This window comes from Rhodococcus sp. NPDC059969, assembly GCF_042738325.1.
Classification (GTDB): Bacteria; Actinomycetota; Actinomycetes; order Mycobacteriales; family Mycobacteriaceae; genus Rhodococcus_F.
This window is the reverse complement of record NZ_JBHWUF010000014.1, coordinates 57,672-109,016: the sequence shown is the minus strand read 5'-3', so window position 1 is coordinate 109,016 and position 51,345 is coordinate 57,672. Positions and strand designations below refer to the sequence as shown.

General features: G+C 63.6%; 47 protein-coding genes and 1 pseudogene (1 of these 48 cut by a window edge). 22 read left to right on the top strand and 26 right to left on the bottom strand.

Annotated features, from left to right (window positions below):
- Positions 1–87 precede the first annotated feature (87 nt).
- The 5 genes from ACFWAD_RS27655 to ACFWAD_RS27635 form a co-directional block, all read right to left on the bottom strand.
- The gene (locus ACFWAD_RS27655) at positions 88–1,224 is read right to left on the bottom strand and encodes an Mrp/NBP35 family ATP-binding protein (protein ID WP_378549635.1); all 1,137 of its coding nucleotides are present in this window, start codon (positions 1,222–1,224) and stop codon (positions 88–90) included.
- 24 nt (positions 1,225–1,248) lie between these two features.
- Positions 1,249–2,109: a lytic transglycosylase domain-containing protein gene (locus ACFWAD_RS27650; RefSeq protein WP_378549632.1), complete on the bottom strand. Its 861-nt coding sequence runs from the start codon at positions 2,107–2,109 to the stop codon at positions 1,249–1,251.
- Positions 2,110–2,254: 145 nt separating this feature from the next.
- Positions 2,255–3,724: a lytic transglycosylase domain-containing protein gene (locus ACFWAD_RS27645; RefSeq protein WP_378549629.1), complete on the bottom strand. Its 1,470-nt coding sequence runs from the start codon at positions 3,722–3,724 to the stop codon at positions 2,255–2,257.
- A 75-nt stretch (positions 3,725–3,799) separates the two neighbouring features.
- Complete coding sequence (locus ACFWAD_RS27640; RefSeq protein ID WP_003945067.1) at positions 3,800–4,342, bottom strand: DUF1003 domain-containing protein; 543 nt, start codon at positions 4,340–4,342, stop codon at positions 3,800–3,802.
- Positions 4,339–5,625, bottom strand: a complete 1,287-nt coding sequence (locus ACFWAD_RS27635) for a magnesium transporter MgtE N-terminal domain-containing protein (protein ID WP_378539200.1) — start codon at positions 5,623–5,625, stop codon at positions 4,339–4,341. Before ACFWAD_RS27635 ends, ACFWAD_RS27640 begins: the two co-directional genes overlap by 4 nt.
- A gap of 73 nt (positions 5,626–5,698) precedes the next feature.
- On the opposite strand from ACFWAD_RS27635, the gene ACFWAD_RS27630 reads away from it, so the two are divergent.
- The 6 genes from ACFWAD_RS27630 (at position 5,699) to ACFWAD_RS27605 (ending at position 11,820) form a co-directional block, all read left to right on the top strand.
- Positions 5,699–6,661: a CoA ester lyase gene (locus ACFWAD_RS27630; RefSeq protein ID WP_003945087.1), complete on the top strand. Its 963-nt coding sequence runs from the start codon at positions 5,699–5,701 to the stop codon at positions 6,659–6,661.
- A gap of 106 nt (positions 6,662–6,767) precedes the next feature.
- Positions 6,768–7,262 carry a general stress protein gene (locus tag ACFWAD_RS27625; RefSeq protein ID WP_003945065.1) on the top strand — a complete coding sequence of 165 codons (495 nt, stop codon included), beginning with the start codon at positions 6,768–6,770 and terminating at the stop codon, positions 7,260–7,262.
- Between the two features lie 258 nt (positions 7,263–7,520).
- Positions 7,521–8,852: an ABC transporter substrate-binding protein gene (locus ACFWAD_RS27620; RefSeq protein WP_378549626.1), complete on the top strand. Its 1,332-nt coding sequence runs from the start codon at positions 7,521–7,523 to the stop codon at positions 8,850–8,852.
- An 80-nt stretch (positions 8,853–8,932) separates the two neighbouring features.
- On the top strand, positions 8,933–9,814 hold the full coding sequence (locus ACFWAD_RS27615) for a carbohydrate ABC transporter permease (protein ID WP_172436712.1): 882 nt from the start codon (positions 8,933–8,935) through the stop codon (positions 9,812–9,814).
- A gap of 1 nt (position 9,815) precedes the next feature.
- On the top strand, positions 9,816–10,646 hold the full coding sequence (locus ACFWAD_RS27610; protein WP_378449050.1) for a carbohydrate ABC transporter permease: 831 nt from the start codon (positions 9,816–9,818) through the stop codon (positions 10,644–10,646).
- 4 nt (positions 10,647–10,650) lie between these two features.
- Positions 10,651–11,820: an ABC transporter ATP-binding protein gene (locus tag ACFWAD_RS27605; RefSeq protein WP_378549623.1), complete on the top strand. Its 1,170-nt coding sequence runs from the start codon at positions 10,651–10,653 to the stop codon at positions 11,818–11,820.
- Between the two features lie 4 nt (positions 11,821–11,824).
- Here the strand turns inward: ACFWAD_RS27605 and ACFWAD_RS27600 are convergent, their stop codons facing one another.
- Positions 11,825–12,061, bottom strand: coding sequence for a hypothetical protein (locus ACFWAD_RS27600; RefSeq protein ID WP_378549620.1), 237 nt, complete (start codon positions 12,059–12,061; stop codon positions 11,825–11,827).
- Between the two features lie 123 nt (positions 12,062–12,184).
- Between ACFWAD_RS27600 and ACFWAD_RS27595 the strand changes: the two genes are divergently transcribed.
- Together ACFWAD_RS27595 and ACFWAD_RS27590 are read left to right on the top strand one after the other, a co-directional pair.
- A complete protein-coding gene (locus tag ACFWAD_RS27595; protein ID WP_378549617.1) occupies positions 12,185–13,450 on the top strand; it encodes a sensor histidine kinase in 1,266 nt (421 codons plus the stop codon).
- A 10-nt stretch (positions 13,451–13,460) separates the two neighbouring features.
- A complete protein-coding gene (locus ACFWAD_RS27590; RefSeq protein WP_378549614.1) occupies positions 13,461–14,564 on the top strand; it encodes a winged helix DNA-binding domain-containing protein in 1,104 nt (367 codons plus the stop codon).
- Here the strand turns inward: ACFWAD_RS27590 and ACFWAD_RS27585 are convergent.
- The gene (locus ACFWAD_RS27585; protein ID WP_003945080.1) at positions 14,557–15,420 is read right to left on the bottom strand and encodes a hypothetical protein; all 864 of its coding nucleotides are present in this window, start codon (positions 15,418–15,420) and stop codon (positions 14,557–14,559) included. The genes ACFWAD_RS27590 and ACFWAD_RS27585 overlap by 8 nt on opposite strands.
- On the bottom strand, positions 15,410–16,108 hold the full coding sequence (locus ACFWAD_RS27580) for a metallophosphoesterase (protein ID WP_378549611.1): 699 nt from the start codon (positions 16,106–16,108) through the stop codon (positions 15,410–15,412). Before ACFWAD_RS27580 ends, ACFWAD_RS27585 begins: the two co-directional genes overlap by 11 nt.
- A 71-nt stretch (positions 16,109–16,179) precedes the next feature.
- On the opposite strand from ACFWAD_RS27580, the gene ACFWAD_RS27575 reads away from it, so the two are divergent.
- The gene (locus ACFWAD_RS27575) at positions 16,180–16,764 is read left to right on the top strand and encodes a suppressor of fused domain protein (protein ID WP_219466400.1); all 585 of its coding nucleotides are present in this window, start codon (positions 16,180–16,182) and stop codon (positions 16,762–16,764) included.
- Between the two features lie 25 nt (positions 16,765–16,789).
- Here the strand turns inward: ACFWAD_RS27575 and ACFWAD_RS27570 are convergent, their stop codons facing one another.
- Positions 16,790–17,236, bottom strand: coding sequence for an SRPBCC family protein (locus ACFWAD_RS27570; RefSeq protein ID WP_378539194.1), 447 nt, complete (start codon positions 17,234–17,236; stop codon positions 16,790–16,792).
- A gap of 134 nt (positions 17,237–17,370) precedes the next feature.
- Positions 17,371–18,441 (bottom strand): magnesium and cobalt transport protein CorA, encoded by a 1,071-nt coding sequence (locus tag ACFWAD_RS27565; RefSeq protein WP_003945070.1) that lies wholly within the window; start codon positions 18,439–18,441, stop codon positions 17,371–17,373.
- 169 nt (positions 18,442–18,610) lie between these two features.
- Here ACFWAD_RS27565 and ACFWAD_RS27560 point away from each other — a divergent pair, with 169 nt between their 5' ends.
- The 4 genes from ACFWAD_RS27560 to ACFWAD_RS27545 all read left to right on the top strand — a co-directional run bounded on the left by ACFWAD_RS27560 (position 18,611) and on the right by ACFWAD_RS27545 (position 22,038).
- Positions 18,611–19,465, top strand: coding sequence for a PHP domain-containing protein (locus tag ACFWAD_RS27560; protein WP_378549608.1), 855 nt, complete (start codon positions 18,611–18,613; stop codon positions 19,463–19,465).
- Positions 19,465–20,076: a MarC family protein gene (locus ACFWAD_RS27555; protein ID WP_283301436.1), complete on the top strand. Its 612-nt coding sequence runs from the start codon at positions 19,465–19,467 to the stop codon at positions 20,074–20,076. The genes ACFWAD_RS27560 and ACFWAD_RS27555 overlap by 1 nt, the downstream gene beginning before the upstream one ends.
- Before the next feature lie 3 nt (positions 20,077–20,079).
- The gene (locus tag ACFWAD_RS27550; protein WP_378549605.1) at positions 20,080–20,466 is read left to right on the top strand and encodes a hypothetical protein; all 387 of its coding nucleotides are present in this window, start codon (positions 20,080–20,082) and stop codon (positions 20,464–20,466) included.
- 378 nt (positions 20,467–20,844) lie between these two features.
- Complete coding sequence (locus ACFWAD_RS27545; RefSeq protein ID WP_230817414.1) at positions 20,845–22,038, top strand: NADP-dependent malic enzyme; 1,194 nt, start codon at positions 20,845–20,847, stop codon at positions 22,036–22,038.
- Between the two features lie 72 nt (positions 22,039–22,110).
- On the opposite strand, the gene ACFWAD_RS27540 is transcribed toward ACFWAD_RS27545, so the two are convergent.
- From ACFWAD_RS27540 to ACFWAD_RS27525, 4 genes are read right to left on the bottom strand one after another with little or no spacing between them, the layout of a single operon-like run.
- Entirely contained in the window at positions 22,111–22,800 is a 690-nt protein-coding gene (locus ACFWAD_RS27540) for an ABC transporter permease (RefSeq protein ID WP_095972891.1), read from the bottom strand.
- Positions 22,797–23,480, bottom strand: coding sequence for an ABC transporter permease (locus ACFWAD_RS27535; RefSeq protein WP_378449059.1), 684 nt, complete (start codon positions 23,478–23,480; stop codon positions 22,797–22,799). The genes ACFWAD_RS27540 and ACFWAD_RS27535 overlap by 4 nt, the downstream gene beginning before the upstream one ends.
- A gap of 4 nt (positions 23,481–23,484) precedes the next feature.
- Positions 23,485–24,630: an ABC transporter ATP-binding protein gene (locus tag ACFWAD_RS27530; protein WP_378549602.1), complete on the bottom strand. Its 1,146-nt coding sequence runs from the start codon at positions 24,628–24,630 to the stop codon at positions 23,485–23,487.
- Between the two features lie 4 nt (positions 24,631–24,634).
- Positions 24,635–25,573 (bottom strand): ABC transporter substrate-binding protein, encoded by a 939-nt coding sequence (locus ACFWAD_RS27525; RefSeq protein WP_317555195.1) that lies wholly within the window; start codon positions 25,571–25,573, stop codon positions 24,635–24,637.
- A 206-nt stretch (positions 25,574–25,779) separates the two neighbouring features.
- Between ACFWAD_RS27525 and ACFWAD_RS27520 the strand changes: the two genes are divergently transcribed.
- Complete coding sequence (locus tag ACFWAD_RS27520; RefSeq protein ID WP_378549598.1) at positions 25,780–26,661, top strand: ABC transporter substrate-binding protein; 882 nt, start codon at positions 25,780–25,782, stop codon at positions 26,659–26,661.
- Positions 26,662–26,739: 78 nt separating this feature from the next.
- On the opposite strand, the gene ACFWAD_RS27515 is transcribed toward ACFWAD_RS27520, so the two are convergent.
- The 3 genes from ACFWAD_RS27515 to ACFWAD_RS27505 are packed head-to-tail and all read right to left on the bottom strand — an operon-like array spanning position 26,740 to position 30,110.
- Positions 26,740–27,681: an alpha/beta hydrolase fold domain-containing protein gene (locus ACFWAD_RS27515; protein WP_378549595.1), complete on the bottom strand. Its 942-nt coding sequence runs from the start codon at positions 27,679–27,681 to the stop codon at positions 26,740–26,742.
- A gap of 27 nt (positions 27,682–27,708) precedes the next feature.
- The gene (locus ACFWAD_RS27510) at positions 27,709–28,539 is read right to left on the bottom strand and encodes an SDR family oxidoreductase (protein WP_230817421.1); all 831 of its coding nucleotides are present in this window, start codon (positions 28,537–28,539) and stop codon (positions 27,709–27,711) included.
- Positions 28,536–30,110 carry a flavin-containing monooxygenase gene (locus tag ACFWAD_RS27505; RefSeq protein WP_378549592.1) on the bottom strand — a complete coding sequence of 525 codons (1,575 nt, stop codon included), beginning with the start codon at positions 30,108–30,110 and terminating at the stop codon, positions 28,536–28,538. Before ACFWAD_RS27505 ends, ACFWAD_RS27510 begins: the two co-directional genes overlap by 4 nt.
- 71 nt (positions 30,111–30,181) lie before the next feature.
- On the opposite strand from ACFWAD_RS27505, the gene ACFWAD_RS27500 reads away from it, so the two are divergent.
- Positions 30,182–30,811: a TetR/AcrR family transcriptional regulator gene (locus ACFWAD_RS27500; protein WP_007736130.1), complete on the top strand. Its 630-nt coding sequence runs from the start codon at positions 30,182–30,184 to the stop codon at positions 30,809–30,811.
- A 99-nt stretch (positions 30,812–30,910) separates the two neighbouring features.
- Here ACFWAD_RS27500 and ACFWAD_RS27495 read toward each other — a convergent pair whose 3' ends face one another.
- The 5 genes from ACFWAD_RS27495 to ACFWAD_RS27475 all read right to left on the bottom strand — a co-directional run bounded on the left by ACFWAD_RS27495 (position 30,911) and on the right by ACFWAD_RS27475 (position 41,283).
- The gene (locus ACFWAD_RS27495) at positions 30,911–34,672 is read right to left on the bottom strand and encodes a multifunctional oxoglutarate decarboxylase/oxoglutarate dehydrogenase thiamine pyrophosphate-binding subunit/dihydrolipoyllysine-residue succinyltransferase subunit (protein WP_378549589.1); all 3,762 of its coding nucleotides are present in this window, start codon (positions 34,670–34,672) and stop codon (positions 30,911–30,913) included.
- A gap of 175 nt (positions 34,673–34,847) precedes the next feature.
- A complete protein-coding gene (locus ACFWAD_RS27490; RefSeq protein WP_378549586.1) occupies positions 34,848–38,657 on the bottom strand; it encodes an ABC transporter ATP-binding protein in 3,810 nt (1,269 codons plus the stop codon).
- A gap of 36 nt (positions 38,658–38,693) precedes the next feature.
- Positions 38,694–39,467, bottom strand: a complete 774-nt coding sequence (locus tag ACFWAD_RS27485) for an ABC transporter permease (protein ID WP_378449066.1) — start codon at positions 39,465–39,467, stop codon at positions 38,694–38,696.
- On the bottom strand, positions 39,464–40,465 hold the full coding sequence (locus ACFWAD_RS27480) for an ABC transporter ATP-binding protein (protein ID WP_378549638.1): 1,002 nt from the start codon (positions 40,463–40,465) through the stop codon (positions 39,464–39,466). The genes ACFWAD_RS27485 and ACFWAD_RS27480 overlap by 4 nt, the downstream gene beginning before the upstream one ends.
- A gap of 68 nt (positions 40,466–40,533) precedes the next feature.
- Positions 40,534–41,283, bottom strand: a complete 750-nt coding sequence (locus ACFWAD_RS27475; protein ID WP_378449067.1) for a hypothetical protein — start codon at positions 41,281–41,283, stop codon at positions 40,534–40,536.
- Between the two features lie 154 nt (positions 41,284–41,437).
- Between ACFWAD_RS27475 and ACFWAD_RS27470 the strand changes: the two are divergent.
- Positions 41,438–41,849 (top strand): annotated as a pseudogene (locus ACFWAD_RS27470) (VOC family protein).
- A gap of 12 nt (positions 41,850–41,861) precedes the next feature.
- Here ACFWAD_RS27470 and ACFWAD_RS27465 read toward each other — a convergent pair.
- Together ACFWAD_RS27465 and ACFWAD_RS27460 are read right to left on the bottom strand one after the other, a co-directional pair.
- Complete coding sequence (locus ACFWAD_RS27465) at positions 41,862–42,896, bottom strand: glutathione S-transferase family protein (protein WP_378449069.1); 1,035 nt, start codon at positions 42,894–42,896, stop codon at positions 41,862–41,864.
- A 23-nt stretch (positions 42,897–42,919) separates the two neighbouring features.
- Entirely contained in the window at positions 42,920–43,609 is a 690-nt protein-coding gene (locus ACFWAD_RS27460; protein ID WP_378549584.1) for a GNAT family N-acetyltransferase, read from the bottom strand.
- A 125-nt stretch (positions 43,610–43,734) separates the two neighbouring features.
- Between ACFWAD_RS27460 and ACFWAD_RS27455 the strand changes: the two genes are divergently transcribed.
- Together ACFWAD_RS27455 and ACFWAD_RS27450 are read left to right on the top strand one after the other, a co-directional pair.
- On the top strand, positions 43,735–44,358 hold the full coding sequence (locus ACFWAD_RS27455; RefSeq protein ID WP_378549581.1) for a PadR family transcriptional regulator: 624 nt from the start codon (positions 43,735–43,737) through the stop codon (positions 44,356–44,358).
- A 2-nt stretch (positions 44,359–44,360) separates the two neighbouring features.
- The gene (locus tag ACFWAD_RS27450) at positions 44,361–45,845 is read left to right on the top strand and encodes a DHA2 family efflux MFS transporter permease subunit (protein ID WP_378549578.1); all 1,485 of its coding nucleotides are present in this window, start codon (positions 44,361–44,363) and stop codon (positions 45,843–45,845) included.
- Here ACFWAD_RS27450 and ACFWAD_RS27445 read toward each other — a convergent pair.
- A complete protein-coding gene (locus ACFWAD_RS27445) occupies positions 45,805–47,205 on the bottom strand; it encodes an FAD-binding oxidoreductase (RefSeq protein WP_378549575.1) in 1,401 nt (466 codons plus the stop codon). The genes ACFWAD_RS27450 and ACFWAD_RS27445 overlap by 41 nt on opposite strands.
- On the opposite strand from ACFWAD_RS27445, the gene ACFWAD_RS27440 reads away from it, so the two are divergent.
- The 4 genes from ACFWAD_RS27440 to ACFWAD_RS27425 all read left to right on the top strand — a co-directional run bounded on the left by ACFWAD_RS27440 (position 47,204) and on the right by ACFWAD_RS27425 (position 51,061).
- Positions 47,204–48,004, top strand: a complete 801-nt coding sequence (locus ACFWAD_RS27440) for an enoyl-CoA hydratase/isomerase family protein (RefSeq protein ID WP_378549572.1) — start codon at positions 47,204–47,206, stop codon at positions 48,002–48,004. The two genes, ACFWAD_RS27445 and ACFWAD_RS27440, sit on opposite strands and share 2 nt — an antisense overlap.
- A 94-nt stretch (positions 48,005–48,098) precedes the next feature.
- Positions 48,099–49,292, top strand: coding sequence for a class I adenylate-forming enzyme family protein (locus ACFWAD_RS27435; RefSeq protein ID WP_378449075.1), 1,194 nt, complete (start codon positions 48,099–48,101; stop codon positions 49,290–49,292).
- Between the two features lie 35 nt (positions 49,293–49,327).
- Positions 49,328–50,089 (top strand): crotonase/enoyl-CoA hydratase family protein, encoded by a 762-nt coding sequence (locus tag ACFWAD_RS27430; protein WP_378549569.1) that lies wholly within the window; start codon positions 49,328–49,330, stop codon positions 50,087–50,089.
- A gap of 6 nt (positions 50,090–50,095) precedes the next feature.
- Positions 50,096–51,061 (top strand): adenosine deaminase, encoded by a 966-nt coding sequence (locus tag ACFWAD_RS27425; protein ID WP_378539179.1) that lies wholly within the window; start codon positions 50,096–50,098, stop codon positions 51,059–51,061.
- Positions 51,062–51,079: 18 nt separating this feature from the next.
- Here the strand turns inward: ACFWAD_RS27425 and ACFWAD_RS27420 are convergent, their stop codons facing one another.
- A protein-coding gene (locus ACFWAD_RS27420; RefSeq protein WP_029255793.1) for a D-arabinono-1,4-lactone oxidase crosses the window boundary here: on the bottom strand, positions 51,080–51,345 show its 3' portion. The gene runs 1,048 nt beyond the window's last position; the window shows 266 of its 1,314 coding nt (coding positions 1,049–1,314); the start codon falls outside the window, past its right edge; its stop codon occupies positions 51,080–51,082.

Sequence of the window (51,345 nt, the reverse complement as noted above, 5' to 3'; positions counted from 1 at the left end):
GCTGCCATTCCCACCCAACCATCACCCACAACCCCACCGGGCCCCTCACCCGGAGGGGCCCCCCCCCCCCTTTCGTATGTCGGGGTTCTAGAGGTTGCGAACCGTGTTGATACCGAGCGACATTCCGGCCAGCCCGCGCTGACGGACGGCCAACTTGTCGGCGATGTCCTTGAGTGCGATGGCGGCGGGTGAGTCGGGAGCGCTGAGGACGATCGGCGTCCCGGCGTCGCCTGCCTCGCGGACGGACGGATCCAGCGGGATCTGTCCGAGAAGCGGCACCTTGGCGCCGACGGCCTTCGTGAGGCGATCGGAGACCGTCTGCCCACCGCCTTGGCCGAAGACGTCCATACGGGTGCCGTCGGGAAGCTCGAGCCACGACATGTTCTCGACGACGCCGGCCACACGCTGACGGGTCTGCAGGGCGATGGCGCCCGCGCGCTCGGCGACCTCGGCGGCAGCCTGCTGCGGTGTGGTGACGACCAGGATCTCGGCGCTCGGGATGAGCTGAGCCACCGAGATGGCGATGTCACCGGTGCCGGGCGGCAGATCGAGCAGCAGCACGTCCAGGTCGCCCCAGAACACGTCGGCGAGGAACTGTTGGAGCGCGCGGTGAAGCATCGGTCCGCGCCAGACGACGGGAGTGTTGCCCTGGGTGAACTGCGCGATGGAGATCATCTTCACGTCGTGGGCGACGGGCGGCATGATCATGCGCTCGACCTGAGTCGGCTTGGCGTCGGTGCCGAGCATGCGGGGGATCGAGTGACCGTAGATATCCGCGTCGAGTACACCCACGGACAGTCCGCGCGCGGCCATCGCCGCCGCGAGATTGACTGTCACACTGGACTTTCCGACGCCACCCTTACCGGAAGCCACGGCGTAGACGCGGGTGAGTGAGCCCGGCTGGGCGAAGGGGATGACCGGCTCGGCGGAATCGCCGCGAAGCGACTTGCGGAGTTCGGTTCGCTGAGCGTCGTCCATGACGTCGAGTTCGACGCGGATCGCGCCGACTCCGGCGACGTCGGCGACGGCCTTGGTGACGCGTTCGGTGATCTCGGTGCGCATCGGGCAACCGGCGGTCGTGAGATAGATGCCGATGTCGACGCTGTTGTCACTGGAGAGGGTGATCCCCTTGACCATCCCCAGTTCGGTGATGGGTTTGCGGATCTCTGGGTCCAGAACTCGCGCGAGCGCTGAGCGTACGTCGGACTCGGTCAGTACAGACATGACTCCATGGTAAGTCCAGGTAGGTCAGTGGATGCGCGGCAGGTCCGATGCGGCGGGGACGATGCCGGTGGAGTACCCGAGCGACCAGGCCAGAACGTTGGCGACGTAGGCCGCGGAGTTGTTGTAGCGGTGGATCGCGGACGCGACCTGAGTGACGTCCTGCATGTTCAGTCCGCCGTCGCACAGGTACTTGCCGGTGGTCAATGCGGAGTCGAAGAGGTTCTGCGGGTCGGCGATTCCGTCACCGTTGCCGTCGCCGGCGTACTGGTTCCAGGTGGACGGGATGAACTGCATCGGGCCGACTGCACGGTCGTAGACGGTGTCGCCGTCGAGGGCGCCGCCGTCGGTGTCCATGATGACGGCCTGACCGGGCAGGCTGCCGTTGAGCGGCAGACCGATCACGGGCTTGTAGAGGTTGCCGTTCGCGTCGGCGTCCTTACCGTCGTTCGCGTGACCGGATTCGACGCGACCGATACCGGCGAGGAGCGTCCAGTGCATGTTGCAGTTGGGCTTCTCGACGGCGAGGATGCGCTCGGCGTTCTGGTACGCGGCGACGCTCACGCTCGGGATTCCGAGTGCGCCCTCGGCCATGGAGGCGGGGAGCGGGGGAGTCGCTTGCACGGGCGCCAACGGCGCGGGCTCCGGCGCTGCGGCGGGAGCGGGCTCGGCGATTGCTTCGACAGCGGGCAGGATCTGCGCCTGCGGTTCCTGCGTGGCAGGCACAGCGTCGACTGTCTCGGCGGAGCTGGCGTTGAAGAACGGGACCTTGGGAGCGGCGCCGGCCGTGTTGGCTGCGGTGACGAGTCCGATAGGGATGAGTCCGGTGAGCGCGATGACCGAATTTCGACGGATGTGCGAATCTGTCTTCTTGCTGTGCCGACCCACTGTGTATGCCTCCTGAACCTCCGCGAGGAGGTTTTCCGTTCAACTGACGGAGTCGAGGCTACCTGATTTGTTGCGTTTCCGTTATTCAACCGTGATCTAGAAGGGCAGTTTGGGGCATTTGCACTGTTCTTTCGTGATTTTTAGGTTACAGAGCGGGCATGCCGGGCAGGCCCGGGAAGAACGGCACGAATGCCGGTGCGGGGGCTGGGGCGGGCTCCGGCGCAGGAGCCGGTGCCGGTGCCGGTGCCGGCTCAGGCGAGGGGGCGGCGGGCGGCGAAGATTCCGCGGGCGCGGCGTCGGTGGTGGCGGGTGCCGTGGCAGCCACAGCCATGCCTGGGACCGTGCACGGCAGAAGGATGCCGTCCTGCAAGGCGTCGAGGGCTGCGGGGTCCGGAAGGATCACGCACATGTCGTCGGGCCAGCGCCATCCCTCGGCCGTCAGAATCGGCCAGACGAGACCCCGTGAGGTCAGGACGGGGAGCGGGATGACCGGGCCGGGAGCTGCGTTCCGGGCGGCGTTGGGTCCCGGAGTCGGGCCGGCCGGCATTACTCCTGGCGGGATCAGTGCCTGGATCTCGGGTGAGAGCGCAGGCATGTCCGGCAGGCCCGGGAAGAGGGGAGTGGTGGTCGGGGTTGCCGTCGTCGACGCTGATTCCTTGTCGCCGGCCGCCGGATCGGTAGCCGCAGCAGCGGCGAGTACGGCCGAAGCGGCGGAGTCTGCCGAGGCGGCGGCGTTGATCGCCGAGCTACCGGTGTTGATGCCCGAGGTGTACGGCAGCTGACCGGAAGGAATGACACCGTTCTTGTATGCCGTCGACCACATGATCACGTTGGCTGCGTATGCGGCCGAGTTGTTGTATCGCAGAACAGCTTTGGTCTCCTGAGCGACATCGCGCAGATTGAGTCCGCCGCTGCAGAGGTACTTCGCTGCCGAGAGTGCCGCATCGAAGACATTGTTGGGGTCCTTGATTCCGTCCCCGTTACCGTCGCTGGCATATCCGGCCCAGGTGGCCGGAATGAACTGCATCGGCCCGACGGCGCGGTCGTGAGTGGGGTCGCCGTCGATCGCGCCCTTGTCCGTGTCTCGAATGACTTCGTTGCCTGCCAGCCGTCCGTCGAGGACAGGGCCGAGGATCGGGGTGACCGTTGTACCCACCGACGTCGTCTTGCCGCCGTTGGCGTGACCGGATTCGATGCGGCCGATGCCGGCCAGGAGATGCCAGGGGATTCCGCATCCCGGTGCCTCGGTCATCATCACCAGCTCCGCGGAGCGGTATGCGTTCAGGACGATCTCGGGGATGCCCAGAGAGGTGAGGACGACAGCCGCGGCGTTAGGGGCTGCCGGGGCGCCGGCGACCGCATCGCTGGGCGGGGCAGATCTTTGCGTTCGGACCGTGCGGGGCGTCGGGAGGAAGTCGACAGAGTCCGGCTGTGCAATCGAGGCGGCGCCCGCCAGTGCGATGGGAACCTGTGACCCTCCGGTCGGTGCGCTTCCGGCAGTGAGGGCCGCTGGACCTGTGACGACGAGCAGTCCCCCCACCAGTGTGGATGCTGCAATCATTCCGCGTACTCGCACGATTCCCCTTTGCTGGCGCTCCCGCTCCGGAGTACCCACCGTGATATCCATATTGCTGTGACTTACGTTACATATCGGTCACGGTGCGTGCAGCAAAACTCAGCGAACGCTCAGCTAGTTGTGACTTTGTTTCGCAGTATTCGAGTCACGGTGCTTCTTCTTCGGGGTCGGTTCGCCGTCGGCAGCAAGGATCGACTTGATCTCCTCGAGCTCCCGTCGCAGGTAGTCGCGGGTGGCAACCTCGCCGACGGCGATGCGCAGAGCTGCGAGTTCACGGGCGAGGAATTCGGTATCCGCCTTGGTTTGCTCGGCGCGTGAGCGATCCTCCTCGAGAGAGACCCGGTCGCGATTCTCCTGACGGTTCTGTGCCAGGAGGATCAGCGGCGCCGCGTAGGCGGCCTGGGTGGAGAAGGCCAGGTTGAGCAGGATGAACGGGTACGGGTCCCACTGCAGAGCCACCGCGAACACGTTGATCAGGATCCAGACGATCACGATGATCGTCTGGATTGCGAGATAACGCCCGGTGCCGAGGAAGCGGGCGATGCGTTCACTGACGCGTCCGACAGCTTCGACGTCGAAATCGAGATTGAACCGGCGGCTTCCGCGAGGCGTTTCCAGTCGTTGCCGTGCGGTCGTGCTCGACGCCCGTTCGCTCATCGGAGTAGTTCCTCGTCGTCGGAGTAATCCTCACGCCAGTCTTCCGGCAGGAGGTGATCGAGCACGTCGTCGACCGTCACGGCTCCGATCAGGTGATTCTCGTCGTCCACGACCGGCCCACACACCAAGTTGTAGGTCGCGAAGTATCGAGTGACCGACGCCAGCGAGTCGTCCGGGGCCAACCTGGGCATGTCGGTGTCGAGTATTCCGCCCACCAGGCTGGCGGGAGGCTCGCGCAGAAGTTTCTGCAAGTGGACGCAGCCGAGGTAGCGCCCGGTCGGAGTCGCGGTAGGCGGACGCACGACGAAGACCATGCTCGACAGGGCCGGAGTGACGTCGTAGTTGCGGGCGCGGGCAAGAGCCTCGGCGACGGTCGTCGAGGCCGTCAGTACCACCGGTTCGGGTGTCATCAGACCGCCGGCGGTGTCCGGGGAGTGCTCGAGCAGGCGTCGAACGGGTTCGGAATCCTGCGGGTCCATCAACTGCAGCAGTGATTCGGCTTCGGTCTCGGGCAGCTCGCCCAGCAGGTCGGCGGCGTCGTCAGGATCCATTGCTTCGAGTAGATCGGCGGCACGTTCGACTTCCAGGTGCATCAGCAGGTCGGTCTGATCGTCCGCCGGCAGTTCCTGGACGACGTCGGCGAGGCGTTCGTCGTCGAGTGCCACGGCCAGTTCGTGGCGGCGCTTCTCCGGCAGTTCACGCATGGCGTTGGCCACGTCGGCGGGTCGCATCCCTTCGTACTGCAGAAGAAGGTGAGCGACGCCCTGGCCGGGGAGCGAGAGGTCGCTCTGAGTGAGGCCGGCGACGTGCTGCCAGTCGACGACGTGAATCGCCGCGCGTCGACCGAGGCGTCCTCGATGGCCGCGAACTGCGACCTTCGAGACGACCCAGTCGCGGGTTCGCGTCGATTCGATCCCGAGGTCGACGACTATCGTGTCGGCGCCGTGAAGCTCTTCGAGTTCCGGGTCGTCCACGCGCACATGCGAATCGAGTACCTGTGCCAGAGCGAGAACCTCGCCCGGACGCTGGTTGAAGCGCCGCAGACTGACGTTGCCTGTGGTCAGGGTGACCGCACTCGGCTCGATAGCGGTCACTCGCAACATCGGGACGAAAATGCGTTTGCGCGTGAACATTTCGATCACCAGACCGAGAACTCGCGGTTGCTGGCGTCCGATGCGGACCGTGATGACGACGTCGCGCACACGACCTATCGATTCGCCGTCCGGGCCGAGGACAACCAGGCCGGCAAGCCTGGCTGCAAATACCTTGCCTGCTGCTGCCATGATTGCAAGGCTAATTCGTCCAGCGTCAAAATCTGCAACGGCGCCACCGAAAATCGAGAAGGGCAGTCCGCAAATGACTTCACGCAACCGTTCCCGTCGATCGGTATTGGCAGTTCCCGGCAGCAGTCGGAAGATGATCGACAAGGCGAAAGGATTGCCCGCCGACGAGATCTTCCTCGACCTCGAAGACGCAGTGGCGCCGCTGGCGAAGCAGGCTGCTCGCGAGTCGATCGGCGACGCGTTGGCCGAGGACGGGTGGGGCAAACAGGTCAAGGTCGTCCGGGTCAACGACTGGACCACCGAATGGACGTATGCCGACGTCGTGGAGGTGGTGGGCCGCGCCGGAGCCCATCTCGACGCCATTCTGCTGCCCAAGGTTCCCGACGCGAGTCACGTGCAGGCGCTCGATTTGTTGTTGACGCAGGTCGAGAAAGCCAATGGCCTCGAGGTCGGCAGAATCGGAATCGAACCGCAGATCGAGAACGCGATCGGATTGACCAACATCGACGCGATCGCCACCGCGAGCCCCCGTGTCGAGGCGCTCGTGTTCGGTCCGGCCGATTTCATGGCGAGCCTGAACATGCGAACTCTGGTGGTCGGCGAGCAACCGGACGGTTACGACCGCGGTGATGCTTATCACCACATTCTGATGACCATCTTGATGGCCGCACGGGCACACGGAGTCCAGGCGATCGACGGGCCGTACCTGCAGATCCGCGACGTGGAGGCCTTCACTCGTTCGGCGGCGCGAACGGCAGCGCTCGGCTTCGACGGCAAATGGGTACTGCATCCCACGCAGATCGAGGCGGCCAATGAGGTGTTCAGTCCGCGCCAATCCGATTACGACCGTGCGGAACTCATCCTGGACGCGTACGCATTCCACACCTCGGCCGCCGGGGGAGGGCGCGGTGCCGTCATGCTCGGCGACGAGATGATCGACGAGGCGAGTCGCAAGATGGCACTGGTGATTTCGGCCAAGGGGCGTGCCGCGGGGATGACGCGCACGTCGGAATTCACGCCACCCGAACACGCCTGACGCTCGTATAGCCGAACGAATCAGGTCTGTAAAGGGCACAATAGGGGTAGATGTACTTGCGTCATCCACGTGGATGACGTGCCCGAAAAGAGGAGCGCAGCCAGCCATGTCCAATCCGCTCGGTCAATCGTCGAATGGGTCGCGCCGTGGAGCGTTGCCGACACCGCCTTCGGGATGGCCCATCGGGTCGTACCCCACCTACGCCGAAGCGCAGCGCGCAGTCGATTACCTCTCCGATCAAGAATTCCCGGTTCAGGACGTCACGATCGTCGGCGTGAACCTGATGCAGGTCGAGCGAGTCCTCGGTCGGTTGACGTGGGCCAAGGTGATCGGTGGCGGCATCGTCTCCGGTGCCTGGCTCGGTGTGTTCTTCGGCCTGGTGCTCGGAATCGTCACCGGTGGCTTCCTCGCCCCGCTGATCGCGGGCATCGTGGGCGGCATCATCTTCGGTGTCATCTCCACGACCATCCCGTACGCCGCGACGCGGGGGCAGCGGGACTTTGCCTCCACGATGCAGTTGGTCGCCGGACGCTACGACGTACTGTGCGAGCCCAAGACGGCGGAGTCGGCGCGCGACCTTCTTGCCAAGCTCGCCATCTGACATTCTTGCTCGTGCTGCCAACTTGTGTGATCTCGGTTACTTTATGTACACGCGGGCGAGGTAACACTCACCTTCCCGTGACCGTTTGCCGGACAAGGAAATAGGTCCCTTCTCCGGCAAAAGTGCCGATGTGTGGTGCGTCGGCCAGCCGTAACGACTGCGCCGTCTCGCCGCCCGAGGAGGACGGCTGTGCAGAACAAGAGATCGCGGGCGGGGCAGAACGAGAGATCGCGGGCGGGGCAGAAAAAGAAATACAGGGTGGGGCTGCTCGGCGCGGCAACCTTGTTGTTGGCGCCCTTGCTCAGTGCGTGTGGATCGGACAGCCACGACGGGGTGGTGCTGTCCTTCTACACCGCCGCAGACGGCGCCGAGCAGTATGCGGAAGCCGCCGCCAATTGTTCGGCGGCTTCGAACGGCGCGTACCGGGTCGAGCAGAAAACTCTGCCCAAGGGTGCTGACGACCAGCGACTTCAATTGGCCCGGCGTCTGACCGGCAACGACAAGTCACTCGATCTGATGACGCTCGACGTGGTGTGGACCGCCGAATTCGCCGAAGCCGGTTGGGCATTGCCGCTTCCTTCCGACGTCGCGGCCGAGGTGAGCGACGGGACTCTCGAGGGCCCGCTGCAATCGGCCAAGTGGCAGGACCAACTCTACGCGGCGCCGCTGAACACCAACACCCAATTGCTCTGGTATCGAAAGGATTTGATGCCGGACGGCCAACCGCCCCAAACCTGGGATCAGATGATCGACATCTCCGAAGGTCTGGCTGCGGAGGGACGACCCAGCTGGATCGGCGTGCAGGGCAAGCAGTACGAAGGGTTGATGGTCTGGTTCAACACGCTTCTCGCCAGTGCGGGCGGATCGGTGGTGGGGCCGGACGGAACCACGGTGACGGTCGCCGACGGTGATGCTGCCCAACAGGCACTGACCGTCATGAAGCGCGTCGCCACCGCGAAGGGCGCGGATCCCTCGATTTCGCAGGGGGACGAAGCGTCGTCGCGCCTGGGAATGGAGAGCGGTAAGTCCGCCTTCCAGGTCAATTGGCCGTTCGTGCTTCCCGGCATCATGGAGAACGCCGAGAAGGGCGATCTTCCGTACATCGACGACAAGGGCAACGTCACCAGCCAAAACACCGGAAATACGGTGCTGACGGTGAACGGAGAACGGAATTTCCTTGCCGCTCCCTATCCTTCGGTGATCGAAGGCAAACCGGCTGAGGTCACGATCGGCGGATTCAACGTAGCCGTGGCCAAGACCAGTCAGCATCCGGACCTCGCTTTCGAAGCGCTCACCTGCCTGCGCAACAAGGAGAATCAGCGCAACAACGCCGTCGCCGGTGGTGTCCCGCCGACGCTCGAGAGCCTGTACGACGATCCGGCCTTCCAGGAGGCGTACCCGGCGTGGCGTGAGGTTCGCGACAGCTTGGACACCGCGTCGGTTCGTCCCGTTTCTCCTGCCTACCAGAGTATTTCGACGCTCATCACTGCCACGCTCAACCCTGTGGGAAACATCGATCCGGAATCGACCGTGAACGATCTTGCCGAGCAGGTACGCAAGGCAGTCAATTCCGAGGGGCTGATTCCGTGACGATCGACAGCGAAAACTCCGGAGCTGCAACGGCAGTCGCCGACCCCTCGCCGGAGCCGAAGCACACCGAGAAGTCGAAGATGTCGGACGGAAAGGCGGCCGAGCGTCGACTCGGCCTGTGGTTGGTGGCGCCGGCCGCGATACTCATGATCGCAGTGACCGCGTATCCCGTGGTCTACGCGGTGTGGCTGAGTTTGCAGAGGTACGACCTGCGCTTCCCGGACCAACGAAAGTTCGTGTGGTTCGACAATTACGTATCGGTGCTGACCGACGGCTACTGGTGGCAGGCGTTTGCCGTGACGACATCGATCACCGTCGTCTCGGTCGTCATCGAGTTCGTCCTGGGCCTGACCATCGCGCTGGTGATGCACCGGACGATCGTGGGTAAGGGCCTCGTCCGCACTGTAGTGCTCATCCCGTACGGCATCGTCACCGTCGCTGCGGCGTACAGCTGGTACTACGCGTGGACGCCGGGTACCGGTTACCTCGCCAACCTGCTGCCCGACGGCAGTGCACCGCTCACCGACCAGATCCCGTCGCTCGCGATCATCGTCCTTGCCGAGGTGTGGAAGACAACGCCGTTCATGGCGCTGCTCCTGCTCGCCGGTTTGGCTTTGGTTCCGGACGACCTCCTCAAGGCGGCTCAGGTCGACGGCGCCGGTGCGTGGACTCGCTTGGTGCGCATCATCCTTCCGCTGATGAAGCCCGCCATCCTCGTCGCACTGCTCTTCCGCACGCTCGACGCGTTCCGCATCTTCGACAACATCTACGTGCTGACGAAGGGAGCGAACGACACCGGGTCGGTGTCGATCCTGGGTTACGACAACCTGTTCAAGGCGTTCAACCTGGGCATCGGATCGGCGATCAGTGTGCTGATCTTCGTGTGTGTGGCCCTGATCGCGTTCGTCTTCATCAAACTTTTCGGTGCCTCGGCTCCCGGATCCGATACGGAAGGACGCTGACATGACCGTGACTCCCAGACTCAAGATCAGCTGGTCCGTGGTCAACCTTCTGGTCTTGCTGTACGCGTTGGTTCCTGTTCTGTGGATCGCCAGCCTGTCCTTCAAACCTGCCGGAACCATCAAGGACGGCAAGTTCATTCCGGAGAAGTGGACCCTGGACAACTACCGAGGGATCTTCGACACCAGCGCCTTCACCAGTGCACTGATCAACTCCATCGGCATCGGACTCATCTCGACGGTCATCGCCGTGGTGATCGGAACGATGGCGGCGTACGCCATTGCCCGCCTGGATTTTCCGGGCAAGAAGGTGCTCGTGGCCGTTGCCCTGCTGATCGCGATGTTCCCGCAGATTTCGTTGGTGAGCCCGCTGTTCGACATCGAACGACGCCTCGGACTCTTCGACACCTGGGCTGGACTCATTTTGCCGTACATCACCTTTGCGTTGCCGTTGGCGATCTACACGCTCTCGGCGTTCTTCAAGGAGATCCCGTGGGAGCTCGAGAAGGCGGCGCAGATGGACGGCGCGACGCCCGGGCAGGCGTTTCGGAAGGTGGTAGCTCCGCTCGCCGCGCCCGGCATCGTCACCGCGGGCATTCTGGTGTTCATCTTCTGCTGGAACGATCTGTTGTTCGCGATTTCGCTGACGTCGACCGAACGTTCCATCACCGCCCCTGCGGCCATCGCGAACTTCACCGGCGCTTCACAATTCGAGGAGCCCACCGGGTCCATCGCCGCGGCCGCAATGGTCATCACCATTCCGATCATCATCTTTGTTCTGTTCTTCCAACGTCGTATCGTGGCCGGGCTTACTTCCGGCGCAGTGAAGGGATAAGCCTGTGGCCGAGATCGTGCTGGACAAGGTGACCAAGCTGTACCCGGACGGAGCCAAGGCGGTCAGTGATGTCGACATCACCATCGCCGACGGAGAATTCATCATTCTCGTGGGCCCGTCCGGTTGTGGAAAATCCACGACCCTCAACATGATTGCCGGGCTGGAAGACATTTCGACCGGTGAGCTGAGGATTGCGGGTGAGCGTGTCAACGAACGCGCCCCCAAGGACCGCGACATCGCGATGGTGTTCCAGTCGTATGCGCTGTATCCGCACATGACGGTGCGCCAGAACATCGCGTTCCCACTGACATTGGCGAAGATGTCCAAGGACGAGATCAATGCCAAGGTCGACGACGCAGCGCGGGTACTGGACCTCACCCAGCATCTCGATCGCAAACCGGCGAACCTGTCGGGTGGTCAGCGTCAGCGTGTCGCGATGGGACGCGCAATCGTGCGCAGCCCGAAGGCGTTTCTCATGGACGAGCCGCTTTCCAACCTGGACGCCAAACTGCGCGTGCAGATGAGGACGGAGATCGCCCGCCTACAGCAGCGACTCGGTACGACAACGATTTACGTGACCCACGACCAGACCGAGGCGATGACGCTCGGCGATCGCGTGGTCGTGCTGCGCGGCGGCATTGTGCAACAGATCGGTGCGCCGCAGGAGCTTTACGACCGTCCGAACAATCTGTTCGTGGCGGGGTTCATCGGGTCCCCGTCCATGAACTTCTTCCCCGGGCAGTTGACTGCCGAGGGTGTGAGCACGCCGATCGGTGACGTTCGCCTACCAGCGGCGGCGCAGTCGAAGATTTCGGGCAGTGGATCGGGTAGAGACGTGGTGGTCGGGATCAGGCCGGAACATTTCGAGGATGTCGCACTGGTCGATGCCGCGCAGGCGCCGCACGGCGGGACGTTCACTGTCGACGTCGACGTGTTGGAGTCGATGGGTTCGGACAAGTACGCGTATTTCCTTGCCGGTGGTCCTGCCGTCAATTCTCGTGAACTCGAGGAACTCGCCGCAGATTCGGGAACGGCTGTCGCTGGTGGCGGTCAACTGGTTGCCAGGCTCTCGTCCGAGTCCACGGTGTCCCAGGGCAGGTCGATCGATCTCTGGTTCGACCCCGCCAAGATCGCGGTGTTCGACGGCGGTACGGGAGCCAATCTGCTGCTGTGAACCTCTACCCGGGCAAGGTGACCGAATACGTCGCAGCCCAGGGGAGCGGTACCTGTTCCGGGCCGGGCGCGGAGTCGGTCGGCTCGGGCAGGGGGATCAGCAGGCCGAACTGTTCGTGATGGGTCGTGGCCGGGGCGGCTTGTGCTGTTCCGGTCACCACTGCTATCGGTGCGGCGGCCAGGGCGCCGGCGACGGCAAATCGAGTGGCGATGCGACGCTTACCTGCTCGGGTCCGAATCATGCTCTCTCCTGAAATAGCTGTGTGGGGGGTGAACCTGCCATTCACGGTATTGCGGGTTGATTGTGAAATCTCGTGTGCGAAGCTCATTCACAGGGAACTGGGATGGGCGGCACAGGAGGACACATGAACGGATCCTCGGTACGAACCGAACACCTACCCGGCGGCCCGGACCTCGAACGGATACTGCGCGAACATGCATACCGTGGTGCGTACCTCCAGTTGGCGGTGCGCGGCGCTCTGGTGCTGTTCATCGCCCTGACATTGATCTTCGTCCCGCCCATGAACGACGCGGGATGGTGTTTTGCCATCTTGGGCGCGTACGCCCTCTGGTCGGCAGCGGTGGCTTTGTGGATCCGCAGGGGCGGCACCGGCCCGGTGACGATGATCTGGCTCGGGTTGTTCGTCGACCTCGCTGTGCTCGCAACTTTGACACTGCTGACCGGTCTCGCAGCCGAGCAGAGTTGGACCGCCGACATCCTGAGCAACGGGCTCTTCGTCATTCCGGTCCTGGCGTGTACACAACTGCGGACCGACGTGTGTGTCGGCGTCGTGGCCTGCACGATCGGTGTGTTCTTTGTTTCCAGTTGGGCAACGATGACTTCGAACTCCGAGCCGTGGCCATCGATTCTGTTGAGCACCATGGCATTGGTCGGAGTGGGCGCCGGCGCCGTCGGATTGACTCGGATTCAACGATCACGCGTGCTGACCATCGGACAACTCGTCGGCCATCGAACGAGTCTTCTGGCCGAGCTCATGGGGCTCGAGCAGCGTGAGCGCACGGAACTGTCGGAGCAATTACACGACGGGGCGCTGCAGTACGTCCTAGCGGCGCGGATGGATCTCGACGAATTGGCCGACAGTGCGGAACCTGTCGCCTTGGCGCGAGCCGCGAAAGCGCTCGGTGAAGCGACGACGCTGCTGAGATCCTCCGTCTCGGAGTTGCATCCCACTGTCCTTGTTCACGTGGGTCTTGCCCGCGCAATCGGGGACCTCGCGCGATCGGCGCAGGGACGCGGCGGAGTGGTGGTCGACGTCGACACTTCGGGCTGGAACGACGATCTGCGCACGTCCGCGGACGACGTTCTGTTCGGCGCCGCACGAGAGCTGCTGGCCAACGTCGTCAAACATGCCGGTGCGCACAGTGTTCGGATCGAGCTCGCACGACTGGACCACCGTGCGGTGCTGGTGGTCTCGGACGACGGTCGGGGGATCAGCGCCGATCGGATTGCCGAACGACGAGCTGCCGGCCACATAGGGCTGCTCTCGCACGAGCTGCGGGCGGTTGCCGCGGGCGGCTCGTTCTCGGTCGGGCCGGGTGAAGAGTCCGGAACCCTCGCGCGAGTCGAGATACCGTTCCAGATCGTCACCGAATTCGACCACGATCGCTGAGGAATTGTCGATGACGCTGATCACCGATCGCGAGCTCAACCTGGCGACACTGGCGAGGCAACTCCTCCTGCGGCGCGCCGAGGTCAGCGCCTTGGATGCGATCGAGCACCTGGCAGGTCTGCAAGCGCAAGCGCCGACGCCTCCCTATCTGGCACTGTGGGCGCGGCTGAAGAACTTTGCGGCAGAAGACCTCTCCACCCTTGTGGAGAAGCGCCAGGTGGTGCGGCTGGTTGCCATGCGGGGCACGGTCTTTGCCCTCTCTGCCGCGGATGCGGGCCGCTTCCGGGCCACGGTTCAGACGATCATGGAACGCGATCTCCACACCAACAGCACTCAGCGTGCGGCGCTCACCGGGTTGGATCTCGACGCTCTCGCGCAGGCGGGACGGGACCTGGTAGCGGACGGGCCGCTTACCCAAATGCAGATGAGGCCTCTACTGGCGGAGCGTTTTCCCGGCCACGCGCCAGAAGGGTTGGCACATGGAGTTCGCGGACTGTTGCCGATGGTGCAGGTTCCGCCGCGAGGGTTGTGGGGACAATCCGGCGCACCGGCGCTGACGACGTTGGAGAATTGGCTGGGCGCAGAAGTGGATTCGATTCCGGTGCCCGACACACTGGTGCTGCGTTACCTGGCCGCGTTCGGCCCCGCGAGCGTGAAGGACGCCCAAGCGTGGTCGGGTCTGACCAGACTCGCCGAAGTATTCGAGCGGCTACGACCCGGCTTGGTCACCTTTGTCAACGAGAATGGGGCCGAGGTGTTCGACCTGCCGGACGCGCCACGACCGACCTCCGGAACACCCCCGGTTCGCATACTTGCACCGTTCGACAACATCTTGCTCTCGCACGCCGACCGCTCTCGAATCATGGACGAGCAGTACCGAACTCGCGTCTTCACCGTGAACGGCATCATCAAGCCCGCCATCCTGGTGCGCGGGAAGGTGGTGGGATTTGCGACGGTGACGCCGGAAAAGGAGACGGTCGAGTTGGGTGCGACTCTGTTTGCGCAGCAACCGAAGACCGCCCTCGCGTCTATCGAGAAAGAAGCGCGTTCGTTGCTGACGTTCATGCACCCGAAGATCCCGAACCGCGAGGTTCACTTCACTGTATCTACGTAGCGGGCTTGTGCTTTCGGGGTGCTCGATCGCGCAGTTCGGCCACGATCTCGTCGTTCCACATGTGGCGCCGCACCAACCGGTACCGCTCCCGTGCGATCCACAGGTACGCCTCGGCATCGGTGTGCTCGGGCAACATGTCGGCGCCCCGCAGCATTCGCACGACGGGGAGAAACTCCTCACCGAACCAGCGGCGAGCGACGGTGTCCCGGCCGAGAAACTCGCCCTTCTCCTGCATGAGGCGAAAACCCCAGGCCTCCACGCACTCACTGAGTTCGGCGTACTCCCACGGGTCCGTGACTTGCACGGCTTCGCGTTGAGAGCCCTGCAGCGGAACGCGGGTGAGGAAGAGGCGGCGATGGTCCTTGATGAGCAGATCGGCGCGCTGAGTGATGCCTTCCGGTGAGATACGCGTGATGATCTCGGTGACGTACGCGTCGATGGTTTTCTGGTGCATCGCACACGCGATGGACACTCGGTGGTGTCCGTCGATCACGAAGTGCATGGAGCCGACGCGGTACAGCTGCACAGGTGGCACCGATTCACCGCGTCGTTGGGCCACGGCAAGTCGTTCCCAACGAGCACGAGAGTGAGTTGACGTCGGTCGGAAGTACCTGTCGAAATCGCCTGTGCGGTCGACACTTCCGACGATCGATTCGATGGTGACGACCTGCAGACCCAGAGACTTCTCGCCGACCTTGCCGAGAGCGGCGACAACCTCGTCGAACGGCAGGATCGCGTTGACGTCGTCCGGTTCGCGTCGTAGCCAACTGACCAGACGTGCCACGTCGGCGCGTCGACGCTGACGAGCAAAGTCGTTTTCCGCGTCGGCTGTGGGAAAACCGGTGTCACGAGCCATGTCGGCGCCTCACGATCGTCGGCGGAGTACCTGGGGAAATCTCCATCAGCGTGAAGCCGACGGTATTGAGCACGATAGTCCGGCCCACCTCCTGATCGAGAGGTGTTCGCCCGTGCGGATGGATGTGTCCGTGGATCATGACCGTCGGATCGAGGTTGTGAATCAACGGCGTGAGGCATTCGAACCCTCGATGTGGTCGATCCTCGGCGTCGCCGACGCCACGGACGGGGCTGTGGGTGAGCAGCACATCCACGCCTGCCCGGCTGCCGGAAAGCCGCGATTGCCAGGCGTTTCGCCAGGTGAGCGAGCGAGCGCGTCGGCTCTGCTGGCGCTCGGACCACTGATTGGGGCCGGTGTTGTATCGGATGGAACCGCCGAGGCCCGCGATCCGCAGACCGGCGACGGTCACGATGCGTCCGTCGGCGTTGACCGCGCCGGTGGGCCCTGGCCACTGCGCGGGCATGCCCGCCCGCATCCAACCCGATCTCTTGTTCGAGTATCCGGACAGATCGACGTCGTGGTTTCCGGGAACGAACACGCAAGGCGCGTTCAGTTGATCCGACAGGTACTCGAGATAGGCAAACGGCAGATCGCCCGCACCGAGGATCACGTCGACTCCGAGCGAACGAACCTGACTGCTCCACAGGTATTCGACGGTCTCGTCGCTGACAGCAAGAACGGAGACCATTTCGACGACGCTACCGCCAGCGCCAGGTATCTGCGCTGCGAACCTCGAGGGCACGGTGTTTAGATGGACGAGTGTCAGACAGTGTCGTATCTTCCGTCCGGGCCCATCTCGTCAGCAGCATCGAGGGGCCGGAGCCCGCGGCTGCCTCGGTGACGTTCCTGGGCGTCGAACCGCTGGACGTGCTGCGTTTCGAATCACCCGACGGCCTGGTCCGCTACATCACCCTCGGTTGCTCGCGTCATCCGATGGGCGACCCCAACGAACTGGTCGCAGACCCCACGCGCGGACCCCGCGCCGAGTTGGTGCTCACCCTGCGCGGAGGAACGGGTATCGCGTCGGGTGTGGCCAGGACTCTCGCTGTGCTGGCTGCCGCACCCTCCGTCGAAGGCGTCGTGCTGCTCGAAGACGCGCTACTGGACCTGGGCGAGCCGCTCTGGAAGGACACTGCGTTCACGGCGGTGCTTCTCGGTGACAGCGGGATCGAAGACCTGACGCTGCCGGAGCCGTTCGATCCGGTGCGCTTCCTCGGCGTGGTCCCCCTCACCGGTACCGAAGCCGCCTGGGTGCGTCTGCGCGGCGCAGAGGCGCTGCGGGAAGCGTGGACCGAGGCGGGGATCGACATCCGCGATCCGCACCGTTCCGCCGCCTCGCTCTAGCTGCGCTGGCGCTTCGTCCGTCAGATCATTCGGCGTGCACGAGGATGTCTGCCAAGTTCTCGAGACTTACCCGAACCGTCCGTGAAAATGCTTTCGTGACGATCGGGTCGGCCATCTTGCCGAATACACCGCCGAGTCCGCTTTCGCTGTCGAGTCGGTAGGTGACCCGAGTGCCGTCACCGACTTCTTCGCAGGTTGTGGTTTGCGAGAAGCTGACCGGACTTTCGACGGACGTCGATTTCGACGATCTCGGTGCGTCGTACTCGGTGAATTCGGATGTCCACTCGAGACGCTTGCCCAGAATTCGCGAGACGCCGTGCCAGCGGCTTCCCACGCCCATCGGGCCGTCGGTGATCTGTGTGCATTCGACCATCGAGTTTTCCCAATTGGGCCAATTCTCGGCGACGGACAGGTACTCCCAGACGTCTTTGGGTGGCAACGCGATCTCTACGGATTGCTCGACTGTAGGCATGGTTGTTCCTCCACTTCTCCTTGGGTCTGAATTTGCTTGTCGCAAAATGGATTTCGGGAACGGAATGAAAATGCGTACCCATATCCATTGTCCGCCTGCGACGGTGGCAAGTACAGGGAGTCAGAAGGAGTTGTTCACAGCCAGTTGTTGCGACGGAAGAGAAAGAACAAGCCGACGCATACCGAAGCGATGAGAAACAGGATGGACTGATAGCCGTATTTGTAGCCGAGTTCCGGCATATTCTCGAAGTTCATTCCGTAAATTCCGGCAACGCCGGTCGGCACGGCGGCGATGGCGACCCACGCGGAGATCTTGCGCATGTCGGTGTTCTGCTGCACCGCGATCTTTGCGAGCGCGGCATCGACCAGAGAGCTCAACACCTCGTCGTATTCCGAGATGCGTTCGGACACGATCGTGTGGTGATCGCGGACGTCACGAAAGTACCGGCGGATCTCCTTCGGGACGAGACCGCCCGCGGGCTGGGTGAGTTGGAGCAGTGGCAATCCGAGTGGAGTGACCGAGCGTCGTAGTTCGACGATTTCACGTTTGAGCAGGTAGATGTGCTCGACCGCAACGGTGTTTCGCGGGTTGAATACCAACTCTTCCATGCTGTCGACGTCCTGTTCGACCAGCTGAATGACGGAGAGATAGCTGTCGACGACGTGGTCGGTGATCGCGTGCAACACCGCGAACGGGCCCATGGTGAGGCGCTCGGGGTTCTGCTCGAGTGACTTGCGCACGCTCGCCAGTTCGGAGTGATCCCCGTGGCGGACGGTCACCACGAAGTCAGGACCGACAAACACCATGATCTCACCGGTTTCGACGATCTCGCTCGCCGTCGCGACGGACTCGTGCGGCACGTAGACGACCGTGCGCAGCACCAGGAACATGACGTCGTCGTAGCGTTCGAGTTTCGGGCGCTCGTGTGCATGGACGGCATCCTCGACCATCAGCTCGTGGAGTCCGAAAGTTGCTGCGACATCTTGCATCTGACCTTCGTCGGGAGCGTGCATGCCCACCCAGACGAACGCGTTGTCGCGACTACGAACCTCGGCCAACGCAGCGCGGTGCGTGTATTTGCCCGGCAACCGCACGCCGTCCACGTAGACCGCGCAGTCGACGATCGCGCGGGCAGCAGGAACGGGGATCTTGGGCGCATCCGCTTGCGTCGATTTGCCGTTCGACCAATTCGGCAGTGACGGCATGGTTGGCACGCTCGCTCCTTCTCGGTCTGTAATGCAGTGGAACGGCAGGGGAACGGCACTACAGCGACACCTGATCGAATTGCGCTGCCGCTGCGGCGTAATCGTACGTCAGCTTCCGGCTCGCCCACCGGAGCGCGATGAAGTTGCCGATTGCTGACACACTGGAACAGTGCGAATAGACCTTCACACCCACTCCAACGCATCGGACGGCACCGACACCCCGGCTGCCCTCATGCGCGCCGCAGCCGACGCCGGACTCGACGTCGTCGCCATCACCGATCACGACACGACTTCGGGCTGGGCCGAGGCGGCGCAGGCCTTGCCGGCCGGCGTCAGCCTGGTTCGTGGAATGGAGATGTCGTGTGAAGGTCGAGGTGAGCGTGGTTGGCCGGTCGCTGTACATCTGCTTGCGTACCTGTTCGATCCGACGCACCCCGAATTCGCAAAAGAACGTGAGCGACTGCGCGCCGAACGCGTCGAACGCATCCGGGTGATGACGACCATGATGGCGCGCGACGGTCTGCCCGTCGATCCCGATCAGATCTTGGCTGACGCCGGTCCGTCCGTCGGACGCCCGCACGTCGCAGCGGCCCTGATGCGAGCCGGCGTGGTGTCGAGCATCAGCGAAGCCTTCTCTGACCTGTTGTCCAGTCGCGGGCGATACGACGTGCCCAAGTACGACACTCCGCTCGAGTACGCCGTCGAACTGGTGGCAGCGGCCGGGGGAGTGACCGTCCTTGCGCACGGACGGGCGCGGTCGCGCGGCGGACTGCTTGCACTCGACCACATCCGTGATCTGGCGGCATTGGGTCTCGGGGGTCTCGAAGTCGATCACCCGGACCATCGCAGCGACGATCGCGACGTCTTGAGGCGCCTGGCCGGCGACCTCGGACTGGCAGTCACCGGATCCTCGGACTATCACGGTGAGAACAAGACGATCGGACTCGGCGACGAACTCACGGACGAGGCCGAGTTCGACAAACTCGTCTCGGCCGCCACCGGCGTGGAGGTACTGGGGCGCTGATGCTCGACACCACGCTCTACCTCACCGTGTTCATCACGCTGTTCGTGATCATGGATCCACCCGGAGTCATTCCGGTGTTCTTGTCACTGGTCGGCCGCAAGAGCCGTGAAGATCGCAACCGGGCGGCATGGCAGGCCCCGGCCGTCTCGCTTGCGGTCATCTCGGTCTTTGCCATCGGCGGTCAGGCGATTCTCAACTACCTCCACATCGGCATACCGGCTTTGCAGGGCGCAGGCGGTCTGCTGCTGTTGCTCATCGCACTCGAACTGCTGACCGGCAAGGCCTCCAACCGGCCGCAGGGAGCCGACGACGTCAACGTCGCACTCGTTCCATTGGGGACGCCGATGATGGCCGGTCCCGGTGCGATTGCAGCCGTCATCGTCTTTGTCGCCCAAGCCGACGGTGAAGCGGGGTCGTACCTGGCGATCGCGCTGGCGATTTTGTCCATTCACCTCGTGCTGTTCGTGGTCCTGCGGTTCTCGACGGCACTGATCCGGATACTGGGCGAGGGCGGCATCAGCCTGCTGGCACGCATCGCGGGTCTTCTGCTCGCCGCTATTGCGGTTCAACTCATTGCGGAATCAGTCCGCGGATTCGTCGCGGGAGCGTAAGAGATGACATACGACGACCGGTACGACAGGTACGAGGACGAATACCAGTACCAGGATTATCAGGACTATCAGTACGAAGACGACTACAGCCATTATCCCGCCGACAATCGTCAATGGCTGCTGGTCCGTGCTCTACGTGCCCTGAGCGGCACCGTGGCGGCCGGGATCGTGGTCTTGACGCTCGTGACCATCGGCTCGGCATATCTGGGCGGAAACCGCGGATTCCCGGGGCCGGGAACGACATCGATCACCGCGCACATTGTGGCCTCGGTGGTTGCTCTTGCCGCGCAGATCTGGTGTGACCGTAGGCGGGGTATCGCGGCGGTTGCCGGATCGGTGGTCGTGCTCGTGGTGGCGGGGCTGTTGTTGGTGACGCAGTGGTGGGGATGACACGGCGGGGATGACGGCTCGGTTTCGAGTGTGGTGAGGAATCCGACCGCTTGGAGGATTTGATTGTGATCCGACTCTGGTGGCAAACTGGAGTTACTTCGAGGCGGCGCCACAGCCCGGCCCCGAAGTGCAGGTTTCGTCAGAATCTCTCCCGGAACCTAGATTGCATGGATACGCCAGGGCTCACCCGCCCCACACCATGACGCTTCGGATGTATTGCGGCCCACTTTCTCGCGCACGCCGAATGCTCTTCTTCTCAGTAGTCGTTCGCGGAAGAAATGATCTCTGACCGTTGTGAACGTGATTTTGCACCGGTCCGAAGGATTACTTCCCAGTAACCCAGCCCCGAATGAGGCTGGACTAATCAGGAGTGTCATCGTGTCCCTCGTGACTGAAGCCATCAACGTACCCAAGGTCGAGCTGACCGACGAAGAAATCTTTGCCGCTCACGTCGGTGGCAAGCTCTCGGTCGAGACCACCGCGCCGCTCGATACGCAGCGCGCCCTCTCGATCGCCTATACGCCGGGTGTTGCTCAGGTGAGCCGCGCCATCGCTGCCGACGAAACCCTTGCCGATCGATACACCTGGACCAACCGACTCGTCGTCGTGGTCAGTGACGGCACCGCGGTTCTCGGGCTCGGCGACATCGGCCCCCGCGCGTCGCTGCCCGTCATGGAGGGTAAGTCGGCACTGTTCAAGAACTTCGCCGGACTGAACTCCATTCCGCTGGTTCTCGATACCAAGGATCCCGACGAGATCGTCGAGACGCTCATCCGTCTGCGTCCGAGCTTCGGCGCGGTCAACCTCGAGGACATCTCGGCGCCGCGTTGCTTCGAGATCGAGAAGCGCGTCATCGAAGCTCTCGACTGCCCTGTCATGCACGACGATCAGCACGGAACCGCGATCGTGGTCCTCGCGGCGCTCAAGGGCGCAGTGAAGGTCCAGAGCCGCGACATCACCGCACTCAAGGTCGTCATCTCCGGCGCCGGTGCTGCTGGTGTTGCCTGCGCGAACATCCTGCTCGCGGCGGGAATCGCCGACGTCATCGTGCTGGACTCGAAGGGCATCATCTCGGGTGAGCGCAGTGACCTCAACGAGGTGAAGGCAGAACTCGCGGCCCGCACCAATCCGCGCGACCTGCACGGTGGTGCCATCGAGGCGCTCGAAGGTGCCGACGTCTTCCTCGGTGTCTCGGCAGGCAAGATCCCCGAGGAGCTCATCGCTTCGATGGCTCCCGAGTCGATCGTATTCGCACTCTCCAACCCGGACCCGGAGATTCACCCCGAAACCGCGTCGAAGTACGCGGCGATCGTGGCGACGGGCCGTAGCGATTTCCCGAACCAGATCAACAACGTTCTCGCCTTCCCCGGTGTCTTCAAGGGCGCGCTCGACGCCGGCGCCCGTCGCATCACCGAAGGTATGAAGCTCGCTGCCGCCGAGGCAATCCTGTCGGTGGTCGGCGACGAGTTGGCAGCGGACAAAATCGTCCCCAGCCCACTCGACCCTCGCGTGGCACCCGCAGTAGCGGAAGCCGTCGCGGCCGCAGCGCATGCTGAGGGCGTGACCAGCTAAGAGGGACTACGAAAGCCCCGATCGGAACCCGCACACAAGGTTCCGATCGGGGCTTTTTCGTGGGTATCCGAGCTACAGACGGGCGAGGTCGGGTGTTCGACGCAGCCTGCCGGTACCGGGAACGGAAGCCCAGACCACCAGTGCCAGTAAACCGTCGACGACAAGAGCCACCACCGCGACCAGGATTGCGCCGACGACCACGCGGTCGTACTTGTAGAGCGCGAGACCGTCGAAGATGTACCGGCCGAGGCCGCCGAGGTTGACGTAGGCGGCGACGGTCGCTGTGGCTATCACCTGCAGCGTCGCGTTACGCAGTCCGCCGAGAATCAGCGGGAGCGCGTTGGGAATCTCGACTCGGAAGAGCACCTGGAGCTCGGTCATGCCCATCGCTCGCGCGGCCTCGACGACGCCACGGTCGACGCTGGCGATTCCGGCGTACGTGCCGGCGAGGAGCGGAGGAATGCCGAGGATCACGAGCGCGAGAATCGGCGGCATGACTCCGAGTCCCATGAGCAGAACGAGGAAGGTCAGCAGGCCGAGTGTGGGCAGTGACCGCAGTGCGTTGACCAGACTGACGACCACGATCTCACCGCGGCGCAGATGCCCGATGAGCAATCCGATCGGTACCGCGATCACGGCCGAAAGTGCCACGGCCAGAACGCTGTACCACAGGTGCTGGAGAATGCGGGTGCCGATACCGGTGTCGCCGCTCCAGTTTCCGGGATCGACGATGAAGTCCCAGGCTCCGGTGAAGATGCTCATACGGGTTCCCCCTCGGCTGACAGGACGGCCGGAACCTTCGACGAGCGCGACGTCCTGGTCCACGGGGTCAGGAATCGGCCGATCAGATACAGGATCAGATCGAGCGCCAGTGCCAGCACGACGATCGCGATGATGCCGGCAACGATCTGATCCGGGTAGTCACGGTCGTAGCCCTGTTTGAACAGCACTCCCAGACCGCCGATTCCGATCAGTGATCCGACCGAAACCAGCGAAATGTTGGTAACGGCAATAACTCTGATGTTCGCGATCATCACCGGCAGCGCCAACGGCAACTCGACCGTCAGGGCGCGTCGTAGCGGTGTGAACCCGACGGCGGTGGAGGCGTCGATGACGTTGTCCGGCACCGAGTCGAGTGCTTCGGGCACAGCCCGGATGAGCAGTGCCGTCGCGTACACGCTGAGTGCGATCACCACGTTGAGCGGATCAAGGGTCTTGAGACCGAACAACTGGGGGATTGTCACGAACAGCGCGAGCGACGGAATCGTGAACGCGATACTCGCCAGGGTCAACGTGATTCGGCGCAGCCACCGGACGTTGCGGATCGCTGTTCCTACCGGCACGGCAATCAGGAGACCGATCAGCAAGGGCAGCAGCGCCAGATACAGATGGGTCTTCGAGTAGTCCACAACCGTCGAGAAATTGTCGATGAGCCAGCGCATGCCGCTACGCCCCGAATCCCTCGGTGAAGGCGACTCGGTTGCGTTCCTCGTCCTCGCGTCGACGCTGATCTGCCAATTTCGCAACGACTTCGGAACCGAGGATCCCGCCGATGACCGAACCCTCGCCGTCGACCGCAACGCCGATACCGGAAGGCGACGAGATTGCCGCGTCGAGTGCTTGACGGAGATCGCCGCCGGGGGAGAACAGCGAACCACCGGCCGACGTCGACTGAGCAAGGGTGCGTCCCGAGCGCAGACCTTCGACGCCGGTCACGTCGATCCATCCCTGGGGGCTTCCGCTGTCCGTGACCACGAGAACCCATTCGCCCAATTCGAGACGCAGAGCCTTCAATTCGTTCTCGACGGCCGTACGGACCGGGTGAAGAGGAACCTCGTCGGCAGCGCGGAACGACAATCCCCGATAGCCGCGATCGCGTCCGACGAATCCGGCGACAAAATCTGTTGCCGGAGCGGCCAACACGTCGCGAGGCGCCGCCACCTGCTGAAGACGCCCACCGGGACCGAAGACGGCAATATGATCGCCGAGTTTGACTGCTTCGTCGATGTCGTGGGTGACAAAGACGATCGTCTTCTTCAGTTCGCTTTGCAGACGGAGCATTTCGGTCTGCAAATCCTCACGCACCACAGGATCGACGGCACTGAAGGGCTCGTCCATCAACAGGATCGGCGGATCGGCTGCCAAAGCGCGGGCAACTCCCACACGTTGCTGCTGCCCACCCGAGAGTTGCCCGGGATAGCGAGTGGCAAGTGAAATGTCCAGTCCGACTCGTTCGAGCACACCCAACGCGGCTTTACGTGCGGCGCGGCGGGACTCACCGCGTAGCACCGGAACCGTTGCGACGTTGTCGATCACGGTGCGGTGGGGAAGCAGGCCGGCATTCTGAATGACATACCCGATGCCGAGGCGCAGTTTCACCGCGTCGGTCTGGGCGATGTCACGACCGTCGACGAAGATCTTGCCCGACGTCGGTGCGATCATCCGGTTGATCATGCGCATCGACGTCGTCTTGCCGCACCCGGACGGCCCCACGAACACCGTGAACGACTCGGCCTCGATGGTGAGATCGAGACGGTCGACGGCGGTGGTGCCGTCCGGATACTGCTTGGTGACACCCTCGAAGGTGATCACGTGACTACGAGACCGGCTTGTCGAGGCCCTGCGCCGTCACCCACGCCTTGGCCGCCGCTGCCGGCTCCGTCTTGGTGTCACCGGACACCTGGACGTTGAGTGCCAACAATTCTTCGGTGGTGAGCTTGGCGGACACCGCATCGAGGACCGTCTTCAACTTGTCGGAAGACTTCGAGGCACGCAGCACCGGCACCACGTTCTGAGCCGGGAAATTGTTCTTCGGGTCTTCGAGAACCACGAAGTTGTTTTCCGGGATGGAGGCCGACGTCGTGAAGATGTTTGCCGCGGTGATGTCACCGGACGAGAGAGCCTTCACGGTTGCCGGTCCACCGCCGTCGGCGATCGGGACGAAGTTGGCAGCCGAGATGTCGAGGCCGTAGTTGGACTTCAAACCGGGCAATCCGGCTGGACGTTCCTGGAACTCGGCCGGAGCACCGAACTTGACCTCGGCGGAATGCGGAGCCAGATCGGCGATCGTCTTCAGGTTCCACTTGTCCGCGGTTTCCTTGGTGACGACGACGGCGTCCTTGTCCTCGGCGGACGCGGGTGTCGCAATCGCCAATTCCGACCCGAGAGCTGCGGGAAGGGCAGCGAGGACGTCAGCGGAGCTGGTGGCTGTGCTGTCGGGATCCAAGTACTGCAGGAGGTTTCCCGTGTAATCCGGAATGACGCTGATGGACCCGTCCTTGAGCGCCGGAATGTACGCCTCACGGCTGCCGACGTTGAACGACGTGGACACATCGAACCCGTTGACACGCAGTGCTTCGGCGTAGATGTTGGCGATCGTCTCGGATTCGGTGAAGTTGGCGGAGCCGACGACGACCGAGTTGGGATCGCTGTTGGAGTCACCGTCGCTGCTACCGCACGCTGTGAGCGCAGTGAGAGAGACGACAGTTGCCGCGGCTACGAGCCAACGGTTGGAACGAAATCGTGAGGTGCGCATGAGCGTCCTTCCGGTTTTTCGGGCGTCCCGTGTTTCGGGCGTCGGTAACCATCCCCTTGTGGCGAAGCCACCCGAGTGGCTTCGACGGCGCCGCCACCGAGTGGCTGCGTCAGGACTGGTTACCGCGCATCGCCCGACAAGTGTAACGATAGGTACCGACATGGCACGGTTTTCGATCCATGGGATTGGATGTGAGGATTTCGGTGATGAGCACGCGCACGAAGTATTCGACTGTTGTTGCAGCACTGATGGTCCTGCCGATTCTCAGCGGATGCGCAAACGGTGATTCGGTGGTAGAGGGCGCCGAAGCGGAGTCTCGTGACCAGATCGTGGTGGCCGCTGACGCATCGGTGGAGAGTTCGGTGTTGGCCGAGGTGTATTCGACAGTGCTCTCCTCCTCCGGCCTGTCGGCTCGCGTCGAATCGCTGGGAGGGGGCAGGAACCAATCCCTCGAGGCTCTGGACGCTGCGAGGGTCACGTTGGTGCCCGAGTTCACCGGCGCGCTACTCGATCATTACGACCCGTCCGCCCCGGCTCGCAAGGCGGACGACGTCTTCGAAGCCTTGAGTCGCTCTCTGCCTGAGGGCCTTTCGGTCTCCGACTACGCGATGGCCGAAGACCGCGCGGTCGTTGCGCTCGACACCGCATACGCACAGTCGTTGGGAGCGAAGACAATCGAAGCCTTTGCCCCTTCGTGCGCCGCGGCGACGCCGCTCGTCTCTGCGAGATTCGTCGAGGACGGGGCGGTGGAGCAGTTGGCGGAGGGCGCCGAGTGTGTCTTCGCCGGCATCGATCAGACAACATCGGCGGACGTGCGCGGTGCGCAAGTATTCGGAACCACGACGCTGTCAGCGCTGGCGCAGTCCGATGCCGTCACGGTGCTCGCTGATTCGAATCACGTTCTGGCCGCACAGAATGTCGTTCCGCTCTTTCGGACGGGCGCACTCGGAGACTCGGCGATCAAGGCGCTCAGCGTCGTGGCCGGTGAACTGTCCACCACCGACCTCGCTGCGATGATCGATCAGGTGCGGACCGGCAAGGCATCAGCCTCGGACGTCGCCCGCACCTGGTGGGACACCCGTCAATAACAGGAACGGAGTGGGACCCGTCAGTGACATGGACGGAGTGGGGCACCCGTCAGTAACAGCAACGGAGTGGCACACCCGTCAGTGAGAGCTCGATCCCACCGCTGAACTCGAATCATCCTTGGCACGAATCAGTTTCGATGCGATGAAGCGGCCCAGATCGGCGACGGCGTCTGCTGCTTCCTTGACCAGTGACGCCTGTGCGTGGGCCACGTGCCACAGTCTTGCGTACTCGACCAGGGACACATCGACGCCGGCAGCGGAGAGCTTGTCGGTGAACGTCATGATCTGCGGATAGAGAACTTCTTCGGAACCGACGTGAATCTTGGTGGGCGGCAACCCGTCGAGCTTGCCGTGCATCGGTGCGTAGCCCGGATCTGTGCGATCGCCGCCGGCAAGGTAAGCGTCGGCGGCATCGAAGGACCACGCCGTGTTGACCACCAGGTCGGCCTTCTTGGTGGCACCCCGATCGCCGGGATCGACCCACGGTGAGATCAGTGCAAGCGCACCCGGGGTCACACCGTGACGTTCGATCAGACGCAGAGCGGTCGCGGCGGCCAAACCGCCACCGGCCGAATCGCCCGCGATGGCAACGCGGTCTTCGGAATAGTCGAACTCGGTCACCAACTGCATGAAGGCGGAGACCGCGTCGTCGAGCGCGGCGGGATACGGGTTCTCCGGTGCGAGACGGTAGTCCAAGGTGAAGACCGCACTGGACGATTCACGCGCGAGATGCGCTGCGAGAGAACGGTGGGTGGCCAGCGAACCCAGTGTGTACGCCCCGCCGTGCAGGTACAGAACTGCGGTGGGGCGCTCGGTTGCGCCGACGGTGATCTTCTCCGCCGGTCGGCAGGCGAGCTCCAGCGGGCGCACGACGGCGCCCGCTGGAACCTGCTGTAGCGGTGCCCCGGCCTCGAGCAACAGACGCTGAATCCGGTACGGCAGTCGCGAGTTGAAAGCCAGACGGAAGTACGGCTTCAACAAGAATGCGACCACGGGCAGCGGAAGGGTGAACGTGCTCACCGGCAGGGCTCCTGACTCTGAAAAATCTCAGCTGGACTTGGGCATCATTCGGCCGGCGACGATCGAGACGATGCGCTGGTAGCCCGATCCTACGAGGCGAACCCAGGCGTCGAGTGCGATTGCGTCCATGCCGATGAGAACGCGCGGCTTGCTCTTGCGAACGCCGTTGACGATCGTCTTGGCGGCGTCCTCCGGAGTAGTACGCGCGAGCTTGCGGTCGAAGAACTCGGAGAAGACCGCAAGATCTTCGCCCGGGCCTGCGGTGGCGTTGCGCGCGATGGCCGTCTTGATTCCGCCCGGGTGCACACAGGTCACCTTCACGGGGTGCTTGGCGATCAGCATTTCCTGGCGAAGCGACTCGGTGAAGCCGCGAACGGCGAATTTAGCCGAGTTGTAGGCGCTCTGACCCGGCATCGACAGCAGACCGAAGAGGCTCGACACGTTGACGATGTGCCCGTCGCCGGAGGCGATGACGTGGGGGAGGAATGCCTTGGTGCCGTTGACAACTCCCCAGAAGTCGACGTCCATGACGCGCTCGAAGTCTTTGAACTCGGACTTCTCGAAGGTGCCGTGGTACGCGATTCCGGCGTTGTTGTAGATCTGGTTGACCTTGCCGAAATGGGCGACAACCGCGTCTGCGTACTCGAGAACCGCTTCGCGCTGGGTGACGTCGAGATGGTCCGACTTCACCTCGGCGCCGATGGCCTCCACCAGACGCTTCGTCTCGGCCAGACCCACGGTGTCCACGTCGGAAATTGCCAACTTGGCACCCTGGCCGGCCAGGTTCAGTGCGAGTGCGCGACCGATGCCCGATCCCGCTCCGGTGATGACTACGACCTTGCCTGCAAAATCACTCATTGTGCTACTGCCTTCTCGTCGTCGAGGTCGATCTGTGAAGTGGTCGCGGTGCCGACGGCGCCGAGATCCGACGTGGCGACGCTGCGGTATGCCGCGAGGTCGAAATGCTTGGTGGCATTGCGGAACTGGAAGGTGAAGCCCGGCCACAGGGTGGTGTTGTTTCCGTGCTTGTCCATGTACCAACTGGCGCAACCGCCGTTGTTCCACACGCTCTTGGACATAGCTGCCTGCAGGTCCTTGTTGTACTTGTCCTGCTTGTCCTTGCGCACCTCGATGGTGCCGATGTCGTACTTGTCGATGGTGGCGATCGCGTCGACCAAGTAGTTGATTTGCGACTCGATCATGAAGACCATCGACGAATGTCCGAGGCCGGTGTTGGGTCCGACGAGGAAGAACATGTTGGGGAAGTTGGCCACTGCCGCGCCCTTGTATCCCTGCATGCCGGTCTCTTCGAAGACCTCGGCGAGCGAACGCCCGTCCTTGCCGAAGATTCCCGCGAAGGTGGGGGAGTCGGTGACGTGGAAGCCGGTCGCCACGACGATTGCATCGATCTCGCGCGTGGTGCCGGTCTTCGAGACGATCCCGTTGGCGGTGACCTCCTCGATGCCTTCGGTCACCAGATCGACATTGTCCTGGGCGAGGGTGGGGAAGTAGTTGTTCGAGATCAGCATGCGCTTGCAGCCGATCTGGAAGTTGGGCATGACCTTCTTACGGAGGTCCTTGTCCTTGATCTGAGCTTTCAGGTGACGCTCGGCGGCGAACTGCAGTGGCTTCATGAACACCGGCGCCTTGGCCAGGCCGACGACCTGCGTCTCGCGCATCCAGTAGATGCCGGTACGGCACAGCTTCTGGAAGCCGGGGAGGTACTTGAACGCGAGGTGCTCGATCTTGGTGTACTCGCGGTCTGCACGGGGCAGGATCCACGGCGCGGTGCGCTGGTACACGTCGAGATGTGCGACCTTTTTGCCGATGGCGGGCACGATCTGGATGGCGGAGGCGCCGGTTCCGATGACGGCCACGCGCTTGCCCGTCAGATCGGCGTCATGGTTCCAACGCGAGGAGTGGAAGATCTCGCCCTTGAAGCCGTCGATGCCCTTGATGTCCGGAAGTGAAGGCTCACACAGTGCGCCGACGGCCGAGACCACGATCTTTGCGACAAATTCGCCCTTGTTGGTGCTGACATGCCACCGAGCAGACGCCTCGTCCCAACGGGCGGAGAGTACGTCGCAGCCGAAGATGTGCTTGTCGAGCACCTTGTGGCGGTTGGCCACCGACTGGATGTACTTGTAGATCTCGGGCTGAGTGGAGAAGGAACGCGTCCACTCCGGATTGAGTGCAAAAGAGTACGAGTACAAATGCGACGGCACGTCACACGCGGCGCCCGGGTAGCTGTTGTCACGCCAGGTTCCGCCGACGTCGTTGCCGCGCTCGAGAACGACGTAGTCGGTGATGCCGGCCTGTGCCAGTTTGATCGCCGCACCGAGACCGGCGAAACCACTGCCGATGATCAGTGTGCCGACGTGGCGAGTATCCGCGGCAGGTGCTGAGGTATCTGTAACTGGAAGACTCATGTAGGGAACGATATGCCTTTATTGAGTCACGGTCAATAGCTTATTGACGAATATTCAGTAGTCTATTGGGCATGGACGCAGTAAAGCGAACGCGACTCGACCCTGCGCAACGCCGAGCTCAACTGATCGACCTCGGCGCACGCATGCTGGCCGAACGGCCGCTCGAACAGATTTCCGTCGAGGACATCGCCGATCAAGCGGGAGTATCTCGTGGGCTTCTGTTCCACTACTTCGCGTCGAAAAGCGAGTTCCATCTGGCCATCGTCCGACACAGCAGTGAGCAGATGCTTCAGCGCACCGAGCCGAGCGAATCGGACGATCCGATGCTCACCCTCCGCTCGGTGCTGGCGTCGTATGTCGACTACGTGACCGAGAACCGCAATACCTACGTCTCACTGCTCCGCGGGACCGCCAGCGGGGATCCGCAGATGCGCGAGGTGTTCGAGCAGACCCGCGACATCATGGCGAAGAGGACCCTCGATCAGCTCCCGAAGATCGGCCTGACTCGAACGCCTCAGGTGGAGTTGGCCGTTCGCGGTTGGATCGCGTTTGTCGAGGAAGCCACCATCAGTTGGCTCCGCGCGCCCGCCATCACCCGCGAGGAACTGATCGACCTGACCGTTCAGTCGTTGCCTGCGTTGGCACTGGCTGCCGTCGGCTTCGATGCCGGGCCGGATCTGGGTCTGCTGCAATCGAATTGACATGTCTGCAAAAAGGCCGGGCCCCACACTCCTTGCGGAATGTGGGGCCCGGCCCTGGTCAAATTACTGAGATCAGTTGGTCGGCAGGAATGCCACCGTTCAGTTGGTCGGCAGGAACGCCTCGTCCAAGATCTCCTGCTGCTCCACCGCGTGCACCTTGCTCGATCCCGAGGAGGGAGCGGACATCGGACGACGCGAGATGCGCTTGATACCGGTCAAGGTCTCCGGCAGAAGATCCGGCAGTGCCAGTCCGAGGAACGGCCACGCACCCTGGTTCGCGGGCTCCTCCTGGACCCAACGGAACTGATCCGCATTCGGGTAACGGTCCAGGGTCTCCTTGAGGCGACGCTTCGGAACGGGGTACAGCTGCTCCATACGCACGATGGCGATGTCGTCGCGCTCGTCCTTGTGCTTCTTCGCCAGGAGCTCCCAGTACAGCTTGCCGCTGACCAGCAGAACCCGCTTGACCGATTCGCGGGCGCTTTCGCCGCTCTCGAATGCAGGCTCCTCGAAGACCGAACGGAACTTGCCCGTCGTGAAGTCCTCGACGTTGCTGACTGCAGCCTTGTTACGCAACATCGACTTGGGCGTGAAGACCACCAACGGACGGCGGATGCCGTCGAGGTGATGGCGACGCAGCAGGTGGAAGTAGCTGGCCGGAGTCGACGGAACCGCAACGGTCATCGAGCCTTCTGCACACAGCTGAAGGAAACGCTCGATACGGCCGGAGGTGTGGTCCGGACCCTGACCCTCGTGACCGTGCGGCAGGAGCAGCACGACGTCCGAGAGCTGACCCCACTTGGCCTCGCCCGAAGAGATGAACTCGTCGATGATGGTCTGCGCGCCGTTGACGAAGTCACCGAACTGCGCTTCCCACAGGACGAGGGCGTCGGGGTTGCCGACCGAGTAGCCGTACTCGAAGCCCAGGCCTGCGTACTCGGTGAGTGCGGAGTCGTAGACCATGAACTTGCCGCCGTTTTCGGCGTCTGCCGCGATCTTGGCGATCGGGCTGTACTCGTTGCCGGTCTTGCGGTCGATGAGAACCGAGTGGCGCTGCGTGAACGTTCCTCGCTTGGAGTCCTGACCCGCGAGGCGGATCAAAGCACCCTGCTCGGCCAACGAGCCGAACGCGAGCAACTCGGCGAACGCCCAGTCGACGTGTCCGTCACGAGCCATCTCGCGACGCTTCTCGGCAACCGGCTTGACGCGCGGGTGCACGGTGAAGCCCTCGGGGACGTTGACGAACGCGTCGCCGATGCGCTCGAGAACCTCGGGAGCGACAGCCGTCGTGAGGCGGGCCGGCGGAGTCTGGTCGAGTTCGACCGACTCGGACGGTTCGGGCTGGAACTTCTCGAGTTCACGGACCTCGTTGAAGACCCGTTCGAGCTGGCCCTGGTAGTCGCGAAGTGCGTCTTCGGCTTCCTTGAGCGAGATGTCACCGCGACCGATGAGGGACTCGGTGTAGCTCTTACGAACGCTGCGCTTGGTGTCGATGACGTCGTACATGGCCGGCTGAGTCATCGACGGGTCGTCGCCCTCGTTGTGACCGCGGCGGCGGTAGCAGATGAGGTCGATGACAACGTCCTTGCCGAACTTCTCACGGAAGTCGACGGCCAGCTGAGCAACCCAGACACAAGCCTCGGGGTCGTCGCCGTTGACGTGGAAGACCGGTGCGGCGATCATCTTCGCGACGTCGGTGCAGTACTCGGACGAACGTGAATGTTCCGGTGCGGTGGTGAAGCCGACCTGGTTGTTCACGACGATGTGCACGGTGCCGCCGGTGCGGTAACCGCGCAGCAGCGAGAGGTTGAGCGTCTCGGCGACAACACCCTGACCGGCGAATGCAGCGTCGCCGTGCAGCATGAGCGGCAGGACGGTGAAGCCTTCTTCGCCCTTGTCGAGGATGTCCTGCTTGGCGCGAACCAGGCCTTCGAGAACCGGGTCGACGGCCTCGAGGTGCGACGGGTTTGCGGTCAGTGAGACAGCGATGTCGTTGTCACCGAACATCTGGATGTACGTTCCGCTGGCACCCAAGTGGTACTTCACGTCACCGGAGCCGTGAGCGGCTGCCGGGTTCATGTTGCCCTCGAACTCCGTGAAGATCTTGGAGTACGGCTTGCCGACGATGTTGGCCAGCACGTTGAGTCGGCCACGGTGCGGCATACCGATGACGACCTCGTCGAGCTGGTGCTCGGCGGCCTGGTCGATCACGGCGTCCATCATCGGGATGACGGCTTCGGCGCCCTCGAGCGAGAAGCGCTTCTGGCCGACGTACTTGGTCTGCAAGAACGTCTCGAAGGCCTCGGCCGCGTTGAGCTTGCTCAGGATGTACTTCTGCTGAGCGACCGAAGGCTTGGCGTGATGGCCCTCGACGCGGTCCTGGATCCACTGACGCTGATCCGTTTCGAGGATGTGCGTGTACTCGACGCCGACGTGGCGGCAGTACGCGTCGCGCAGCACGCTCAACACGTCGCGCAGCTTCATCTTCTCTTGGCCGTGGAAGCCGCCGACCTTGAACTCGCGGTCCAGATCCCACAACGTCAGGCCGTGGCTGATGACGTCGAGGTCGGGGTGGCTGTGGAACTTGTCCTTGACGAACTGCAACGGGTCCGTGTCGGCCATGAGGTGGCCGCGGTCACGGTATGCAGCGATCAGTTCGAGAACACGGGTGTTCTTGTCGACGGCGCCTTCCGGCACGTCCTTGCGCCAACGCACCGGCTCGTACGGGTTGCCGAGCGCGTGGAAGATCTCGTCGTAGAACTCGTCGCTGATCAGCAGGTTGTGGATCGTGCGCAGGAAATCGCCCGACTCGGCACCCTGGATGATGCGGTGATCGTAGGTCGAGGTGAGAGTCATCAGCTTGCCGACGCCCATCTCGGCCAGCTTCTCGTCGCTGGCGCCCTGGAACTCGGCGGGGTATTCCATCGCGCCGGCGCCGATGATGGCGCCCTGACCCTTCATCAGGCGGGGAACGGAGTGAACCGTGCCGATGCCGCCCGGGTTGGTCAGCGAGATGGTGACGCCGGTGAAGTCTTCGCCGGTGAGCTTGCCTTCGCGGGCACGGCGGACGATGTCCTCGTATGCCGCGTGGAACTGGACGAAGTTCATCGACTCGGTGTTCCGGATGGCGGCAACTACCAGTGAGCGGTTGCCGTCCTTGCCGGGAAGGTCGATCGCGAGTCCGAGATTGGTGTGCTCGGGCGTGACCGCGTTCGGCTTGCCGTCGATTTCGGCGAAGTGCCGGTTCATGTTGGGGAACGCGTTGACTGCCTGGATGATCGCGTAACCCAGGAGGTGGGTGAACGAGATCTTGCCGCCACGAGTACGTGCGAGGTGGTTGTTGATGACGATGCGGTTGTCGAACATCAGCTTCGCGGGGATGGCACGCACGCTGGTTGCTGTCGGGATCTCGAGCGAGAGCGACATGTTCTTGACGACTGCGGCTGCGGCACCGCGGAGAACCTTGGTTTCCTCGGCTCCACCGGCAGGGGCGGGCTTCGCAGGAGCGGCCGCGGGCTTGGCTGCTGCGGGCTTGGAAGGGGCGGCCTTGGCGGCGGGCGCTGCCGTCTTCGCGGGGGCCGGTGCGGCCGCCTTGGCAGGCGGCGCAGGAGGTGCGGTCTTGGGGGCGGGAGGCGTGGCCTTGGGAGCAGCAGGCGGAGCTACAACAGCGGCGGGTGCAGCCGCGTTGCCGTTCGAGGCAGTCCCGTTTCCACCTCCCGTGTTCGCCGAGTCCGGCGAGTAATCGGTCAAGAATTCGTGCCAACTGGGATCCACGGACGACGGATCGTCCTGGAAGCGTTGGTACATCTCGTCAACCAGCCACTGGTTCTGTCCGAATTGGGATGTAGAACTGCTGCTCACGGCAGGTGTTCGCCTCGTTTCTATTTCGGTACCCGATCAGAGCGCCTATATATGTGAGATTAGCCCGAGCGTGTGACGAGCAATTGTGCGGCACACAATTTGTGAGCTGTCTCACGGAAGTCCGTGATCTTGCGATCGCGCACTACCTCTCGGCGGTACAAATCCGTGCCGACTGTCACGCGACGGGGTTGCCTTCGATGACAGTTCTCGACGTCAGATTATTCCCCTCACGCGCCTGCGATGCATCCCAGAGTCCCGAGTAGTGACCACCGGCATACCGCAGAACATCGTGCGGGCCGTATTCAACGATACGTCCCCGGTCAACTACGACAACGAGGTCCGCTCGGGCAGCTGTCGCGAGGCGGTGAGCTACGACGACGGAAGTCCGTTTCCGGGTGACCGACCGACTTGCTTCGAGCACCATTCGTTCGGTCGCGGGATCGAGCGTCGCGGTCGCCTCGTCGAGGAGCAGAAGGTCCGGGTCGACCAGTTCGGCACGGGCCAATGCGATGAGTTGGCGTTGGCCCGCCGAGAGCCCCTGGCCGCGCTCGCCGACGGGATGATTCATGCCTCCACGCATGTCGGCTATCGAATTCAGTGCGCCGACGGAACGCGCCGCTTCCTCGATCTCCGCGTGCGACGCGGACGGCCTCCCGTACGCGATGTTGTCGGCGACCGTGCCGGTGAACAGATGCGCTTCTTGCGGTACTACGCCGAGGCGACGTCGGTACTGCGAGAGGTGGAAGTTCCGGATGTCGGTTCCGTCCACGTCGACGGATCCAGACGTCGGGTCGTAGAAGCGGGCGAGCAACTTCACCACCGTGGACTTACCGGCACCGGTTCTGCCGACGAGGGCAACCGTCGTGCCGGGCGGAATCTGCAGATCGAAATCGGAGAGGGCGTCGACGTCCGCACCCGAGTACCGGAACCCGACCCCGTCGAGATGGACGGCTCCGTCGAGCCGTCCGGAGATCGCGATCAGATCCTCGCTGTCGGCAGTCTCGATCGAACTTCGAGTGCGCAGCAGGTCGCCGATTCGCTGCAATCCGACGTTTGCCTGTTGGTAACCATCGAACACTTGTGAGAGTTGCTGAATCGGTCCGAACAGCAGACCGAGGTAGAGCACGAACGCGATCAGCACGCCGGGCGACGTCGACCCGTTGGCGATCTGGTGCGCGCCGACGAACACGACCGCGGCCAACGCGAGGTCGGACAAGAACGAGATGAACGGGAAGTAGATCGAGATGGCTCGCTGCGACCGCATCCGCGATCGGCGGTAGCTCTCGGAGCGTTCTGCGAACCTGCGCGCCGCACCTTCCTCGCGGCGGTATGCCTGCGCCGCTCGCAAGCCGGCGATGTTCTCCTGGAAGTCGGCGTTGACGAGCGAGATCCGCTCGCGGGACTGGCTGTAGGCAACCGAGGAGATCTTGCGGAAGATCACGGTTGCAACCACGAGCGGTGGGATGACGGCCAGCGCCACCAGACCGAGCGTCACGTCGGTCGCCAGGAGCGCGATCGAAATTCCGCCGACTGTCAGGACGCTCACGATCGCCGTCGACATGCCGGTCTGGATGAACGACGAGAGCGCGTCGACGTCGGTGGTCATGCGCGTCATGATGCGCCCGGACAGTTCTCGTTCGTAGTAGTCGAGGCCCAGCCGCTGCAGGTGTGCGTAGCTGCGGACGCGGAGTTCGAACAACACGCGTTCGCCTGCCCTGGCGGTGAGCACCGTCATGACCGCGACGACAACCCAGTCTGCGGCGACCAGGAGCGCGCCGAAAGCCGTCGCGATCCAGAGCGTGTTGCTGTCCGCGGTCAGGACCCCGTGGTCGATCGCATATCTGACGAGGGAGGGGAAGGCGATCGCTGCGGCGGAGTCCAGAGCGAGACATGCGACTACTGCCAGCAGAACCCAGCGAACCGGCCTCAGGATCTGTCGGAGTGAGAAGTGCGGATTCGATTCGCGCAGACTTTCGGGTGCGACTCCGGGATCTTCGCGAGCGGGTGGAAGAGCATCGACTGCCGCCCGTAAGGACGGCGTCACTGCGATTCCGCTGAGCGCTCCGGCCATCGGACCGCCTGCACCCTGCGAGGCACTGGTGGTGTTGTCGGCTTCGGATTCAGGTGCCTGCGGCCACAACTGCGCGGTTGTCGGCTCGCGGTGGTCACGACCGAAGGCATCGGGGTCGGCCTCGTCGAGTTCGGCTGGTAGTTCCGGTGGCGAGGAGAACAGGGCCCGAAAGAGCGGACATCGTGCTTCCAGTTCGTCCACGGTTCCGGAGTCGATGATCCGTCCGCCGTCGAGTACCGCAACTCGGTCCGCCAGCGTCAGGGTGGATCGCCGGTGGGCGAGGATCAGGGTGGTCTGCCGCCGTCTGGCTCGGAACGCGTCGAAGATCGCGGCTTCGGTTGCCGCGTCCACCGCGGAGGTCGCGTCGTCGAGGACCAGGATCCTCGGGTCGACCAGCAGGGCTCTGGCAAGCGCGATGCGCTGACGCTGTCCACCCGACAGCGTCAGGCCGCGTTCGCCGACGACGGTGTCGTACCCGTCCGGGAGTGCCTCGATGAAGGCGTCTGCCTGTGCTAAAGCCGCGGCGGCACGGATCTCCTCGACGGAGGCGTCCTCGCGGCCGAGTGCGATGTTGGCGGCAATGGTGTCGGAGAACAGGAATGGCTCGTCGAAGACCAGGCTGACGGCGGCACGCAACTGTTCGGTGCGCAGTTCGGCGATGGGGAACGTCTCGCCGGCGGTATCGACGCTGACCTGACCCGATGTCGGCGCGTAGAACCGGGGGAGAAGCAAAGACAAGGCGGTCTTCCCCGACGCAGCCGGCCCTACGACGGCGACGGTCTCGCCCGGTTCTATGCGAAGGTTCAGCCCGGTCAGGACATCGCGTTCGGTGTCGAACCCGAAAGCGACGTCTTCGAAGGTGACTCCGAGCGGACCGTCGGGCAGGTCCACCGGATGGTCAGGATCGGCGATGTCTGGCTGCGCGTTGATGACGTCGTAGACACGCTCGACAGCGGCGCGCGCCAGCTGCGCCATGACGATGACCGACGACAGTGTTCGGGTGACTCCGGTCATCGTGACGATGTAGGTGGCGAACGCGAGAAACGTTCCCACAGTGATCTTGTCGTGTAGCGCGAGATACCCACCGAGGGCGATCACACCCACCTGCCCGAGCTGGGGCAAGGCGGCCATGGTCGGCGCGAATTTTGCGTTCAACCACGCGGCGCGAAGCCGCTCCGAGTACAGCGTGCGACTGTGCTTTTCGAGCTGGTCGACGGCTCGTTGTTCCTGCCCGAATCCCTTGACGACGCGAACGCCCGTGACGGTTTCCTCGACGTGTTGGGCGAGGTCGGCTGCCCGCTGCTGTGCGGACCACGTTGCGGCGAACAGCATCGGGCGCATCAGGAACACCACGAGTCCTACGGCGGGGATGACGGCGACGGCGACGAGAGTCAGCAGCGGTGAGAGCCATGCCATGATGCCGATCGCGAGCACGAATTGCAGGAGTGCACCCGCCGACATCGGCACCATCGCAAGCAAACCCTGGACGAGTTGTAGATCGGTGATGGACCGGGAGACCACCTGGCCAGTGCGGATCTGATCCTGCCCCCGTCCGTCGAGGCGTTGCAGTGAGCCGAGGAGTGCAAGTCGCAAGTCGTGTTGAACGTCGAGCGAGAGTCGGCCGGCCAGCATCCGCCGGCCGTACTGGCACGCGAAGCGGACAATCGCGAGCAACGCGATCGCCAAGGCGACGAAGCCGATCACCTTGCCAGGGTTCTCCTGGCCGGCGGCGTCGAGCGCATAGCGGGTCAGGAGCGGAAACGAGATGTCGATCGCAGAAGCGATGACGGTGACGAGTAGCGCGCCGATGGCAACTCTGCGGTGCAACCAGCATGCGTGGGCCAAGCGGCGGATCCAGCCCGGAGCTCGATCCACGTCTCCAGCTACCGGACTGTCCGTGTTGATCGTGTTCATCGAGATCCACGGTAGACCCGGCCCCAGACAGCTTTTTCAGGTGATGTCGCGGGTCCGGGTTCGCAGCCAACCGAGTCCGCAGAACAGAACGACCCAAGCGGCTAGCATCATCGGGCCACTCGGCCAGGACGCAAAGGCGTCGACGTCGATCGACGGTGCCGCGTTGACGATCGTGCCGATCGTGGCCGAAACGGGAAGCGCGGCGCCGATCCCGCCGAGATCCATCGCGAGCAGCACTGCGCGGACGATCCATTCACCGAAGACGAACCACAAAATGACCGAGAGTGCACCCGCCATCGACGATCCGGTGAGCAGTGCCACCCCGGCACCCAGCAGTGCCCACAGCGCACACGCCAGAATGCCTGCGGCGCAGATGGCGAAAAGATCGGTGGTGAAGCTGAAATCCCGGCCGAAGAGCAACATCGCACCGATGCTGACAACTTCGACCGCCAGCGCGTAGCCGACGGCGAATACCGCGACGACGGCAAGCTTCGCGCCGAGAACGCCGTCGCGCCCACGAGCGGTGAGAAACGTCGTGGTGAGAGTCTTGTAGCCGAATTCGGAACCGGCCGTGAGCGCTCCGAAGACGGCCGCGAACACCAGGACAAGGGTGTTCGAGACACCCAGGCTTACGCCGGTGGACACAACGTTGACGTCGAAAGTCGTGTCGGCGGAATCGGCCACAACTTCGACGAACGTCCTGGTGGAGGCAGCAATCAGCACAGCCACGACGACCGGGGCGATTGCCAGTGCCCACCAGTAGCGCAGGGTGAGAACTTTGAGTGTCTCCGCGCGCACGAGCGTGGTCATCGGTGTCCTCCGGAGGGTCCGTATGCGGCAGGGCCGTAGTAGCCCGGTCCCGAACCCGGGCCGGGTGGGCGGTGGTATCCGACCTGGGGGACGGCATATTGCGGCGTTGTCATCGCCAGAAACAGTTGCTCGAGATCTGCGCCTTCGGACGCGACGCCGAAGATCGTGACTCCGGCCGCCGTCGCCACCGGTGGGAGCGCGGACGTGTCCGTGCCGCCCACCGCGAGCCGTCCGTCCTGAGTGATCTGGGCGTCGATGATTCCGCGAGCGGCCAATGCCGTGGCGAGGAGCGCGGGGTTGGAGCAGGAGACGAGCAGTCGACTGCGCTGGGAGCGGCGAAGTTCGTCCATGGTCCCTTGGTAGACGAGTGAGCCGGCGCTGACGATGACCACGCTGTCGACGGTTGCTTCCACCTCACGGAGCGCGTGGCTGGAGATCAGAACTGTTCGGCCGGAACCGGCGAAGGTCTGCAGGAACTGACGTAGCCACGCCATGCCTTCCGGATCGAGTCCGTTCGCGGGTTCGTCGAGTACGAGGATCTCGGGATCACCGAGCATCGCGGTGGCAAGGATCAGGCGTTGGCGCATCCCGAGCGAGAATGTGCCGGTCTTGTGGGCTCCGACCGAACCCAGACCGACCATTCCGAGTACCTGCGCGGCGCGTTGAGTCGGCATACCGATCGCGGCCGCGTAGATCTCGAGGTGTGCCAGCGCAGTGCGTTTCGGATGGAGGCTGCCCACGTCGAGGACGGCGCCGACGGTCCGCGCCGGGTTGGGGAGCGAACGCATCGGCGCTCCGTTGACGGTGGCCGATCCCGAGGTCGGCGACACCAGGCCGAGGAGCATGCGCAACGTGGTTGTCTTGCCCGAACCGTTCGGGCCGAGAAAGCCGGTGATCGAGCCCGCCTGTACGTCGAAGCTCAGGTCGTTGACCGCGTGCGCCGCCTTGAACGTCTTCGTCAACCCACGAATCTCGATCGGCGCAGAGAAGGATCCCAGTGCGGTGTTCGTCAATGCTGCTCCCGGGTCGGCGGCGAATACGTGATGCGAGCCTACGGCCCGGACAGCTATCTGCGGATGGCCCGGCGTGTCTTCGTTTCAGGGAGGAGGGCGGCATCGTCGGCAGGCATCACGATGAGGTGATCGGTCCACCTGGCGGGCGCGGGTCCGAAGGCTTCGCGCGCGTTCTTGACGACGCCCTTGCCGATGGCCCGGTTACCCGCACCGCCGATGACGGCTCCGATCCCGGCGGGAACGAGTTTGCCGAGGATCAGTGCGCTGCGCCTGGCGGCGTACTTGGTCACGAACTTCCGCACGAGGGTGCTGTTCATTCCCTTCATCGTGGGGCCGGGAATCTTGCTCGTGATCGCGGTTCCCCAGTTCTTGGCCGTGATACCGGTGGCCTTCTGAACGATCTCCATGCCGGATTCGCCGAGGGCGACTGCCAGGACCAGGGCGCGTCGTTGCTGGTGATCCTGCACGGAGATTCCGTGCACCGACGCAATCGCCAACGTCAGCAGCGCGGACGCTTCGAGGAAGAAAGCGGATTCCGCACCGACGGCAGCGATGGACGCGACCGTGCCGACGCCCGGCACCGCGGCCGTGGCACCGACGGCACTGCCGCTTCCGGTCACGGCGAGAATGAACATCTTCTCCATCCGCTCGACGATCTGAGCGGGCGACTCGTCGGGGTGCGCCTTACGGACATGGTTGACGTATTTGGCCACGGCGGGCGCTTGCAGGCGGCTTCCGTTGTCGAGAACGGAAACGAGGACCTTCTCGATACGCCCGCTGTCGTTGTTCGTCGACTTGCTCATTGCTGCCCCTCCACAGTTGTCCTCCTCTGAAACGAGGTGGACCGTATCTCGAGAATAGGTGAAGTTTTCGGTAGCGGCGGTGATCGCAGGGGCCATAGGCTCGTACGAGACTCGGTTTTCTTCGTGAGTTTTCCCAGGCAGGAGTTCGAGTGTTATGACCGCCACTTCGGAACCTCGTTCGACGACCATCTGGCCGACACTGCGCTACCTCGACGCCCGTTCGGCGATCCACTTTCTGGTGAGCACCTTCGGTTTCGTGGAGAAGGCCGTCTACGGAGAGGGTGACGTGGTCGACCCACGCCCAACTCGACTGGCCCGGCGGTGGCGGCATCATGCTGGGTTCCCCGCGCACCGATTCGGCGATCGCCGGCCTACCACCCGGAATCGGTTCGGTGTACATCGTGGTGGACGACGCAGGCGCCGCCGATGCACTCTACGAACGCGCTGTCGCGGCCGGAGCCACGATCACGCAGGGATTGCGCGACGAAGACTACGGTTCGCGAGGCTTCACGTGCCGTGATCCAGAAGGTGTGTACTGGAGTTTCGGGACATACGCAGGGGAGTAGCCTCGCCGCGATCTATCTGGTGGCCCAGTGCTGCGCTGGAACCACTTCGGACGGGATGGGCGGATGAGGCGGTGTGCCGTCCCCGAACGGTCGGCCGCCCAACTGTTCGCGGCCGTGTGGTTCGAGCCAGTGCGTCAATTCCGGTCCCTTGGGCACGATTCCGGAGGGATTGATCTCGGAATGCACGATGTAGTAGTGAGCTTTGATCTGCGTGAAGTCGATGGTGTCACCGAATCCTGGGGTCTGGAACAAATCGCGTGCGTAGTCCCACAGCACCGGCATCTCGCTGAGTTTGCTTCTGTTGCACTTGAAATGGCCGTGATAGACGGGATCGAATCGCGCCAGTGTCGTGAACAGGCGTACATCAGCTTCGGTGATGCTCTCGCCTACCAGGAAGCGTTGCCGCGCAAGACGTTCGGTGAGCCAGTCGAGCCGGGCGAACAGCGTGTCGTATGCCTCGTCGTACGCCTGCTGTGAACCGGCGAACCCGCATCGGTAGACGCCGTTGTTCACGTCGCGGAACACGTACTCGGCCACTTCGTCGATCTCGTTTCGCAGAGGCTCCGGGTACAGATCCGGTGCACCTTCGCGGTGGTACTTCTTCCACTGCGTCGAGAAATCGAGGGTGATCTGTGGGTAGTCGTTGGTGACCACCTTGCCCGTGGAGATCTCCACCATGGCGGGCACCGTGATTCCCCTGGGGTAGTCGGGATCTCGGGCGAAGTACGCGTCCTGTAGTCGCGGGATCTTCAGTACCGGATCGACGCCGCCGGGATCGAGATCGAAAGTCCAGCTTCGCTTGTCGTGGACCGGACCGCAGATGCCCATCGACAGTACGTCTTCGAGGCCGAGCAGGCGGCGGACGATGATGGCGCGGTTTGCCCAGGGGCAGGCACGCGCCACGATCAACCGGTATCGCCCCGGTTCGACGGGGTAACCGTCGCGACCGTCCTCGGTGATCCGGGTCTGGATGTAGTTGGTGTCGCGTTTGAATTCACGACCCTCTTCGACGAATGTCGGTTCGCTCGCGCCATCTTCCGTACTCATCTGCGGTTCCTCTCGTTCGAGTGTCAACTGGGCAGGTGCACGTGTACTCGAGCGTATGCCCCCAGAACGTCGAATTTGGCTTTACGTGGAAGCGTTGCGCTGATGGCGCTGCCCCGACTCGTTCGTAGTTGTGGGATCAATCCCGAATCCAGTGCGTCCTCCGCAGCCAGAAGTGTTACTCCGCAGCCGATTCCGCGCCGGCGGTGCGCTGGGGCTGTCAGGGTCGTGAGATCTGCCACGAAACCTTGGAATTCGGAGTACGCCGCGCATCCGAGTACCTCGTTGTCATCGGTGAGTGCGGTGAACCACCGCGTGCGGTTCTCGAGATCAGCGGTGGTGCTGTCGTCGGGTGGGCACAGCGCAGCGACGGCGAGGGCATCGTCGATGTCGTGGGAAATCAGTAGTTGCTCGTCGGGTGGCGCGTCCGTGTAGTCGCCGAGGAAAGCGAGATCGACGGGTCCGGTGATTCGGCCGCCGTGATCGCCGGCGATCTCGAGCAGACGCGTCGGTTGCAGCAGTGCGTCGACGGAGATTTCCTCGGTGCGCTCGATGAACCACTGCGGTCCGACAATCGCGCCACCGCCGGCCAGGTCCAGTACGTGGATGTCGTCGCCCACCACCCTGGCGGTGTGTGCCGGTCGCAACGCGGAGTCGCCGAGGCCCAGTTCGCGCGCCCATGCGAGTCGGATGATGTCGAGTTGATGATCGTCCACTCGTTACAGGCTAGTCCGGTTCGAACGGGTTGATCGAGATGGCCGGAGGTCGTATATTCCATGTGGACTATTTCGCGTGGAATAGTCAAGAAATAGTCAATTGTGGCTTGTCAGGGAGGGGGCTCATGGGTGACGTGTCACTGACGCCTTTGGGGATCACCGTTCTGGGCCTGCTGTCCGAGCGTTCGATGCACCCGTACGAGATGTATCAACTCGCCTCGGTTCGACGGGGCGATCAGCTGGTGAAGATCAAGCCGGGATCGCTCTATCACACGGTTTCGCGGCTGGAGAAGCAGGAATTGCTGGCTTCGATCGGGATCGATCGTGAGGGCAATCGGCCGGAGCGCACGACGTACGAGATCACAGCCCGAGGCCGTGATGCTCTCGAGCACCAACTACGTGAGATGTTGGCGGTTCCGGTGCGGGAGTATCCGCGGTTGCCGCTCGCGCTCGCCGAAATGCACAACCTTTCCGCATCAACTGCGTGTCAGATGCTTCGGATCCGTCTCGCACACCTCGACAAGACGATTGCGAAATTCGAGGTCGACTACGAAGCGGTGAAGGCCGCGGAAAAGCCACGAATCTTCACGGTGGGCGCAGACTACGCCCACGCACTCACGATCGCCGAAAGAGAGTGGATCGGCGCGTTGGTGACAGATATCGAGAGTGGCGAAATGCCTTGGCTCTCACAAGAACTTCTCGACCGGCTGGCCGGCTCCGCGGGCTCGTCCGCACTACCTAAGGACTGAAGATGGAAAAGCAGGTCAATCCCTGGCACGCGCTGTGGGCGCTGTGTATCGGGTTCTTCATGATTCTGGTGGACAGCACCATCGTCGCTGTCGCCAACCCTGCGATCATGGAGGACCTCGGCACCGACATCAACAAGGTCGTCTGGGTCACCAGCGCGTACCTGCTGGCGTACGCGGTGCCGCTGCTTGTCACCGGCCGACTCGGTGACAGGTTCGGACCGAAGAACCTCTACATGATCGGCCTCGTACTGTTCACCGGCGCTTCACTGTGGTGTGGTCTGTCCGGCAGCGTCGAGATGCTCATCGTGGCAAGGGCTTTCCAAGGTCTGGGCGCCGCAATGATGACGCCTCAGACCATGGCGGTCATCACGCGCACGTTCGCGCCGAACAAGCGTGGCGCCGCAATGGGCCTGTGGGGCGCGGTTGCCGGTGTTGCGACGCTGGTCGGTCCGCTTGCCGGTGGTGTGTTGGTCGACAATCTCGGCTGGGAATGGATCTTCATCGTCAACGTCCCGGTCGGTGTCATCGCCTTCCTCCTCGCGTGGAAGCTTGTTCCGTCGTTGCCGACCAGCGAGCACAAGTTCGACATCCCCGGCGTGATCCTCAGCGCCGCAGGCATGTTCCTGCTCGTGTTCGGAATCCAGGAAGGCAGTTCGTACGACTGGAACGGATTCGTCTGGAGTCTGATCGGCGCCGGCGTGCTGTTACTCGCGGTGTTCGTGTTCTACCAGTCGCGCAACAAGAACGAGCCGTTGCTTCCCCTCGAACTCTTCAAGGACCGCAACTTCTCGCTTGCCAACGTCGCCATCACCGCGATGGGCTTCGCGATCACGTCGATGGTCCTTCCCCTGATGTTCTACACCCAGGCAGTTCGCGGACTCTCCCCGACGCAGTCGGCGCTCCTCCTCGTTCCGATGGCCGTGCTGACCGGCATTTTTGCGCCGATCATCGGCAAGCTCGTCGACAAGACGCACCCGCGCTACATCGCGGGTACCGGCTTCCTGCTGTTCGCGATCGCCCTGGGTTGGCTGGCACTGGTGATGTCTCCCGACGTCGCGATCTGGGAACTGCTCCTGCCGATCGGTCTGATCGGCTTCGCCAACGCATGCATCTGGTCGCCGCTCGCGGCAACCGCGACACACAACCTGCCTCCGATGCAGGCCGGCGCCGGAGCCGGCGTCTACAACACCACCCGGCAGGTCGGCGCGGTTCTCGGTAGTGCCGCGATCGGCGCACTGATCACCGCACGATTGGCGGCTCAGGGTCTGACCGGCGGCAGTTCAGAAGCCGGAGTGGGTCACCTGCCCGAGTTCGTTCGTGAACCGTTCAGCACGGCGATGTCGGAGTCGATCTGGCTACCTGCAGGCGTGCTGCTCATCGGCTTCGTCGCTTCGGTGTGCTTCGCTCGGCCTCTGCGCGGCGACGCACACGACGACGCGATGGCCGTCAGTGCCGAAGCGCGTCGGGAAACATCACTGCACGATTGAGATAGTCGCTCGGGTCCAGGGCTCGCTTGATCGCCCACATCGTGGCTATGTCCTCCGCAGAGAGGGCCAGGTCCAGATAGTTGCGTTTGAGCGAGCCCACCCCGTGCTCGGAACTGACGTTTCCGCCGTGATCGCGAACCAGTTCGAGGACGCTGCGGTACACGGTGTCGGCGTTCGGGCAGTTCAGGACGTTGAGGTGGATGTTTCCCTCGGCTACGTGGCCGAAGAGGATCGGAATCGCCTCGGGGGCGTGACTCGCGATCACCGCCGCGGCATCCTCGGCGAAGGTGGCAAGCGAGTCCAGGGGCAGTGCCGCGTCGAATTTCAGTGGGGGACCGAACAGTCCGACCACTTCGGCGAAGCACTCCCGCGCTGCCCACAAGCGCGTCGAGCCGGGATCGTCGACCGCCACCGCCGGGGTTTCCGGCGGGTCGATGCGTTCGAGTACTTCGCCCAGGCGTTCCAGCGGATCGTGGGCACCGGACACCTCGGCGAGCAGGTACCACGCCCGCCCCGTCGGCACCGCGGCGTTCGCGTGTCGAGCGGCCAGTTCGAGTCCGCGGCCGTCCAACAATTCCAGTGCGTCGACGCCGTCGAGAGTGCGCAACGTTCGCCCCGCGTCGACGACGTCCTCCAGCCTGTCGAAACCGGTCAGTGTGGTGACCCGGTGAGCCGGCACCTGGCGCAGTGTCAGATCGACTGCCGTGACCACACCGAGAGTTCCTTCGCTGCCCACCCACAGTGCGGGCAGGTTGTATCCGGAATTGTCGGACAACACTTTCGGTGACCGGCGCACCGTGGTTCCGTCGGGGATCACCACTTCGAGGCCGAGCACCTGTTCGGCCATGTTCCCGTATCGAACCGTGTGCAGGCCACCGGCATTGGTGGAGACCATGCCGCCGATGGTCGCCGTGTCCCGTGAAGCTATGTCGACGCCGAATTTCAGGCCGGCGTCGGCCGCAGCGGAATGTACCTGCGCGAGTGTCACTCCCGCTCCGACGGTGATCCGCCTGCCGGCCGCGTCGACTTCACCGATCGTCGTGAGACGTTCGGTGGAGAGCAGGACGTCGTCGTGCTCGGGCACCGTGCCCGCGACCAGGCCGGTTCGTCCGCCCTGAACGGTGACCGGTACACCGTGGGAGCGGCACACGTTCAGCACTGCCGAGACTTCGGCGGTGTTTCCGGGTCGGACCAGGGCGCTGGCGTGCCCGCTGTAGCGCCCCGTCTGGTCGGTGGAACGGGTCGCCAACACGTCGGCGTCGTCGACGACGAACCGGTGTCCCACAACGTCCGCGAGTGCATTTCTCAGACCGTCCACCCGACGATCGTAGGCCGGTTCCATGTGGCAGTGTGGCGGCATGACTGCTCCCGAATCGCACCCCACCCGTCTCGAGCGCTTCACCACCGATGGTGGTGCCGAGGTGGCTGTCCTGACGTTCGCGCACGGACCACTCAATCTGTTCGATCAGGCCATGTTCGACGCGGTCATCGCCGACGTTGCGGCGTTGACCGAGAATCCGCCGCGGGCTGTCCTCCTGCGCGCGGAGGGCAAGGTCAACTCGGCCGGCGTCGACGTCCACGTCTTCGACGGACTGAACCCGGAGCAAGGCGCGGAATTGTGGCGCGAGCTGTTCGCCCAGATCTGCCATCCGCTCGAGGCATTGCCGTGCCCGGTGATCTACGCGGCGCACGGGTTGACGCTGACTGCGGCATTCGAGATCTCCTTGGCCTGCGACATCATTCTCGCGGCGCCCAAGGCAAAGTTCGGGCTGGTCGAGACAGTGGTCGGTCTGACGCCGTCCATGGGTGGACCGCAACGCCTGGCCGAGCGCGCCGGTTCCGGACGGGCTCGGGAGTTGGTCATGACCGGCGATCTGTACGACGCCGCAACCCTGCACGCTTGGGGCGTCGTCAATGCAGTTCACGACGACGTCGACGGTGCGGCGCGGTCCCTCGCGACCAGGTTGGCGGATGGACCCACGCGAGCACACGACGCCACCAAGCAGATCGTGGCGGCGTGGCGTTCCGGCGGCATCGCTCATGCGGATTCGGTGACTCCCGGGGTTTCCGGCGCGCTGTTCGACACCGACGACCTGCGCGGCGCCGTCCGCAGTTTCCTCGACGTCGGCCCGGGTAAGGCCGTCTACTCCGGAAAGTAGATATACGACCTTTATCGTCAGAGACCTCCACGAACTGTGATCCACGTCATATAGTCGAAGGGCCGGTGGGTTCGTCAGTGACGTGGAGGTATCGATGCGGTCGACGCTTGTGGAATACCCGTGTTCGAATCTGCTCCTCGCCGACGCCCGCGTCACTCGCGCGGGGGACGGAGTGCTTCGGTACAGCCAACTGGACCCGTCGCTGTCCGAACTCCTCGATATTGCCGTTCATCGGTTCTCCTCGCGCATCGCGGTCGAGGAGGTCGACGGCGAGCAGGTCACCTTCGCGGAACTGTGGGCCGAGGCGTCGCGGGTCGCAGGCGGACTGAAGTCGCGAGGCGTCGAGATCGGCGATCGTGTGGCGATTCGTGTCGCCGCCGGGGTGCGGTGGATGGAGGCGTGCCTCGGCGTCATCCTCGCGGGCGGTGTCCCGGTCTCTGTCGGTGTGCACCTGAGTGACGACGCAGCGGACTTCGTCATCGCGGACAGTGGCTCGGTGCTGGTGCTCGATGGGGAACTCCCACACGGTGTTCCGTTCATCGACGACGGCGCGGCCCCGGACGAGATGGCGATCCTCGCGTACACCGCCGATTCTTCGGGCGAGATGCTGGGCGTCGAGTTGAGTAACGAGAACGTGCTCTCGGCTATCGTCGGTATTCTGCACTCGCGCGATTACGGCGTCGAAGGTGTGCGGAATCTGCTGGTGGACAATGATTTCAAGTCTGTGCGCCAGTTCGTGCACGTGCTCGCGACGCTGGTGGTCGGCGGAACGGTGGTCCTCGCCGGCGACTTCTGGCGCGAGAGTGTGCACACGGTCGACATCGTGACCGGGCGGCCCGAGGACTTGCTCGAGCCACGGTTGCTCACGCTCGGACCGGCGGCGCGTGCCGGTTCGAGGTCGGTGCAGTGGATCGACTGCAGCGGATCGCCGATCACGGCCGAGCAAGAAGCGAAGCTGCTGACGATGTTCCCGGCCGCTCGACATGTGATCGGTTGGGGTAAAACCGAAACCTGTGGGGCCGGTCTCATTCTGCCGACCGAGTCGGCACCCACACACCTCGGCAGCGTCGGAATCGCCTTCGGCGGAATGGAAGTGGCGTTGTACGGCCCGGACGCGCCAGGTGGTTTCGGTGAGTTGCTGTGCCGCGGGCCGAGTGTCACGCGTCGGTATTGGAATTCGCCGGAAGCGACCTCGACGAGATTCACCCAGGGGTGGTTCTGCACTCACGACACCGCGCAGATCGACCCCGATGGCTTCGTCCGTATTGTCGAACGCAACGTCGCGTAGTCACGCGAGTGTGGTCGACAAACGAGAGGGACATCATGGCGGACGAGGTTCTCACCGAGCGGCGCGGGCGGACACTGATCATCACCATCAACCGACCCGAGGCGCGCAACGCCATCAACTCGGCGGTCAGTCACGCGTTGGCCGCTGCGGTCGAAGAGCTCGATGCGGACGACGATCTGTCCTTGGCGGTGCTGACAGGCGCAGGCGGAAACTTTTGTGCCGGTATGGATCTGAAGGCATTCGTGGCCGGCGAGAACGTACTCGTGCCGGGACGCGGCCTCGGATTCACGGAAGGGCCCCCGCGTAAGCCGATCATTTCGGCGGTCGAGGGCTTCGCGTTGGCGGGCGGCACGGAACTCGTGCTCGCCACCGACCTGGTGGTGGCGTCGTCCGAAGCGAAGTTCGGTATCCCGGAGGTCAAGCGAGGACTGGTTGCAGGTGGCGGCGGATTGTTGCGCCTGCCCAAGCGGATTCCGTACCAGAAGGCACTGGAACTGGCCCTGACCGGCGACAGTTTCACCGCCGAGGAGGCATACCGCTACGGTTTCGTGAACACGTTGACCGGGCCGGGCAAGGCGCTCGAAGGCGCACTCGACTTGGCAGATCGAATCACCCGCAACGGACCGCTCGCGGTTGCCGTCACCAAGGAGATCATCGTCAAGGCCGGCGGCTGGTCCGACGACGAAGCTTTCGCGAAGCAGTTGCAGGTGATGGCGCCGGTGTTCGCCTCCGAAGATGCACGCGAGGGTGCAACGGCGTTCGCCGAGAAGCGTGCCCCAGTCTGGAAGGGGCGCTGAACCGAAATGGCTACTCCTGTCGCAGAACTGCACATGCACATCGAGGGTTCGTTGGAACCCGAACAGATCTACCGGCTCGCCGAGCGCAATCGAATGGATTTGCCGTACAAGGACATCGACGATCTGAAGTCGAGGTACGAGTTCACCGACCTGCAGTCGTTCCTTGATCTCTACTTCGCCAACATGGCCGTCCTGCGTACCGCGGAGGATTTTGCCGACCTGACGCGGGCGTATTTCCGTCGGGCAGCAGCCGCTGGAGTGGCGCATGCCGAGTTCTTCTTCAATCCGCAGGCGCACGTAGTCCGCGGTGTTCCGCTGACCGAGGTCCTGGACGGGATCATGGATGCGGTGGCATCGAGTGAGCGCGAGTTCGGGCTCAGCAGTGCGGCAATCGCCGCCATTCTCCGTGATCAGCCTGTCAAGGACGCCGAAGAGGTCTTCTCCGAGATCATTCGCTTGCAGGCGCCGATCGTCGGACTCGGACTCGACTCCGCCGAGGTCGGCAACCCGCCCTCACTGTTCGAGGATGTCTTCGCCCGTGCGCGTGCCGAGGGCTTGCACGTCGTTGCTCACGCCGGTGAGGAGGGACCGCCCGAGTACATCTGGCAGGCGCTCGACATTCTCGGCGCCGAGCGCATCGACCACGGCGTCCGGGCGCTCGAGGACCCTGCCCTCATCGAGCGTCTGGTCGACGAGGAGATTCCACTGACGGTCTGCCCCTTGTCGAACGTTCGTCTGCGAGTGTTCGATTCGCTGTCGGACCATCCGCTTCGATCGATGCTCGAGATGGGTTTGATCGTCACGGTCAACTCCGACGACCCGGCCTATTTCGGGGGATACGTCGACGACAATTTCACCGAACTCGGCCGAGCCTTGGGGCTGACCGAGGCCGAGCGCGACACCCTCGCCCGGAACTCGATCAAAGCCTCGTTCGCCAGTGACGCGCGAAAAGCGGAACTGCTGAGGCACTAACTGCTGCGGCACTGACCGTCAGTCGCCGAGCACCTGACGTAGGTATTCGTTGTCGAACACTCGATTCGCGTCGTATTTGTCTCGAACGGCGACAAAGTCGTCGAGTCGATCGTACGTAGGACGCAGGTCGTCGACGGTCCGGTTGTGCATTTTTCCCCAATGCGGCCGGCCGTCGACGGCGCGCGCGATGGCTTCCACTGCGGCGAAGTATTCGGTTTCAGGTCGGCGGTGGTACTGATGGACCGCGATGTAGGCGGTGTCGCGTCCGTGAGCGGTCGAAAGCC

Excerpts from the sequence above, each read along its gene's own strand:
- ACFWAD_RS27655 (WP_378549635.1), bottom strand. The coding sequence starts at position 1,224 with ATGTCTGTACTGACCGAGTCCGACGTACGCTCAGCGCTCGCGCGAGTT.
- ACFWAD_RS27640 (WP_003945067.1), bottom strand. The coding sequence starts at position 4,342 with ATGAGCGAACGGGCGTCGAGCACGACCGCACGGCAACGACTGGAAACG.
- ACFWAD_RS27635 (WP_378539200.1), bottom strand. The coding sequence starts at position 5,625 with ATGGCAGCAGCAGGCAAGGTATTTGCAGCCAGGCTTGCCGGCCTGGTT.
- ACFWAD_RS27630 (WP_003945087.1), top strand. The coding sequence starts at position 5,699 with ATGACTTCACGCAACCGTTCCCGTCGATCGGTATTGGCAGTTCCCGGC.
- ACFWAD_RS27625 (WP_003945065.1), top strand. The coding sequence starts at position 6,768 with ATGTCCAATCCGCTCGGTCAATCGTCGAATGGGTCGCGCCGTGGAGCG.
- ACFWAD_RS27615 (WP_172436712.1), top strand. The coding sequence starts at position 8,933 with ATGTCGGACGGAAAGGCGGCCGAGCGTCGACTCGGCCTGTGGTTGGTG.
- ACFWAD_RS27610 (WP_378449050.1), top strand. The coding sequence starts at position 9,816 with ATGACCGTGACTCCCAGACTCAAGATCAGCTGGTCCGTGGTCAACCTT.
- ACFWAD_RS27600 (WP_378549620.1), bottom strand. The coding sequence starts at position 12,061 with ATGATTCGGACCCGAGCAGGTAAGCGTCGCATCGCCACTCGATTTGCC.
- ACFWAD_RS27595 (WP_378549617.1), top strand. The coding sequence starts at position 12,185 with ATGAACGGATCCTCGGTACGAACCGAACACCTACCCGGCGGCCCGGAC.
- ACFWAD_RS27590 (WP_378549614.1), top strand. The coding sequence starts at position 13,461 with ATGACGCTGATCACCGATCGCGAGCTCAACCTGGCGACACTGGCGAGG.
- ACFWAD_RS27585 (WP_003945080.1), bottom strand. The coding sequence starts at position 15,420 with ATGGCTCGTGACACCGGTTTTCCCACAGCCGACGCGGAAAACGACTTT.
- ACFWAD_RS27580 (WP_378549611.1), bottom strand. The coding sequence starts at position 16,108 with ATGGTCTCCGTTCTTGCTGTCAGCGACGAGACCGTCGAATACCTGTGG.
- ACFWAD_RS27570 (WP_378539194.1), bottom strand. The coding sequence starts at position 17,236 with ATGCCTACAGTCGAGCAATCCGTAGAGATCGCGTTGCCACCCAAAGAC.
- ACFWAD_RS27565 (WP_003945070.1), bottom strand. The coding sequence starts at position 18,441 with ATGCCGTCACTGCCGAATTGGTCGAACGGCAAATCGACGCAAGCGGAT.
- ACFWAD_RS27555 (WP_283301436.1), top strand. The coding sequence starts at position 19,465 with ATGCTCGACACCACGCTCTACCTCACCGTGTTCATCACGCTGTTCGTG.
- ACFWAD_RS27550 (WP_378549605.1), top strand. The coding sequence starts at position 20,080 with ATGACATACGACGACCGGTACGACAGGTACGAGGACGAATACCAGTAC.
- ACFWAD_RS27540 (WP_095972891.1), bottom strand. The coding sequence starts at position 22,800 with ATGAGCATCTTCACCGGAGCCTGGGACTTCATCGTCGATCCCGGAAAC.
- ACFWAD_RS27535 (WP_378449059.1), bottom strand. The coding sequence starts at position 23,480 with ATGCGCTGGCTCATCGACAATTTCTCGACGGTTGTGGACTACTCGAAG.
- ACFWAD_RS27525 (WP_317555195.1), bottom strand. The coding sequence starts at position 25,573 with ATGCGCACCTCACGATTTCGTTCCAACCGTTGGCTCGTAGCCGCGGCA.
- ACFWAD_RS27520 (WP_378549598.1), top strand. The coding sequence starts at position 25,780 with ATGAGCACGCGCACGAAGTATTCGACTGTTGTTGCAGCACTGATGGTC.
- ACFWAD_RS27510 (WP_230817421.1), bottom strand. The coding sequence starts at position 28,539 with ATGAGTGATTTTGCAGGCAAGGTCGTAGTCATCACCGGAGCGGGATCG.
- ACFWAD_RS27505 (WP_378549592.1), bottom strand. The coding sequence starts at position 30,110 with ATGAGTCTTCCAGTTACAGATACCTCAGCACCTGCCGCGGATACTCGC.
- ACFWAD_RS27500 (WP_007736130.1), top strand. The coding sequence starts at position 30,182 with ATGGACGCAGTAAAGCGAACGCGACTCGACCCTGCGCAACGCCGAGCT.
- ACFWAD_RS27490 (WP_378549586.1), bottom strand. The coding sequence starts at position 38,657 with ATGAACACGATCAACACGGACAGTCCGGTAGCTGGAGACGTGGATCGA.
- ACFWAD_RS27485 (WP_378449066.1), bottom strand. The coding sequence starts at position 39,467 with ATGACCACGCTCGTGCGCGCGGAGACACTCAAAGTTCTCACCCTGCGC.
- ACFWAD_RS27475 (WP_378449067.1), bottom strand. The coding sequence starts at position 41,283 with ATGAGCAAGTCGACGAACAACGACAGCGGGCGTATCGAGAAGGTCCTC.
- ACFWAD_RS27465 (WP_378449069.1), bottom strand. The coding sequence starts at position 42,896 with ATGAGTACGGAAGATGGCGCGAGCGAACCGACATTCGTCGAAGAGGGT.
- ACFWAD_RS27455 (WP_378549581.1), top strand. The coding sequence starts at position 43,735 with ATGGGTGACGTGTCACTGACGCCTTTGGGGATCACCGTTCTGGGCCTG.
- ACFWAD_RS27450 (WP_378549578.1), top strand. The coding sequence starts at position 44,361 with ATGGAAAAGCAGGTCAATCCCTGGCACGCGCTGTGGGCGCTGTGTATC.
- ACFWAD_RS27440 (WP_378549572.1), top strand. The coding sequence starts at position 47,204 with ATGACTGCTCCCGAATCGCACCCCACCCGTCTCGAGCGCTTCACCACC.
- ACFWAD_RS27445 (WP_378549575.1), bottom strand. The coding sequence starts at position 47,205 with ATGCCGCCACACTGCCACATGGAACCGGCCTACGATCGTCGGGTGGAC.
- ACFWAD_RS27435 (WP_378449075.1), top strand. The coding sequence starts at position 48,099 with ATGCGGTCGACGCTTGTGGAATACCCGTGTTCGAATCTGCTCCTCGCC.
- ACFWAD_RS27430 (WP_378549569.1), top strand. The coding sequence starts at position 49,328 with ATGGCGGACGAGGTTCTCACCGAGCGGCGCGGGCGGACACTGATCATC.
- ACFWAD_RS27425 (WP_378539179.1), top strand. The coding sequence starts at position 50,096 with ATGGCTACTCCTGTCGCAGAACTGCACATGCACATCGAGGGTTCGTTG.